General features: G+C 46.7%; 56 protein-coding genes, 1 pseudogene and 1 riboswitch (2 of these 58 cut by a window edge). Of the genes and pseudogenes, 40 read left to right on the forward strand and 17 right to left on the reverse strand.

Annotated elements, in window-relative coordinates:
* The 3 genes from RB160_RS19705 to RB160_RS19715 all read left to right on the forward strand — a co-directional run.
* On the forward strand, positions 1-215 hold the end of the coding sequence (locus tag RB160_RS19705) for a LacI family DNA-binding transcriptional regulator (RefSeq protein ID WP_316572150.1). Its footprint begins 805 nt before the window's first position; the window shows 215 of its 1,020 coding nt (coding positions 806-1,020); its start codon lies off the left edge, out of view; it ends in the stop codon at positions 213-215.
* 171 nt (positions 216-386) lie between these two features.
* On the forward strand, positions 387-1,271 hold the full coding sequence (locus tag RB160_RS19710; RefSeq protein WP_316572151.1) for an ABC transporter ATP-binding protein: 885 nt from the start codon (positions 387-389) through the stop codon (positions 1,269-1,271).
* Positions 1,272-2,480 (forward strand): ABC transporter permease, encoded by a 1,209-nt coding sequence (locus RB160_RS19715; RefSeq protein ID WP_316572152.1) that lies wholly within the window; start codon positions 1,272-1,274, stop codon positions 2,478-2,480.
* Between the two features lie 84 nt (positions 2,481-2,564).
* Here the strand turns inward: RB160_RS19715 and pepT are convergent, their stop codons facing one another.
* Entirely contained in the window at positions 2,565-3,797 is a 1,233-nt protein-coding gene (pepT, locus tag RB160_RS19720; protein ID WP_316572153.1) for a peptidase T, read from the reverse strand.
* Positions 3,798-4,078: 281 nt separating this feature from the next.
* On the opposite strand from pepT, the gene RB160_RS19725 reads away from it, so the two are divergent.
* The 6 genes from RB160_RS19725 (at position 4,079) to RB160_RS19750 (ending at position 10,319) form a co-directional block, all read left to right on the forward strand.
* On the forward strand, positions 4,079-5,263 hold the full coding sequence (locus RB160_RS19725) for an ABC transporter substrate-binding protein (RefSeq protein ID WP_316572154.1): 1,185 nt from the start codon (positions 4,079-4,081) through the stop codon (positions 5,261-5,263).
* 145 nt (positions 5,264-5,408) lie between these two features.
* The gene (locus RB160_RS19730; RefSeq protein ID WP_316572155.1) at positions 5,409-6,287 is read left to right on the forward strand and encodes a branched-chain amino acid ABC transporter permease; all 879 of its coding nucleotides are present in this window, start codon (positions 5,409-5,411) and stop codon (positions 6,285-6,287) included.
* 11 nt (positions 6,288-6,298) lie between these two features.
* Entirely contained in the window at positions 6,299-7,270 is a 972-nt protein-coding gene (locus RB160_RS19735; protein WP_316572156.1) for a branched-chain amino acid ABC transporter permease, read from the forward strand.
* Complete coding sequence (locus tag RB160_RS19740; protein WP_316572216.1) at positions 7,245-8,024, forward strand: ABC transporter ATP-binding protein; 780 nt, start codon at positions 7,245-7,247, stop codon at positions 8,022-8,024. The genes RB160_RS19735 and RB160_RS19740 overlap by 26 nt, the downstream gene beginning before the upstream one ends.
* A complete protein-coding gene (locus RB160_RS19745; protein WP_316572157.1) occupies positions 8,024-8,731 on the forward strand; it encodes an ABC transporter ATP-binding protein in 708 nt (235 codons plus the stop codon). The genes RB160_RS19740 and RB160_RS19745 overlap by 1 nt, the downstream gene beginning before the upstream one ends.
* 382 nt (positions 8,732-9,113) lie before the next feature.
* Complete coding sequence (locus RB160_RS19750) at positions 9,114-10,319, forward strand: MFS transporter (RefSeq protein WP_316572158.1); 1,206 nt, start codon at positions 9,114-9,116, stop codon at positions 10,317-10,319.
* Positions 10,320-10,507: 188 nt separating this feature from the next.
* Here RB160_RS19750 and RB160_RS19755 read toward each other — a convergent pair whose 3' ends face one another.
* From RB160_RS19755 to RB160_RS19775, 5 genes are all read right to left on the reverse strand, one after another.
* Entirely contained in the window at positions 10,508-10,687 is a 180-nt protein-coding gene (locus tag RB160_RS19755; protein ID WP_316572159.1) for a hypothetical protein, read from the reverse strand.
* Between the two features lie 190 nt (positions 10,688-10,877).
* Entirely contained in the window at positions 10,878-11,621 is a 744-nt protein-coding gene (locus tag RB160_RS19760; RefSeq protein WP_316572160.1) for an amino acid ABC transporter ATP-binding protein, read from the reverse strand.
* Positions 11,622-11,633: 12 nt separating this feature from the next.
* Positions 11,634-12,299 carry an amino acid ABC transporter permease gene (locus tag RB160_RS19765; RefSeq protein WP_316572161.1) on the reverse strand — a complete coding sequence of 222 codons (666 nt, stop codon included), beginning with the start codon at positions 12,297-12,299 and terminating at the stop codon, positions 11,634-11,636.
* Between the two features lie 71 nt (positions 12,300-12,370).
* Positions 12,371-13,147, reverse strand: coding sequence for a transporter substrate-binding domain-containing protein (locus RB160_RS19770; protein ID WP_316572162.1), 777 nt, complete (start codon positions 13,145-13,147; stop codon positions 12,371-12,373).
* A gap of 151 nt (positions 13,148-13,298) precedes the next feature.
* A complete protein-coding gene (locus RB160_RS19775) occupies positions 13,299-15,086 on the reverse strand; it encodes a TIGR04190 family B12-binding domain/radical SAM domain protein (RefSeq protein WP_316572163.1) in 1,788 nt (595 codons plus the stop codon).
* Positions 15,087-15,630: 544 nt separating this feature from the next.
* On the opposite strand from RB160_RS19775, the gene RB160_RS19780 reads away from it, so the two are divergent.
* The 7 genes from RB160_RS19780 to RB160_RS19810 all read left to right on the forward strand — a co-directional run bounded on the left by RB160_RS19780 (position 15,631) and on the right by RB160_RS19810 (position 28,682).
* Entirely contained in the window at positions 15,631-17,493 is a 1,863-nt protein-coding gene (locus RB160_RS19780) for a GAF domain-containing sensor histidine kinase (RefSeq protein WP_316572164.1), read from the forward strand.
* A complete protein-coding gene (locus tag RB160_RS19785; RefSeq protein ID WP_316572165.1) occupies positions 17,468-18,115 on the forward strand; it encodes a response regulator in 648 nt (215 codons plus the stop codon). The genes RB160_RS19780 and RB160_RS19785 overlap by 26 nt, the downstream gene beginning before the upstream one ends.
* Before the next feature lie 189 nt (positions 18,116-18,304).
* Positions 18,305-20,788 carry a S8 family serine peptidase gene (locus RB160_RS19790; protein WP_316572166.1) on the forward strand — a complete coding sequence of 828 codons (2,484 nt, stop codon included), beginning with the start codon at positions 18,305-18,307 and terminating at the stop codon, positions 20,786-20,788.
* Positions 20,789-21,548: 760 nt separating this feature from the next.
* Entirely contained in the window at positions 21,549-24,002 is a 2,454-nt protein-coding gene (locus RB160_RS19795; RefSeq protein WP_316572167.1) for a S8 family serine peptidase, read from the forward strand.
* Between the two features lie 281 nt (positions 24,003-24,283).
* A complete protein-coding gene (locus RB160_RS19800) occupies positions 24,284-24,739 on the forward strand; it encodes a hypothetical protein (protein WP_316572168.1) in 456 nt (151 codons plus the stop codon).
* A 62-nt stretch (positions 24,740-24,801) separates the two neighbouring features.
* Positions 24,802-25,284 carry a Cys-tRNA(Pro) deacylase gene (gene ybaK, locus RB160_RS19805; RefSeq protein WP_316572169.1) on the forward strand — a complete coding sequence of 161 codons (483 nt, stop codon included), beginning with the start codon at positions 24,802-24,804 and terminating at the stop codon, positions 25,282-25,284.
* Between the two features lie 259 nt (positions 25,285-25,543).
* Positions 25,544-25,627, forward strand: a riboswitch (cyclic di-GMP riboswitch).
* Positions 25,628-25,649: 22 nt separating this feature from the next.
* Positions 25,650-28,682, forward strand: coding sequence for an Ig-like domain-containing protein (locus RB160_RS19810; RefSeq protein WP_316572170.1), 3,033 nt, complete (start codon positions 25,650-25,652; stop codon positions 28,680-28,682).
* A gap of 34 nt (positions 28,683-28,716) precedes the next feature.
* Here the strand turns inward: RB160_RS19810 and RB160_RS19815 are convergent, their stop codons facing one another.
* Complete coding sequence (locus RB160_RS19815; RefSeq protein ID WP_316572171.1) at positions 28,717-29,253, reverse strand: HD domain-containing protein; 537 nt, start codon at positions 29,251-29,253, stop codon at positions 28,717-28,719.
* Between the two features lie 428 nt (positions 29,254-29,681).
* On the opposite strand from RB160_RS19815, the gene RB160_RS19820 reads away from it, so the two are divergent.
* The 3 genes from RB160_RS19820 (at position 29,682) to RB160_RS19830 (ending at position 31,689) form a co-directional block, all read left to right on the forward strand.
* The gene (locus RB160_RS19820) at positions 29,682-30,782 is read left to right on the forward strand and encodes a PRK06851 family protein (RefSeq protein ID WP_316572217.1); all 1,101 of its coding nucleotides are present in this window, start codon (positions 29,682-29,684) and stop codon (positions 30,780-30,782) included.
* A 28-nt stretch (positions 30,783-30,810) separates the two neighbouring features.
* Positions 30,811-31,320, forward strand: a complete 510-nt coding sequence (locus RB160_RS19825) for a hypothetical protein (protein ID WP_316572172.1) — start codon at positions 30,811-30,813, stop codon at positions 31,318-31,320.
* A gap of 162 nt (positions 31,321-31,482) precedes the next feature.
* Positions 31,483-31,689: a hypothetical protein gene (locus RB160_RS19830; RefSeq protein WP_316572173.1), complete on the forward strand. Its 207-nt coding sequence runs from the start codon at positions 31,483-31,485 to the stop codon at positions 31,687-31,689.
* A gap of 400 nt (positions 31,690-32,089) precedes the next feature.
* On the opposite strand, the gene RB160_RS19835 is transcribed toward RB160_RS19830, so the two are convergent.
* Positions 32,090-32,233, reverse strand: coding sequence for a hypothetical protein (locus RB160_RS19835; RefSeq protein WP_316572174.1), 144 nt, complete (start codon positions 32,231-32,233; stop codon positions 32,090-32,092).
* Between the two features lie 122 nt (positions 32,234-32,355).
* Between RB160_RS19835 and RB160_RS19840 the strand changes: the two genes are divergently transcribed.
* From RB160_RS19840 to RB160_RS19850, 3 genes are all read left to right on the forward strand, one after another.
* Complete coding sequence (locus RB160_RS19840; protein ID WP_316572175.1) at positions 32,356-32,856, forward strand: GNAT family N-acetyltransferase; 501 nt, start codon at positions 32,356-32,358, stop codon at positions 32,854-32,856.
* A gap of 33 nt (positions 32,857-32,889) precedes the next feature.
* On the forward strand, positions 32,890-33,558 hold the full coding sequence (locus RB160_RS19845; RefSeq protein ID WP_316572176.1) for a DNA alkylation repair protein: 669 nt from the start codon (positions 32,890-32,892) through the stop codon (positions 33,556-33,558).
* A 107-nt stretch (positions 33,559-33,665) separates the two neighbouring features.
* Positions 33,666-34,736: a PQQ-dependent sugar dehydrogenase gene (locus RB160_RS19850; protein ID WP_316572177.1), complete on the forward strand. Its 1,071-nt coding sequence runs from the start codon at positions 33,666-33,668 to the stop codon at positions 34,734-34,736.
* Between the two features lie 92 nt (positions 34,737-34,828).
* Here the strand turns inward: RB160_RS19850 and RB160_RS19855 are convergent, their stop codons facing one another.
* Genes RB160_RS19855 through RB160_RS19865 form a run of 3 tightly spaced genes read right to left on the reverse strand, consistent with a single transcriptional unit; the run spans position 34,829 to position 37,254 of the window.
* Entirely contained in the window at positions 34,829-35,479 is a 651-nt protein-coding gene (locus RB160_RS19855) for a TetR/AcrR family transcriptional regulator (protein ID WP_316572178.1), read from the reverse strand.
* Positions 35,480-35,500: 21 nt separating this feature from the next.
* Positions 35,501-36,529 carry an ABC transporter permease gene (locus RB160_RS19860; protein ID WP_316572179.1) on the reverse strand — a complete coding sequence of 343 codons (1,029 nt, stop codon included), beginning with the start codon at positions 36,527-36,529 and terminating at the stop codon, positions 35,501-35,503.
* Complete coding sequence (locus RB160_RS19865) at positions 36,529-37,254, reverse strand: ABC transporter ATP-binding protein (RefSeq protein ID WP_316572180.1); 726 nt, start codon at positions 37,252-37,254, stop codon at positions 36,529-36,531. The genes RB160_RS19860 and RB160_RS19865 overlap by 1 nt, the downstream gene beginning before the upstream one ends.
* Positions 37,255-37,464: 210 nt before the next feature.
* On the opposite strand from RB160_RS19865, the gene RB160_RS19870 reads away from it, so the two are divergent.
* Positions 37,465-37,905, forward strand: coding sequence for an SRPBCC family protein (locus RB160_RS19870; protein ID WP_316572181.1), 441 nt, complete (start codon positions 37,465-37,467; stop codon positions 37,903-37,905).
* Between the two features lie 213 nt (positions 37,906-38,118).
* Here the strand turns inward: RB160_RS19870 and bshB2 are convergent, their stop codons facing one another.
* The 3 genes from bshB2 to pdxK all read right to left on the reverse strand — a co-directional run bounded on the left by bshB2 (position 38,119) and on the right by pdxK (position 40,235).
* Entirely contained in the window at positions 38,119-38,784 is a 666-nt protein-coding gene (gene bshB2 / locus RB160_RS19875; RefSeq protein WP_316572182.1) for a bacillithiol biosynthesis deacetylase BshB2, read from the reverse strand.
* A gap of 41 nt (positions 38,785-38,825) precedes the next feature.
* Positions 38,826-39,173 (reverse strand): YojF family protein, encoded by a 348-nt coding sequence (locus RB160_RS19880; RefSeq protein WP_316572183.1) that lies wholly within the window; start codon positions 39,171-39,173, stop codon positions 38,826-38,828.
* Positions 39,174-39,419: 246 nt separating this feature from the next.
* A complete protein-coding gene (gene pdxK, locus RB160_RS19885; RefSeq protein ID WP_316572184.1) occupies positions 39,420-40,235 on the reverse strand; it encodes a pyridoxine/pyridoxal/pyridoxamine kinase in 816 nt (271 codons plus the stop codon).
* Positions 40,236-40,799: 564 nt separating this feature from the next.
* Between pdxK and fdhD the strand changes: the two genes are divergently transcribed.
* The 12 genes and pseudogenes from fdhD to RB160_RS19940 all read left to right on the forward strand — a co-directional run bounded on the left by fdhD (position 40,800) and on the right by RB160_RS19940 (position 52,947).
* Complete coding sequence (gene fdhD / locus RB160_RS19890) at positions 40,800-41,561, forward strand: formate dehydrogenase accessory sulfurtransferase FdhD (protein WP_316572185.1); 762 nt, start codon at positions 40,800-40,802, stop codon at positions 41,559-41,561.
* 90 nt (positions 41,562-41,651) lie between these two features.
* Positions 41,652-42,224 carry a twin-arginine translocation signal domain-containing protein gene (locus RB160_RS24130; RefSeq protein WP_483870184.1) on the forward strand — a complete coding sequence of 191 codons (573 nt, stop codon included), beginning with the start codon at positions 41,652-41,654 and terminating at the stop codon, positions 42,222-42,224.
* A gap of 12 nt (positions 42,225-42,236) precedes the next feature.
* A pseudogene (fdnG, locus tag RB160_RS19895) lies at positions 42,237-44,633 on the forward strand (formate dehydrogenase-N subunit alpha); the annotation flags it as partial.
* A complete protein-coding gene (locus RB160_RS19900) occupies positions 44,633-45,460 on the forward strand; it encodes a 4Fe-4S dicluster domain-containing protein (RefSeq protein ID WP_316572186.1) in 828 nt (275 codons plus the stop codon). The pseudogene fdnG and the gene RB160_RS19900, both read left to right, overlap by 1 nt.
* Complete coding sequence (locus tag RB160_RS19905) at positions 45,453-46,187, forward strand: formate dehydrogenase subunit gamma (RefSeq protein WP_316572187.1); 735 nt, start codon at positions 45,453-45,455, stop codon at positions 46,185-46,187. The genes RB160_RS19900 and RB160_RS19905 overlap by 8 nt, the downstream gene beginning before the upstream one ends.
* A gap of 192 nt (positions 46,188-46,379) precedes the next feature.
* Complete coding sequence (locus RB160_RS19910) at positions 46,380-47,189, forward strand: formate dehydrogenase accessory protein FdhE (protein ID WP_316572188.1); 810 nt, start codon at positions 46,380-46,382, stop codon at positions 47,187-47,189.
* Between the two features lie 38 nt (positions 47,190-47,227).
* Positions 47,228-47,833 carry a molybdenum cofactor guanylyltransferase gene (mobA, locus tag RB160_RS19915; protein WP_316572189.1) on the forward strand — a complete coding sequence of 202 codons (606 nt, stop codon included), beginning with the start codon at positions 47,228-47,230 and terminating at the stop codon, positions 47,831-47,833.
* A gap of 31 nt (positions 47,834-47,864) precedes the next feature.
* Positions 47,865-49,097, forward strand: coding sequence for a molybdopterin molybdotransferase MoeA (locus tag RB160_RS19920; protein WP_316572190.1), 1,233 nt, complete (start codon positions 47,865-47,867; stop codon positions 49,095-49,097).
* Positions 49,098-49,109: 12 nt separating this feature from the next.
* Positions 49,110-51,029 carry a molybdopterin biosynthesis protein gene (locus RB160_RS19925; protein WP_316572191.1) on the forward strand — a complete coding sequence of 640 codons (1,920 nt, stop codon included), beginning with the start codon at positions 49,110-49,112 and terminating at the stop codon, positions 51,027-51,029.
* A gap of 72 nt (positions 51,030-51,101) precedes the next feature.
* Positions 51,102-51,563: a molybdenum cofactor biosynthesis protein MoaE gene (locus tag RB160_RS19930; protein ID WP_316572192.1), complete on the forward strand. Its 462-nt coding sequence runs from the start codon at positions 51,102-51,104 to the stop codon at positions 51,561-51,563.
* Entirely contained in the window at positions 51,556-51,789 is a 234-nt protein-coding gene (moaD, locus tag RB160_RS19935; protein WP_316572193.1) for a molybdopterin converting factor subunit 1, read from the forward strand. The genes RB160_RS19930 and moaD overlap by 8 nt, the downstream gene beginning before the upstream one ends.
* Positions 51,790-51,927: 138 nt before the next feature.
* On the forward strand, positions 51,928-52,947 hold the full coding sequence (locus tag RB160_RS19940) for a thiazole biosynthesis adenylyltransferase ThiF (RefSeq protein WP_316572194.1): 1,020 nt from the start codon (positions 51,928-51,930) through the stop codon (positions 52,945-52,947).
* 39 nt (positions 52,948-52,986) lie between these two features.
* Here RB160_RS19940 and RB160_RS19945 read toward each other — a convergent pair whose 3' ends face one another.
* Entirely contained in the window at positions 52,987-53,310 is a 324-nt protein-coding gene (locus tag RB160_RS19945) for a YflT domain-containing protein (protein WP_316572195.1), read from the reverse strand.
* Positions 53,311-53,475: 165 nt separating this feature from the next.
* On the opposite strand from RB160_RS19945, the gene RB160_RS19950 reads away from it, so the two are divergent.
* The 4 genes from RB160_RS19950 to RB160_RS19965 all read left to right on the forward strand — a co-directional run bounded on the left by RB160_RS19950 (position 53,476) and on the right by RB160_RS19965 (position 55,441).
* On the forward strand, positions 53,476-54,153 hold the full coding sequence (locus RB160_RS19950; RefSeq protein ID WP_396954752.1) for a uracil-DNA glycosylase: 678 nt from the start codon (positions 53,476-53,478) through the stop codon (positions 54,151-54,153).
* A gap of 95 nt (positions 54,154-54,248) precedes the next feature.
* Positions 54,249-54,626 carry a DUF1259 domain-containing protein gene (locus tag RB160_RS19955; protein WP_316572198.1) on the forward strand — a complete coding sequence of 126 codons (378 nt, stop codon included), beginning with the start codon at positions 54,249-54,251 and terminating at the stop codon, positions 54,624-54,626.
* A gap of 155 nt (positions 54,627-54,781) precedes the next feature.
* Positions 54,782-55,054, forward strand: a complete 273-nt coding sequence (locus RB160_RS19960; protein ID WP_396954751.1) for a YwdI family protein — start codon at positions 54,782-54,784, stop codon at positions 55,052-55,054.
* A gap of 15 nt (positions 55,055-55,069) precedes the next feature.
* Entirely contained in the window at positions 55,070-55,441 is a 372-nt protein-coding gene (locus tag RB160_RS19965; protein WP_316572199.1) for a DUF423 domain-containing protein, read from the forward strand.
* A gap of 65 nt (positions 55,442-55,506) precedes the next feature.
* Here RB160_RS19965 and gerQ read toward each other — a convergent pair whose 3' ends face one another.
* Together gerQ and hemQ are read right to left on the reverse strand one after the other, a co-directional pair.
* Positions 55,507-56,022, reverse strand: a complete 516-nt coding sequence (gene gerQ / locus RB160_RS19970; protein ID WP_316572200.1) for a spore coat protein GerQ — start codon at positions 56,020-56,022, stop codon at positions 55,507-55,509.
* A 220-nt stretch (positions 56,023-56,242) separates the two neighbouring features.
* Positions 56,243-56,986 carry a hydrogen peroxide-dependent heme synthase gene (gene hemQ, locus RB160_RS19975; protein WP_316572201.1) on the reverse strand — a complete coding sequence of 248 codons (744 nt, stop codon included), beginning with the start codon at positions 56,984-56,986 and terminating at the stop codon, positions 56,243-56,245.
* Between the two features lie 374 nt (positions 56,987-57,360).
* Between hemQ and pta the strand changes: the two genes are divergently transcribed.
* Positions 57,361-57,671, forward strand: partial view of a phosphate acetyltransferase gene (gene pta, locus RB160_RS19980; protein ID WP_316572202.1) — the beginning only. 667 nt of this gene lie beyond the right edge of the window; the window shows 311 of its 978 coding nt (coding positions 1-311); it begins with the start codon at positions 57,361-57,363; its stop codon lies beyond the right edge, outside the window.

Raw genomic sequence — 57,671 nt, forward strand, 5'->3', positions numbered from 1 at the left:
TGCCGGCTGACATTTCAATTGCCGGCTTCAACAACCTTTCACTTTCGGAACATTCGAATCCGCCTTTGACTTCCATAGATATTGGCACAATCCGGCTTGGCTATCTGGCTACACAATATTTAATTGAAAAGGTTGAAAATCCTGAAGTAGAGCCGAAAGGGGTAATTCTACCGGCGAAACTGATTGAACGAAAATCCTGTGCTTCGATAATTTGAAAAAACAAAACAGCTACGAAGGAAACCCGTGAGAGGCCACGGGTTTTTTCTTATGGAGAAATGTTACTTTTATTAAAATATTACCCTTAAAAGGCCGGAAATGGATTATTATAAGAGGAGTGCTAGATATCATTTATAAATTTGACTTAAAAAATATGGAGGAGGGAAAGAATGGGGCTGGAAATTCGGAATTTGACAAAGCGGTACGGCGATAATGTTGCTGTAAACAATGTTTCCGTTCAGCTGCCTAAAGGCCAAGTACTTGGCCTGCTTGGCAGGAATGGCGCCGGAAAAACAACAACGATTAAAATGATGCTGGGGCTGGTTCGCCCTGACAGCGGAGAGATACTTTGGGAGGGGCGGCCGTTCCGCAGGGAGGAGTTGTCGATAGGCTATCTTCCTGAAGAAAGGGGGCTGTATCCAAAGACAAAAATTTCAGAACAACTTCGGTACTTTGGGCAGCTTGAAGGGATGAGCCGGAAGCTTGCAAATGAACGGATTGATTATTGGCTGGAGAAGTTTGAAATTACCGAGTATAAGAACAAGCTGGCTAGCGAGCTGTCAAAAGGGAACCAGCAAAAAATCCAGGTCATTGCCACATTGCTGCATGACCCCGAGATTATTATACTTGACGAGCCATTCAGTGGCCTTGATCCGGTCAATGCCACTATGCTGGGCAATGTCATTGAAGAGCTTGTCAAACAGGAAAAAACGATCATCCTTTCAAGCCATAGGATGGAGTCAATCGAGATGTTCTGCGAAAATGTCTGCATGATGAAAAAAGGAGATATAGTCGTATCCGGAAAGCTTCAGACGGTAAAGGATGAGTATGGATACAAGAATCTACGGATCACTTCATCTGGTCCACTCGAACCAATTTTTAAGCAATTAAATATGCCGTTTGAGAAAAATGGCCTGGTTTTTATCGCGAAGGTACATAACGAAAAGGAAGGGATGGAAATACTGAAAGCCGCGGAGGCTGGAGGTGTTCCACTCCAGAACTTTTCCCTGCTTGAGCCGACGCTCCATCAAATTTTTGTCGAGAGGGTGGGCTAAATGGAAAAATTCCTTACAGTATTGCGGTTTCATTTAAAAGAAGGATTGTCCGGGAAAGGCTTTATCATCACTGCCGCTGTATTATTCGCCGCGATTTTTGGCTATTTCGGTTTCACGCATTACTTTGGCAACGATGAAAAAATGACTGTGTACGTCAGCAACCAGTCCACGGGTTATTCCTTTGACACTAGCGGGGAAAAAGCGGATTTTGCCGATGTCAAAGAAATTACGGATGATAAGGTTGAAGGGATCAAGAAGCAGGTGAAGGATGGCAATGCCGATGCTTTAATCATCGTGTCGGGCAGCGGTGATGCCCCTAAAGTGGACTATTATTTCCGCCGAATGGTTGATTTCCAGGTCCTTGGCCTGATTAATTCCGTTATGCAGCCCCAGTACCTAAATACAGTCATTTCGGAGAATAAGCTCGATCCCGCTGTTGCAGGCTCCTTGCTGACGCCCGTGAAAATTGAAGAAATCGCGCTCAAGAAAACAGAGTCACTCGGCCTCGTCTATTTCTTCCTTTTTCTCATGTACATGTTTATCATCATGTTCGGCAATACAGTTTCGTTAAGCATTGCCGGTGAGAAGACATCAAGAGTCATGGAAATCATGATAACAAAAGTAAAGCCGGTAACCATGATGTATGCAAAAATCATTGCGGCGATGGTGTCGGGGTTGATTCAAATCGGTATGGTTGCCCTTGCCTACGGGGTTGCGAAGATGCTTGGATGGACATCGGGCGAACTTGAGATTTTTGGAATGCCGCTTGATCTGTCTGTATTGAATCCGAAAATATTTTTATTCCTAAGCCTGTTCTTTGTTCTTGGCTATTTCGTTTATGCCCTGTTGTTTGCCTCGATAACATCGGTTATCAGCAGGATGGAGGACATCGGTTCCATCATCTTCCCGGTCTCTATTTTGCTGATGGGAGCCTTCCTGCTTGGAATGAAGACTATGCTCGACCCAAATGCGACAATTGTCCTAGTTAGTTCCTACATTCCATTCTTCTCGCCGATGGTCGTTTTCTCCCGGATTGTCCTTGGAGAGGCAGGGCTGGTTGAGATTTTCCTTTCAATTGCCGTATTGCTCGCCGCGATTGTCGTATTAAGCTATGTAGCTAATCGTATATATGCAAAAGGCGTTATGAGATACAGCGGAAAAACAAATCTTGCAGATATTGTTAAAATGGTAAAAAACGCTGAGATGTAAGGAGATCGCTTGAGCTAGAGAAATTTCTACATTATCTTTTAAAATACACGAGGCAGGGGATTCGTCCCCTGCCTCGTTGAATTATTATGCCTTTTCCTCGAACAGCTTGGCAATCCCAATGATGACATCGACTGCCTTTAGCATATTGTCTACAGAAATAAATTCGTATTTCCCGTGGAAATTTTCCCCGCCAGTAAAAATATTCGGCGTAGGGAGGCCCATGTAGGAAAGCTGGGAACCGTCCGTACCGCCCCTGATTGGTTTGATGATTGGAGTAATCCCAAGGTTTGTCATCGCCTCATGGGCAATATCAACAATCTCCTTCACAGGTTCGATTTTTTCACGCATATTGTAGTACTGGTCATTCAGGTCAAGCTGGATGGCGTCTTCGCCATGGACTTTCCTGAGCTCATCCGCGATTTTAATCATCTTTTCCTTCCTTGCCTCGAAGCTGGCGCGGTCAAAATCCCTGATGATATAGTAAACTTTCGTTTCCTCGACATCCCCGTTAAAGGAGATTAAATGGTAAAAGCCTTCATAGCCTTCCGTGAATTCGGGCGCTTCCTCTGCAGGCAGCATCCGGTGGAATTCCATCGCGATTTTAGCCGAATTGACCATCTTTCCCTTTGCTGTTCCAGGGTGGATATTCGTCCCCTTGAATGTCAATTTTGCTGAAGCAGCATTGAAACTTTCATATTCAAGTTCACCGATTGGCCCGCCGTCAACTGTATAGGCGTATTTTGCCTGGAATGCGCCGACGTCGAATTTATGAGGGCCTCTGCCGATTTCCTCGTCCGGAGTAAAAGCAACCCTGATTTTCCCGTGTTTGATTTCTGGGTTTTTAATCAGATAAGCCATCGCCGCCATGATTTCCGCTATGCCCGCTTTATTATCCGCTCCAAGGAGGGTCTTCCCGTCCGTTGTAATCAGCGTGTGTCCGATGTAATCAGAAAGTTGCGGGAAATCACTTGTTTTCATCACAACATTCAAGTCTTTGTTCAGGACAATGTCTTTGCCATCATAGTTCTCGACGATTTGCGGGTTTACCCCTTTGCCGGTGAAATCTGTGGCAGTATCAAGGTGGGCGAGAAAGCCGAGCGTTGGTACATCCTTGTCCGTATTGGCAGGCAGGGTTGCCATGACATAACCGTTTTCATCCATCGATACTTCTTCCATTCCAATCTCTTTCAGTTCATCAACAAGCATCCGGGCAAGGTCTAGCTGGCCAGTAGTGGACGGGCAGGATGTGCTCGATTCATCCGATTGGGTGTTCACTCGGGCATAGGAAATAAACCGTTCAATAATTTCATGTTTCAAAATTGACCAACTCCTACTTATGTAATGAAAAACATTTCTACTGTAAAGCCATTATAATACAAATCACGGAAATGGAAGATATAAGAGGATAAAATTAATAGGCGGTTGTCGAAAAAAGAAGAAAGTAAAAACAAAAAAGCTATGGCAAGAAACTTTTAAAAGACTAGACGGAAACGGGGGAATCATGTACAATGTTTTCAGAATATTGCTTTTATTGCGAATTAAGTTTATTTTCAGTATTAAAAAGTAGTTAAGGTTAAAAAGAGAAGGGGGACCTAGTAATGAAGAAGAGAAAGTTGGCAGGCATTTTTCTATCATTTTCCTTAATCGCGGGCATAATAGCGGGCTGCGGCACAAAGGAAAGCAGCGGATCGAACGGGAAGGAGAAAGACGGCGAAACGATAAAGATTGGGGTAAACGTTGAGCTTTCTGGAGGAGTAGCTTCCTATGGGCAATCGATTGCGGAAGGACTTGAGCTGGCTGTAAAAGAAATCAATGAAGAAGGTATTGATGGCAAGAAAATCAAGCTTGTAAAATTCGATAATAAGTCAGATGCTTCGGAAGCGACAGCCGGGGCGGTTAAATTGATCAGCCAGGATAAGGTTTCTGCGATAATCGGCGCTGCGACTAGCGGAAATACACTAGCGCAAATCCAACTTGCAGAAAAGCATAAGGTTCCAATCATTACACCAACCGGTACGAATCCGGATGTAACCAGCAAAGGCGGCAAGCTGAATTCCTTTGCATTCAGGACATGCTTCATCGACCCATTCCAGGGAACTGTTGCTGCCAACTTCGCGACCGATGAGCTGCAAGCCAAGAAGGCAGTCGTCTTTATTGATACAGCCAGTGACTATTCGAAAGGGCTTGCTGCGGCATTTAAAGAAGCTTTTAAAGCAAAAGGCGGAGAAGTACTTGAAGACGCTGCCTATTTGGCAAAGGACACCGATTTCAGGGCAACATTGACACGTATGAAATCCCAAAATCCTGATTTCATCTTCCTTCCTGGCTACTATGAAGAAGTCGGCCTAATTGTTAAGCAAGCGCGCGAAATTGGCCTTGATGTGCCAATTATGGGCGGCGACGGCTGGGATTCGCCAAAGCTGGTTGAGCTGGCAGGTGCGGACGCCCTAAATAATACGTTTATTACAAACCATTACTCTTCAGCGGATCCGGATCCGAAAATCCAGGAGTTTGTAGATGCATTTAAGAATGCTAACAAAGGTAAATCACCGGATGCCTTCGCGGCTCTAGGCTATGACACAGCCTATTATCTGGCAGATGCAATTAAGCGCGCCGGCAGCGCAGACCCAGAAAAAATTCAAAAGGCTCTTGAGGAAACAAAGGATCTTCAGCTTGTCTCGGGTACACTTACCCTGGATGAAAACCATAATCCTATTAAATCTGCCGCTATCCTGAAATACGAGAATGGGCAGCAAGCTTTCGAAACGAAGGTTAATCCATAAGAATCATTAAAAAGCTGAATAGGGGGCATTGTCCCCCTATTTTGGGTTAAGGAGCTTTTAACAAGAAATGACTGTTGGAGAATGAAAAAGGAGGAAACCCAATAAGGAACACCAATAATAGTATCTTTCAAGGGGAGTAAAAATTATGGAAATTGTACAGCAGTTGATAAACGGAATTTCACTAGGAAGTATTTATGCACTCATTGCCCTTGGCTATACGATGGTATATGGAATTGTAAAACTCATTAATTTTGCCCATGGCGATGTTTTTATGGTCGGTGCATTTGTCGGTTTTTATTCAATTACGATTCTTGAACTCTCTTTTTTTCCAGCACTTATTCTAACAATGGCCGTTTGTTCCCTATTCGGTGTACTGATTGAGAGGATTGCCTATAAGCCGCTTCGGAACGCCACGCGGATTGCCGCATTGATTACAGCGATTGGCGTATCCCTTCTCATAGAATACAGCGTCATTTATGTCAGGGGAGCCCAGCCTGAGGCGTACCCCGACAATGTCCTTCCTAATGAAACGATTAATCTCTTTGGGGTGAACGTCAGCAGCCAGTCTCTCTTTATCCTTGGTATCTCGGTAGCCCTGATGATTATCCTTCAATTCATTGTCCATAAGACGAAAATTGGCAAGGCGATGAGGGCCGTATCCCATGATGCCGATGCGGCAAGGCTGATGGGCATAAATGTAAACAATACCATTTCAGCCACGTTCGCGATTGGGTCTGCACTTGCCGGTGCGGCTGGAGTCATTTTCGGGATTTATTATACAAAAATCGAGCCCCTGATGGGCATAATTCCAGGGCTTAAGGCGTTCGTCGCCGCGGTTCTTGGAGGAATTGGCATTATCCCGGGAGCGATGGTGGGAGGTCTTCTGCTTGGGGTGATCGAGGCATTGGTCAGCGCTGCTGGCTACTCGCTCTGGCGTGACGGTGTCGCGTTCATTGTCCTCATCCTGATTCTTATTTTCCTTCCGTCAGGACTATTCGGAAAAAATGTGAGAGAGAAAGTATAGGGGGGAGCAAGATGAAATACGTAAAACGCGGAAAAGGCTTCTGGCTCTCAATTGTACTGTCGATCATTTTCTTTTTTATAATCCAGGCGATGATAACCGGAGAAGTATTGAATATTTTCCATGTTAATGCCCTGGTTACAATGGGCATTAATATTATGCTCGCGGCAAGCCTTCATTTGATCATTGGGATTACAGGCCAATTCTCCATCGGCCATGCGGGTTTTCTTGCAGTCGGGGCCTATTCCTCGGCAATAATGACTATGATGTTCGAGCTGCCGTTCGCGGTTGCAATTATTGTAGGTGGACTTGCGGCCGCCGTCGCGGGGCTGATCATCGGCATCCCGAGCCTTCGCCTGAAAGGGGACTATCTCGCCATTGCAACCCTTGGATTCGGTGAAATTGTCAGGATCGCTCTCTTAAACTTCGACTACGTTGGCGGAGCAAGCGGCATGCAGGTTATGCAGATGAGTACGTGGGCCTGGACATTCGCCTGTGTTATGATCACGCTCGTTGTCATTGTCAACTTCACGAATTCCACCCACGGCAGGGCCTGCATTTCAATTCGGGAAGATGAAACGGCAGCCGATGCAATGGGGATTAACACAACTTACTATAAGGTGGTCGCCTTCGCGATTGGCGCGTTCTTCGCTGGGGTAGCGGGCGCGATTTTCGCGCATAACTTCTACATCATCCAGCCGTCCAATTTCGGTTTCCTAAAATCGTTCGACATTTTGATCATTGTTGTCCTTGGCGGTCTTGGCAGCCTATCGGGATCGGTTATCGCCGCCATCCTCCTTACGATTGTTTCAACAGTCCTGCAGGCATATCCTGAAACGAGGATGATTTTATACAGCATTATCCTTATATTAACCATGCTTTATCGTCCGCAGGGCCTATTGGGGACAAGGGAAATCACATCATTCTTTAAAAAATCGAAAAAGGCAGGAGGTGACCATGATGGCACAGGGCACTCCGTTGCTTAAGGTGGAAAATGCCGGAATACGGTTTGGCGGTCTGAAAGCGGTATGGAACGTGAATCTGGAATTGTTCCAGGGTGAACTGGTTGGCCTGATTGGCCCGAACGGCGCAGGGAAGACAACTTTCTTCAACTTGCTGACGGGCGTTTACGTTCCGACTGAAGGCGAGATCAAGCTTGATGGCGAGAGCCTGAGAAGGCTTCCTCCTTTTAAAATTACAAGAAAGGGTGTCAGCCGGACATTCCAGAATATCCGTCTTTTTGGCGAGCTATCCGTTATTGACAATGTTAAAGTCGCTTACCATTCGTTGGCGAAGCATGGAATACCAAGCTCGGTTTTCCGCCTTCCTAAGCATTTTGAGGGAGAACGGGAAATGGATGACAAGGCAATTGAATTCCTGAAAATTTTTGGGCTTGATCGTTTCAGGGATGAAAAAGCGAAAAACCTTCCTTATGGGCAGCAGCGGAGGCTTGAAATTGCCCGTGCGCTCGCGGCGAATCCCAAACTGCTGCTTCTCGATGAGCCAGCGGCCGGGATGAACCCGCAGGAAACGAGGGAACTTATGAGCCTGATTTCGTTTATTAGGGAGCGTTTCCATTTGACAGTGCTGCTAATAGAGCATGACATGGGACTTGTTATGGGGGTCTGTGAACGGATATACGTCCTTGACCACGGACAGCTGATTGCTCAAGGAACACCTGAAGAAATCAGGAACAATCCGAAGGTAATCGAGGCGTATTTGGGCGAGGAGGTATCTTGATGCTTAAAGTGGATGGAATTAATGTGTACTACGGAAATATCCATGCATTGAAGGATGTTTCCCTTGAAATAAATGAAGGCGAGATTGTTACGCTCATTGGTGCGAACGGTGCCGGTAAAAGCACCTTGTTGAAAACCATTTCAGGGCTCTTGAAGCCAAAGCGGGGCCAAATCAACTTTAAAGGAGAGAATATAGCAGGGAAGGCTGCCCAGATAATTGTTAAACAGGGTATTTCCCATGTACCAGAGGGGCGCCGGGTTTTTTCCAATTTAACGGTGGAGGAAAACCTGGAGCTTGGGGCGTATCTTCGAAAAGATAAAGCGGGCATTAAGGCTGATTTCGAAAAAGTTTACGATCTTTTCCCGCGGCTATTGGAGCGGAAGAAACAGCAAGCAGGCACACTGTCGGGCGGGGAACAGCAGATGCTCGCCATGGGGCGTGCCCTTATGGCCAGGCCACGGCTCCTGCTTCTTGATGAGCCGTCCATGGGCCTTGCACCACTTCTTGTAAAAACGATTTTTAGAATTATTTCCGAGATTAATGAAACTGGCACAACCATTCTCCTTGTCGAACAAAATGCCCATATGGCGTTGTCAATTGCCAATCGGGCTTATGTCATTGAAACTGGCCGGGTCGTCCTTTCAGGAACAGCCGCGGAGCTAAATGAAAGCGAACAAGTAAAAATGGCGTATCTTGGCGGGCATTAAAATCGGGTTAAATGTATTTAGGCAGCCATATAAGTTTGCGGCTAAGCGTATTTTGGGTGATAATTGGGGGCCAATGTATCTTTGGTTGCAGACCAAAGTATTTTGGATGACTGAGATTTCTGCCTAATGTTTTTTACGTGCAACTTTAAATCGCGGGCTGCCGTATTTTCAGGGTATTAAATTGCATTTCAAAACCATCCGTCCTAAGCTGGGCGGATGGTTTTTTGGCGTTTTTCGGCGAATTTTGTTTCCTGGGAAATATTTTTTTTGAAAAAAATATGGTGATAAGTGTCTTGACACCTGTTAAAATAAAAAACAGCCAACTGAAAAGAGTGAAAGATGGGTAGTATAAAATATTGAAAGTAAAATGCAGGGGGAAAAGATGAAAAATATAAAAACAATCTCAGAGAAGAAGCTGTTAGGGATCGCCGGACTCGGCTGGATGTTTGACGCAATGGATGTAGGGATGCTTTCGTTCATCATAGCCGCACTTAAAATTGATTGGGGCCTGACGCCAAAAGAGATGGGCTGGATTGGCAGCATTAACTCAATCGGTATGGCTGTGGGGGCGCTTTTATTCGGACTTATGGCTGATAAAGTTGGCCGCAAAAATGTCTTTATTATTACTTTGTTATTATTTTCAATCGGCAGTGGGCTATCAGCATTGACGACCTCACTGGCCATTTTCCTTATTCTCCGTTTTCTGATTGGCATGGGCCTTGGCGGGGAACTCCCGGTCGCATCGACCCTTGTTGCCGAGAGCGTCCCGGCGGAGAAGCGGGGACGGGTTGTCGTGCTACTTGAAAGCTTTTGGGCATTTGGCTGGCTGATAGCGGCGCTCATTTCCTATTTTGTCATTCCGAAATTCGGGTGGCAGACAGCGCTTATCCTCGGAGCCATCCCGGCGCTTTATGCCATTTACCTAAGGATTAATCTCCCGGATTCGCCGCGTTACGTGACTCTTCAGGATAAGAAGAAGCCATCGGTGCTTGAAGGGATAAAGACGCTGTGGTCGGGAGAGTATCTCCGTCCAACTGTCATGCTCTGGATCCTTTGGTTCTGTGTCGTTTTTTCGTATTACGGAATGTTTTTATGGCTTCCATCTGTCATGATTATGAAGGGCTTCAGCATGATTAAAAGCTTTCAATATGTATTGATTATGACCTTGGCCCAGCTGCCGGGCTATTTTACGGCCGCTTATTTTATCGAGAAAATTGGCAGGAAATTCGTCCTTATTGTCTATCTGGCGGGAACAGCGGCAAGCGCGTATTTCTTCGGTACAACAGACACACTCTGGGTCTTGCTTACGGCTGGCGCATTCCTGTCGTTCTTTAATCTGGGGGCATGGGGAGCGCTTTATGCGTACTCACCAGAGCAATATCCTACTTCTGTAAGGGGAACAGGTACGGGTATGGCTGCTTCGTTTGGAAGGGTCGGGGGTATTCTGGGGCCGCTTTTGGTTCCGTATCTTTCCGCGCAAGGGTACTCAATTCAGGTCATATTTTCGATTTTCTGCGTGTCCATTCTCATAGGTGCGGCAGCCGTATTCTTCCTCGGACGCGAAACGAAGAACATCGAGCTTAATTAAATTGCTTTACTTGAGAAGGTGCCTGGGTTGTGGGCATCTTTTTTTGTTAGTAAACCCGATTTTGCAAAAGTACTTCAGTACAATAGGAAATAAAAAAGTACACATTATGAATAAGTAGTAGCTACAGATACCCGTCGTTTAGTTATGAAATATTAGGTGTATAAACTCAGGTAAGTGACATTGTTAGGCTAAAATCCGAAGAGGAAGCCACTCAAATCCAGATGAGTGACATTGATCGGGCAAAATTCAAAAAGGAAGTCACTCAAATCCGGATGAGTGACATTGATTGAGCAAAATCCGAAAAGAAAGTCACTCAAATCCGGTTGAGTGACATTGATTGGGGAAAATTCAAAAAGGAAGTCACTCAAATCCGGTTGAGTGACATTGATTGGGGAAAATTCAAAAAGGAAGTCACTAAAACCCGGTTACATAAAACAAAACGCTAAAATTCTAGGCAAACACCGATGGATACAACCAACCCCCATTAAAAACCCCCCTTGGATTATCGGCAAGCCGTTCCAAGGGGGGCTCATTTGCTCTCTGCACCCAGGCAATCTGTTATTTCAAACCAGTAGTACTGAGGAACTCGCGGGTCCTTTCCTCTTTCGGATTGGTGAAAAATTCTTCTGGGTTGCCTTTTTCAATAATATATCCATCATCCATATACACCATCCAATCGGCAACTTCCCGAGCAAAGCCCATCTCGTGGGTAACGACAACCATCGTCATCCCATCATCTGCAAGCTCCTTCATCGTCTGGAGCACCTCGCCGACAAGTTCCGGGTCAAGCGCTGATGTCGGTTCGTCAAAAAGCATGATATCCGGCTTCATGGCAAGCGCACGGGCGATGGCGACACGCTGCTTTTGCCCGCCCGAAAGCTTGCTTGGATACACATCCGCCTTATCCTCAAGCCCGACTTTTCGGAGGAGCTCCATCGCTTCCTTTGACGCTTCCTCCTTAGAAACCTTTTTCACATGGACTGGGGCTTCGATTATATTTTCAAGCACAGTCATATGCGGAAAAAGATTGAAGTGCTGGAACACCATGCCGACATGCTGGCGGACTTCATTGATATCATGGGTTTCAGGGAGAACTTCCCGGCCACTGAGAATGATCTTGCCTCGGTCCTTTTTTTCAAGGAAGTTCAGGCAGCGGAGCAGGGTGCTTTTACCAGAGCCGCTCGCACCGACAAGGCAAACAACATCACTTTCATAGACGGATAGATTAATATCTTTTAAAACATGCAAATCTCCGAATGATTTATTTAAGTTTTCGACTTTTATCATTTCACGTGTTTCCATTCACATTTCCTCCTATCGGTCGCTGACGGCCAGTCTCTTTTCAAAACGGTTGACGATGAATGTGAGCAGGGCTACCAGGATCAGGTAGTAGACCGCGACAATCAGCAAGTACGTCATTTCGTCGAAGTTGTTTGATCCGAGTGTAGTCGCCACGTTGAACAACTCGTTCATTGAAATAAAGGCGGCGAGTGACGAGTCTTTAAGACCGATAATGAATTGGTTGCCAAGCGGAGGGAGGGCACGGCGGAATGCTTGAGGCAAAATAATCCTCCGCATCGTAAGCCCTTTGCTCATCCCGAGTGAACGGCCCGCTTCCATTTGGCCATTATCGACCGCCTGGATGGAGCCGCGGAATATTTCGGCAATGTACGCGCCATTGTGAAAGGCTAGCGCCAAAGAGGCAGCCCAGAAGTCTGGCAAAAGAAAGATGCCGCTTATCCCGAAATACAAAATGAAAATCTGGACAATGAGCGGGGTACCACGCACAAGGTATACATAAATGTCCGAAATATATCCGAGCACTTTTACCTTTGAAATTTTTAAAAGGGCAAAAAACAACCCGATGACAATTCCGACGAGCACCGATACAACGGTAAGCTTTAATGTTAAAAGCATGGCGTCCATGAACAGGCCGCTGCTATTGATCAACGTATTGAAGAAGTGTGAAAAACTAGGCAAATTGGAATCTTCCTTTCTCACTGATTTCTTTTCAATGCCTAAAAAAGGTGGGGCCTTAGGACACGGATTGGCTATTCAGGTTTTTGTGTAATATCTTCACCGAAAAACTTTAACGAGATTTCGCGTAGGGTCCCGTCTTTCCTGAGCGCTTCAAGAGCATCGTTTACCCTTTTCAGAAGGGCGGGATTATCCTGTGGAAGGACAATTGCCTGCTCACTGCGTTCGATAAGTTGGCGGCCCTCTATATCGAATCCTTCCTTTTTAGCGCTTTTCCCGGTGACAAAATCGGTGATGACCGCATCATGCCTTCCTATGCTCAAGGCCTTCAGGGCGGTAATGTCGCTATCGTACATTTTTAGATTGGAGGTATATTTGCTGGCAGTATCGGCGTATGTAGAGCCTTTTGCGACGGCAACTTCCTTCCCTTTTAAATCCTCGACCGTTTTAATGCCGCTATCGGGACGGACAAAGATTTGTGGCCCCGAATAATAATAGGGAGTAGAAAAGGAGACATGTTTGCTCCTTTGGGGATTGATGGTGTGTGAGGCAACAGCGGCGTCTGCCCGGCCGGTTTTAACCCCTTCAACAATTCCTTTGAACTTCATCCTTTTTGGAACAGGCTTAAGCCCCATTTCCTTTGCGACGGCTTTTCCAACTTCTACATCGAACCCGGTCATTTTAAGGTCATCGGTCATATAACTGAAAGGCTTGAATTCACCGGAGGCAGCAAAAGCAAACTCCCCTTCGCGGATAAGTTCGCTTCCATCGTCGAGCTTGTGCTTCTCGGCACAGCCTGATAAAAGCAAGATAGTAAGTAAGCAAAAAGCAAATAATTTCCACATATTCATGCGATCGGTAAAACTCCTTTCTCCGAAGAGTGATAAGAGTATTTACCCTTATACCAGTATAATAATCCTATTTCTCGAAAAAATAATTTTATTCTTTGATGGAAAAAGAAAACCAGGCAATAAAAAAAAGCCCAATCAAGGGCTCATTACGCTATACGTCCAGTTTCACCTGGTGGCGTATTTTTGGATGAAATTGCTTGCGGAGTTTTATGGCATATTCCTCATAAAGCTGTTCAAGGCCGACCATGGCAAGGGAGAAGAAGTTCGCATAGTTCTTTTGGACCTCCCACTTCAGCTCATTGCTTCCGCAAATGCTGTGCTTGTTCAAATCCTCAATTTCCTTTTTGATATTTGCCAGTTCTTCTTCGTATTCTTTTTCTGGAAGAGTAAGCAAATGGTCGATTCTTTCAATGTAATGAATGGATTTTTCTATTTTATTTTCGATATCATGATAGCTTTCAAGGTCAATCAGATTGTACTTTAACTTGAAGTCATTCAGGAGCCTTGCGGATTCATAGGTTGCATTCACAATATCATCCCGGGTCATATCCGTTGTTTCATAGCTTAGCATATGCTTCCACGATGGCTGGGTGATCGCCTTGCGGTGGTCCTCGAGCGTATGGCAGAGCTTTTTGTAGCCGTAGCGGTCCGGATCCTCAAAAGCCGCGCTCGCCGGGTCAAGGAACGGCGCCAGCGGGGCGACGAAATAGAACAGGCGCGGGTCCTTGCCGCATGCAAGATGGATCCTTTCGGCAAAATTAATGTTTTCAAGAGCGCTCTGAGTGGTCTGGCCGGGAATCCCGACCATAAAGAACAGGTCAATCTTCTTACAGCCGTGCTTAAGGGCGGATTGAAGAGTGTTTATCACCTTTTCGTTTGTACAATTGAATTTTCCGTTCAGGAGCCGCAGCTTTTCATCATGGGTTTCAAGTGTTAGTTCGATGCTGTATTGGGGAACAGCTTCATTGATTTTTTTAAAAAAGCTTTCATCCCCATACTGAAATAATTCAAATACGAGTTCATTTTTCAAATTTATGCCCTTTAGGAGGCGGAAAAACTCATCGACATATTTTTTGCCGCCCTGGCGGATATCGTGAAGGATGAAAATCGGTGCTCTGCTGAAGCGCTGGATGAATAGGATATCCTCAATTAATTTTCCCGGCGACCTTAGGGCCAGTGACTTCCGGTTACAGTTCTGCTCATAGCCTTCCTTCGATCCACCGCAAATGAGGCAATTCTGGGTGCAGCCCCTTGCTGTCAGGATGGCTGTGTTCGGATATTGGAGCCAGCCATTATAGGGAAGGGGATCCATGAAATTTTTATACTTGAAAACAGACCGGATAGTGTAGCGGTAGCCGGGGACGTCAAATTCATCCAGGTCCTTAGGTACGTAGGAGAGGGGGTTAAAACCGATTTCCGTGCCTTTTTTCCACGTCAGGTTCGGAATATCCTCAAAATGGACATTCCCGAACTCGAGCTTGTTCATAAGCATGAGCATTAATTTTTCGGTCGAGTCGCCTCGCACGACAAAGTCGATACACGGATATTCAATTAATTCTTTATGATAATAGGTGGAAGACAGGCCGCCGAAAATGATTGGCGTGTCGGGATGGAGCCTTTTGACGATTTTGGCCAGTTCTATGCTGCCATGGGCATGGGGAAGCCAGTGAAGGTCAATTCCAAAGGCCCGGGCCTGAATGTTCGCTAACTTTTTCTCGACATCGAAATCAGGATCCATCAGCATCCTGTTCGCAATATTGATAATTCTAACCTTTAGGCCGTATCTTTCTAGATAATCGGCAATGCTCGTCAGGCCGATCGGGTACATTTCAAAAACTGGTGAGGACGGGACAACATCGCTGATTGGGCCGGCTAGAAGTGAACTTTTCCGGAAGTCATAAACACTCGGGGCATGCAAAAGAACCAAATCGTATTTCATTTCGTCACCCTCTGTAAAGTAGTTTGCTCCCACAATTACTCTATGTTGGAAAGGCATGGCCAACAAACAAGGGAAGTGAGAGATTTATATTTATGTAGGCTGAACCTTGAAGACCAAATAAAAATCGACAAAATGTGAACTTTTTCACAAATAATTATTTCAAAAATGCCATCAACCATTCACTTTCAGTGTAGTATAAAAAGCACATGCAGGGTTTGCCATAGATTGACAAAAGCGTGACAAACCAGGTTGTAAATCCTTCAAATTTATGGACATTGATAACCGGTTTCACATTTACTACTAAAGTAGTACATAAAATATTGCTTTTGCTGAATAGGAGGGTGATGAAGAATTTGCGATAATGTCAGTAAACAAACCCGGAATAGGTTTGTCCCAGCATCGGCCAGTGGCATGCCATTTGGCCGGTTTGGGTTTCCCGGCCTTTTTCATCATGAAAGAGGCTTTTTTATTGTACATCGAATGCAAATCACATAAAGTATTATTAACAGAAAATTTAGAATGGGTAGGAAGGGGAACAAGGCGGATGGGAGCAAAGGAGTATCTGAAAAGGAAAGAAAAGATTTCCCGTTATTCCATGATGGGCATATCCGCAGTTGGAGGACTGGTTCTCCTTAACGCTCTGTTCGGAATAAAAGAACCGAATGAACCGTTGATTTTCTGCCTTCTTGTTATCTTCCTGGTCATCATCGAGTTATACCCGATGCCGGTTTGGCGGGGATTTACGACGATCGCATTCCCGATTGTATATGCCATTTATGTCATGCAAGGAATCGACTATGCGCTTTTGGCTTATGCATTCGCCGTCTTTGCGACCAATCTTTGGAAAAGAAGGCCGCTTAGAATCGTTTGTTTTAACCCGGCACAGCTGGTCATCAGCCTGTACGGGGCATACTTGCTGGCTGAATGGGTAAGAGCAGCAGCCGGGTTGGACGCAAAGCCGGCTGTTCTTGCTGGCCTGCTCTATATTACCTTTTTCATCATCCCCTTTTACCTGATCAATAATTTATTGGTCGATTTCATCCTCGTTGTCCGTCCGCAGCCGTATTCGCTGAAAATGTGGAAGCAAAAAACGCTACAGGAACTGAACAGCCTTGCTGTCTCTTATATTTACCTCGTCCTTTTCATTGTCTTGGGCAATCAGAACAGGGGAGAAATCGATGTTATTACCTTTTTCTTCTTTTTCTCGCCACTTGTCGGGTTTGCGCTGCTTAGCTCCAACATCGTGAGGCTGAGGAAGGAGAAATCGAAACTGAAAGCCCTTTTCGGCATTTCATCGGAATTGAACAAGAAGATTGCATCGAACGATTGGCTAGGTTTTCTTGGTGACAACCTTCCTGCGTTTATTGATGTGGATGCCTGCATTTTGTGGACAAAGGAAGATGGGCAATGGGTTCAAAAATTTCAGTCGGGGCTCATAAATGACGAGGCTGATTTCGAGGAGAACCAGCTTGATGGATTGGATACAGTCAGGCAGCTTGTCATTTACCACAATTCCCGGCGCCAGCCCGGCCCTGCCGCAGCTTTTTTCCATGAAGAAATCCGTTCCAAAATGTACGCTCCGCTAATGCTCGATGAAGAGCTTGTCGGATTGTTCGTTTTTGGGAGAAGCAGGACAAAAAGTTTTACCGAAGACGACATTCAATCGGCCGTCACCCTCACGAACCAATTGGCCGTACTAATTAAAACAAAATGGCTTTTTGCCGAGGAGGAAAAGCGGCTCATCCTCGAGGAGCGGAACCGGATTGCCCGGGATATCCATGACGGCGTGGCGCAGACGCTTGCAGGCGCAGTCCTGAATCTGGAAACCGCCGAGCGGAAATTTCCAAAGGCACCGGAAGACTCTTTAAAATTGATTCAGGAAAGCACCGATAAATTAAGGAAGAGCTTAAAGGAAGTCAGGGAGTCGATTTACGCGCTCCGCCCTTACCCGACTGAAAGGGTCGGCCTGATGACAGCTATCCAGTCGAGGATCCAGGCTGTAAGGAAAGAACATCCGGTTGAAATTGTCCTTGAAAAAAGAGGGGCCGAGTTCGAATTAAGTTCTATGACGGAAAAGGTCATATTCGATATTTTCCAGGAAAGCGTCCAAAATGCCCTGAAGCATGCGCGGGCGACGAAAATCGAAGTGATGCTGAGCTATCAGCGCGAGAATGTTTTTTTGAAAATAAAAGACAACGGCATCGGATTTTCATTGTTCCAGGCGATGATTAAAGCAAGGAACGAACCCCATTTCGGCATTTTGCATATGAATGAGGCGTCGGAAAAAATCCAGGCCTCCCTCCAGGTGGACAGCAAGGAAGGGGCCGGAACGGAAATCACGCTAACCGTGCCGCGGATGGGAATAGAAGGGGGAGTAATGAATGATCAAGCTTATGCTCGTCGATGACCATGCGGTGCTGCGCGACGGCTTGAAGAATATCCTAGACCTCGAGCCCGACATCAAGGTAGTTGGCGAGGCTGTTTCTGGCAAGGATGCACTTTTGAAAGTACCTGAAATCATGCCGGATGTCATTTTAATGGATATTAATATACCCGATAAAAATGGAATTGAAGTAACAGGGTTGATTAAGAAGGATTTTCCTTCAATTAAAATCCTGATTCTGACGATGTTTGACCACGACGAATATTTTATGTCGGCCATCCGAGAAGGGGCTGATGGCTACCTCCTAAAGGATGCGCCTTCCCAGCATGTTGTCGAAGCCATCCGGTCCGTCGCCCGGGGGCAATCCGTCATCGCGCCATCGATGACGAAGAAATTTCTTAGCTTTAACCAGCAGCCGCCGGAACAGCCGAAGGAAAAGAAGGACGATATGCTCACCGAGCGAGAGAAGGAAGTCCTTCTCTGCCTTGTCCAGGGGATGAATAACAAGGAGATCGCCCAGGCGCTGTTCATCAGCGATAAAACAGTTAAAATCCATGTTTCAAAAATTTTCAAAAAGCTGGATGTGAAAAGCCGGTCGCAGGTCGTCATTTATGCGGTCCAAAACCAGCTTGTACCACTGCCATAAACCAACAGCCGGGCTTCGAACGGAAGCGCCGGCTTATTTTTTTGGAAAAACTGTTATGGTACTACTTTTGGCGTATGAAAAATTAGTACCTTTGCGCCCGCTAAATACAGCCTGTGGAGAATAGGACCCCAACATAAACAATGTAATAATAGAATTAAGTTGGAATATTCAAAACAGGGAGGGTATGAAATGAAAAAAGCTTCTTTATTCCTGTCCATTTTCATGATACTGGGACTATTTTTAAATTCAATCCATTTCGGAGGTTCCGAAAAAGTAAGTGCGGCCGGCACAGCTGTCATCGAGCCGGGCTTACTGAAGAAGCTCGCATCTTCGGTTGAACCGCAGCAGGTCATCGTTACATTCAAGGATGGAGCAGGCGGACAGAACGGCATTTTGGCTCTTTTAGAAAACCTTGGCCTGACAAAGGGAGTCGTGTTTAACGAACTTCCAATTGCGGGCGTCCTTGCAACAAAGGACCAGGTTGACAGGTTGGCTCAAAATGATAATGTCCTTTCGATTTATCCGAATAAAAAACTTCAATTTGAAAACAAGGAAGCGACTGAACTCACTGGAGTCGACCGCCTGAGGACCGAGGCGGCGTTTACAAAAGCGAATGGCGGCCTTCCTGTAAACGGGAACGGAATAGGCGTTGTCATCAATGACAGCGGCGTGGATGGCACGCACAAAGACATTGAGTTTGGCGGCCACCTTGTCCAGAACGTCCTCGGGGCAACGAACTTGAACGCCCTGAGCGAATTGCTTCCGGTTACCTACGTGGAAAACGTTCCTAATACGGACTCGAGTTCCGGACATGGCACGCATGTCGCTGGGATTGTTGGCGGCAATGGAGCGATGTCAAAAGGTGAGTATGAAGGAGTAGCACCTGGCGCCAAGCTGATCGGGTATGGTTCCGGAGCGGCGGTCGCCATGCTTGATACGCTTGGAGGTTTCGATTACGCACTTACACATCAGGCTGAATACAATATTCGTGTTATCACTAATTCATGGGGAAGTACAAGCGATGCGGGAACGGATTTTGACCCGTTCGACCCAATCAACGTAGCGACAAAGGCGCTTTACGACCGCGGCATTGTCACTGTATTCTCGGCAGGGAACTCTGGGCCTGGGGATTCGACTATCTCTGGAAACTATAAAAAAGCGCCATGGGTCATCACGGTTGCAGCAGGTACGAAGCAAGGGCAGCTTGCTGAATTCTCTTCCCGAGGCGTGAAAGGGAAAGGCGGTACCGTTGCAGTAGGGTCTGAGACGTGGACGTGGGAAGACCGCCCGACCGTTACTTCGCCGGGGCAATCAATCATCTCGACCAGGGTTCTTGCGCCAGTGGCAGCGCTTGGAGCCACGGATGATGTCGAGCTCATTCCTCCGGCTTATCTGCCATACTATACTACGATGAGCGGGACTTCGATGGCCGCGCCACATGTCGCGGGAATCGTCGCTTTGATCCTTGATGCAAACCCTTCGCTCTCGCCGATTGAGGTAAAGAGAATTATCGAGCAAACAGCGACAAACATGCCTGGCTATGAGTCATGGGAAGTCGGTTCCGGCTATGTCAATGCCTATGCGGCAGTGGACGCCGCGCTTAACCAGCGTGCATATGGCTCAATCCTGAATATGAACAACAATTTCAATTCCAATGCGCAAATGACAACGTCTTCCCAAAATATAACGATTGATTACAGCCCGCTGAACCTGCAAAATGAAGCATCGTTTACAGTATCGCAGGGCCAAACAGAATTGGTCGCACGTTTGAACGCCTATGGCCTGCTCGGGCAGACAGGGAATACTATCAACCTTGTCCTGACCGCGCCGGATGGAACGAGGCATACTTCGGGAATTTCGGTACTCTTCGCGCTTTATGTTGACCGCACGGTCCAGGTTGTCAACCCGCAGCCAGGCACATGGAAAGTGAGTGTGGAAGGGCTCCAAGGGTCACTTGCCCTTCCAGAAACATTGAATGTTGAACTAGTTACAAAAACGGCTGGAGGCTTTAGCGGTTTGGATGACATTGGCGGGCACCCGGCCGAGTCGGCAATCAAGTTGGCAGTAAGCAAACGGCTCGTGGACGGAAAGAGCACGAAGAAGTTCGAACCGGATGCCGCATTGAAGCGTTCCGAGCTTGCGAAATACCTTGTGATGGGTGCGGGGGTCAGGCAGTTCCTTCCGCTAACAGGCTCACCAAGTGTTTCCGATGTTAAAGCGGCGGACCTTCCCTACATTGAAGCGGTACTCGCCAAAGGCGCCGCGCTTAAAGACGGAAACCAGAATAACCGCGGAGTCATGCTGCCAGTGGGCTCAGGGAAATTCTCGCCAGATGAAAAAGTAAACCGTGCTCAGCTGGCCTACTCGCTTGTCCAGGCACTCGGGCTCGAGGAGCAGGCAAATGAGCTGAAAGGGGAGGCACTTACCGTCCAATACAATGGAACGAGAGTGGCAATCCAGGATGCGGCCAACGTTCCCGCAGAACTTCGCGGCCATGTCCAGCTCGCCCTTGATCTGAATATCCTGAATGCGTACTTCTCTGTCGTCCAGGGACCATTCGACCTGGTGCCGACGATTACAGCAAAATTTGATCCAGGCAAAACAGTAACGCGCGCCGACTACGCAGTAGCCATCACCCGCTACTTCGCAAGCTACCATCCGGCAGCGCTATAAAGGAAAAGCCTCCGCACTTGTTGGGCGGAGGCTTTTATATTGCATGTTAATCAAGTGTCAAAACAGCCTTAAGATGGTTAATGTGATCTTTTAAGATAGAAACGGTCTTGACGGCGTCTCTAAAGACCGTTTGGAGGAGGTTTTTGAGGAGAAACGGTCTTGACGGCGTTTCTAAAGACCGTTTGGAGGAGGTTTTTGAGGTGAAACAGTCTTGACGGTGTCTCTAAAGACCGTTTGGAGGAGGTTTTTGAGGTGAAACAGTCTTGACGGCGTTTCTAAAGACCGTTTGGGGGAGGTTTTTGAGGTGAAACGGTCTTGACGGTGTCTCTAAAGACCGTTTGGGAGAAGTTTAAAAGGTGAAACGGTCTTAATCACCTCCCCTGATCATCCCCGTGTTTACCAGAGCCTACTACCCCGGCATACTCTGCACTCCTTTTCTATAACTTTCGTACGATTAAAANCGTTTCTAAAGACCGTTTGGGGGAGGTTTTTGAGGTGAAACGGTCTTGACGGTGTCTCTAAAGACCGTTTGGGAGAAGTTTAAAAGGTGAAACGGTCTTAATCACCTCCCCTGATCATCCCCGTGTTTACCAGAGCCTACTACCCCGGCATACTCTGCACTCCTTTTCTATAACTTTCGTACGATTAAAAATAGTACCTTTACCAAGCGCAATTAAGCCATTTGCTGAATAGTTAGAAGGCTCGGATTTTACGATAATGATAGTAGTAAGAGAATTAACCATTGGAAGGGGATTGCAAAATGAAAAAGTGGTTTTCGGGTCTTGTTAGCCTGCTGTTGTTCCTTTCACTGCTGGCGCCTGGCATGGCCAATACAAAAGCGGCAGGGGTTACGGCGGCCATAGACGGCCATCTGGCCAAAGCGCTTGAAACGGCAACGGGCAGCCTGCAGGTCATTGTTACATTCGACGGGGAAGGGGCACCTTCCGATTCACAGCTCAACCTTTTAAAACAGCTCGGCATTACGACTGGCGTTACGATGAAGTCACTGCCGATTGCAGGGGTCCTCGCAACGAAGGACCAAATCACGCAGCTTGCGGCAAAGGAAGGAGTAAAGTCGCTCTATTTGAATCGTAAGCTCACATACTACAACTTTGACTCAACTGCGCTAACAGGCGTTGATAAAGCACGGACTGATTCCGCGATGCAAAAGGCGAATGGCGGCCTGCCTGTGACAGGCAAAGGAGTCGGGGTTGTCGTGAATGACAGCGGGGTTGACGGCACGCACCGTGACCATGAACTAGGGAAAAACCTCGTCCAGAACGTCCTGGGCAGCATTAACCTGGCAGCCCTGGAACCGGGATTGCTTCCGGTTACTTACCTTGAGAACGTCCCGAATACTGACACAAACTCCGGGCATGGCACCCATGTAGCCGGTACGGTTGGCGGCACGGGAGCAAGCTCAAGCGGAAAATATGAAGGAGTGGCGCCGGGAGCGAATCTAATCGGTTACGGATCCGGAGCGGCATTATTCGTCCTCGATGGCATTGGCGGTTTTGACTATGCTATTACGAACCAGACAAAATACAATATTCGGGTTATTACAAATTCCTGGGGATCATCAGGGGATTTCGATCCTTTAAATCCAATCAACATTGCAAGCAAGGCCGCGCATGACCGCGGAATAACAGTTCTTTTTGCGGCGGGAAATGAAGGTCCTGGTGAAAATACTCATAATCCATATGCCAAAGCACCATGGGTCATTTCTGTGGCAGCTGGAGAAAAGGATGGCTCCCTGGCTGACTTCTCTTCCAGAGGGACAAAAGGGGTTGGCGGAACGTTTGAAATGGACGGAGAAACGTACACGTGGGAAGACAGACCAACATTGACAGCTCCTGGGGTGGATATCATCTCGACCCGGGTTATCGGTCCGGTATCGTCGCTTGCGGCTGATACAGACGCAACCACGATTGAGCCTGCCTATCTTCCATTCTATACAACGATGAGCGGAACCTCGATGGCAACGCCGCATGTGGCAGGGATTGTAGCGCTACTCCTTGAAGCGAATCCATCCTTGTCACCGGACGAGATTAAAAAGGTTCTTCAGGATACGGCTACAAATATGCCTGGCTATGAAACTTGGGAAGTAGGTTCCGGCTATGTCAACGCCTATGCTGCGCTTGAAGCGGTTATGTTCGGAAAGCAGTATGGCAAGACGGTTAATGAATACCAGAAGTTCAATGCCAATGTACAGGCGGAAACAGAACGTGTTCCATTTGAGGTATCCTATAACCCATTGCTTCCAAGTCAGTACGAATTCACTGTGCCGGAGGGGATTTCCCAGCTGACAGCACGGATCGATGCATACGGCCTATTGGGTCAGACCGGAAATCCGGTCAACCTGGTACTGATTGCACCGGACGGAACGGAATACAGCTCTGGAGTCAATCTGCTTTTCGCCCTCTATCCTGACAGGACGGCTTCCGTCACATCGCCTAAGGCGGGACAATGGAAAGTAGAAGTACGGGGCTTGCGCGGCAATGAGCTTAATCCGATTGGAACCGCGCTTCCGGAAACAATCCCGGGAACACTTGCTTTCACGAAAGTAAGCGGCTTTACTGGATTGAACGACATTAATGGCCACGCGGCATCTTCAGCAATCCAAATGGCTGTCAATGAAAGGCTCATGGATGGCTATTCCGATGGCACCTTCAAGCCTGACCAATATTTGCTGAGAAAAGAATTGGCCCGTTATCTAGTAATGGGAGCAGGAATTCGCCAAAACCTTGCCGGTTCAGCGAAGGATACAGCCGCAGCGGATCTTCCATACGCGCTTGCTGTGCTAGCGAAAGGTGCCGCAATCAAGGATGGCAAAATAACGCAAAAGGGCGTCATGCGCCTCGATTCAGCTGGAAACTTCAATCCAAACGGAACTTTGATCAAGGCTGAACTCGCCTACACGCTTGTCCAGGCTCTCGGATTACAGCAAATGGCGCTCGACCACACTGGTGATGTTACCGTTCTATACAACAATGACCGGATCAAGCTTAAAGACAATGCATCAATTCCGGCAGAGCTAAAGGGATATGTACAGGTGGCGCTTGATTTGAATATCCTAAATGCAGCATTTAGCGTAAAACAGGGGCCTTATGACCTGTTACCGACTGTCGAAGCAGTTTTCGAACCTGGCAAAAAGGTAACCCGCGCCGACTACGCAGTTGCGTCATCACGCTGGTTCCAAGCATGGTTCCAATAAGGCACACCTAAACAAAAAGAGGAGCACTTCGCTCCTCTTTTTCATGTAAAGATCTTTTTTTAGGATTTAACAAAGGGTGCCAAGAGTGGCAATTATTCAAGAAAGCATGCGCCGTCTCTATTGCTTCACTAGAAAAATGGCTCATGCCACACTAAAGAAAAGAGACAGTAGGTACTTAAGAGCTAGGCCAAGCGCTTTTTGGAAAAATAGGCATTAAGGAGGATTTTCTTCTCCATGTCCATAGGAGTATACTGGTCTCCATTATGTAAAAAGGGGCGGAAATGTTGCTGGAAAACTATAAAGAGATACTGACTCCGCTTCTCCTCAAGTCCGGGAGCAAGGCACAAATCAAGCTGGAAGGGCACCATCCCGAATCCAGGCTTGCAGGCGGAAAATACTCATTATCAACTCATACCATCACGCTATATATTGAAGAAATTAAGGAGCAGTGCATCCAGATATTTGGATCAATCGCGAACCTGGATCTTTATATTGCAGTTGTTTTCGCCCATGAACTTGGGCATGCGGAAGATAGGGCACTTGGGATATTGGCGGAACGGCTTGAAATGGCAACAACTGAAACCGAGCGGGCACGGCTGTCATTTTTAATCGAAAAAAGGGCCTGGAACTACGCTGAGAGGCTCCTTCAAGGGACAGATCGGAAGTTTACGAAAAAAATCATCTTCCAATCGCTGCGCCATTATTATGAACAAATCGAGCTGCAGCACGGAGCTTGAATTTTTCAAGCGGAAGGCATAGGCTATTCCTATCTGGTTGTACGGTGAAAGGAAGGATAGGCATGGCTGTTTCAAAAACAAATGCAATGCGGCTGCTCGATTCGAAAAAAGCCGAGTACGCCATGTTGTCATATGAAGTAAGCGATGGCAAGGTAGACGGCGTGTCGGTTGCGGAGAAAATCGGCAAGCCGAAGGAAATGGTTTTCAAAACGCTCGTCACCCAGGGCGCATCAAAGAATATTTATGTTTTCGTCATTCCGGTTGAGGCTGAACTTGACATGAAAAAGGCTGCAAAGGCCGCCGGGGAAAAGAAAGTAGAAATGGTCCCCGTAAAGGATATTCAAAAACTGACCGGCTATATCCGGGGCGGCTGTTCGCCAATCGGGATGAAAAAGCTATACAAGACATTTATTGACAGCAGCGCGGAACATCTGGACTGGATGATTGTCAGCGGGGGGAAGATTGGAGTCCAAATTGAACTCCCGCCCGAAATTTTAATAGATGTTATAGATGCCGAGATAGCGGACCTATCTGGGCAGGGGTAAAAAGGCGCATGACAAAATGCGTCTTTTTTCTATGAAAATCCCATTTTTACTTCAAAGCAGAGCATATGAGAGCGAGGTTTGCTTTTTGTTCACAATTTTGTCAAATTTGTATCCCCTGATTTTTTCTCCTTCGACAATTTCCATTTAATTTCCACAGATTATTCCTATATCCGCCCCGAGATTTGACTAACGGTTTGTGTTTAATTTGGGTGGTTTGGCGATTTATAATCTAGCTATCGTGTTGGAAAAGCCATGGAAATCACCAAAGGGAAGCGAAGAAGGAACGCCTTTATGTGGACACTTGGGCGATCCGGAGCTAGTAGTGTAACCGGCCCTCTAAAAAATCATCTTTTGGAGGAAAAACAGTGAAGAAGAACAGCATCGCGAAAAAATGGGGTTCAACACTTTTGGCAACAACGTTAATCATGAACGCAAGCCCAATGGCGCTTGCCGCTCCCGCCGCACAACCAAATGAGAAAACCTTCACAACTGGCAGGACGGAAATGAATAAAATGACAGGGACAATCAATCTGAATCCAATTCCTGCTCGGAAGGATAATGGAAACACAGTTCTATTAAGCGGAACAGTAGTCATTGATGGGCCAAAGCTAGAGCTTAAAGTGAATGATAAAAATGTAAACGCCAAGATTACAAAAATCGGTGATACCGTATGGACTTTTGAATATGTCCATACACTCAAACCGGAAAATGTAGAAGACAAGAAAGACGAGCTAATTATCATTGGTGCTTATACAGTTTACCCAAATGGCAAAACAGCAGGACAAATTCATACAAATGCGGAACCGGCAAAAGTCACGGTAGACTTAACTCCGCCGAATATTTCTTTCAATGACTATAACACTGATTGGACAAACCAAAGCATTACTGTATTTGCCTCGATGAATGAACCAGGCACACTGAATCCAAAAAGCCATACCTTTGATGAAAATGGCAGCTTCACTTTCATTGCCACTGATTTAGCGGGAAATGTTAATGAGAAAACTGTTGCAATTTCCAACATTGATAAGGTAGCTCCTACTGCGGAGGTAGAATATTCAACGACATCGCCAATCAATACAGATGTAGTGGCCACTATCGTAGCAAGTGAAACCGTAACGTATAAGAACATTGATCAACTCCCTGATTATGTAGAATTTGATAAGGAAGCTAAGACCTTTGCTTTCTCTGAAAATGGGAGCTTTGAATTAAAGTTTATTGATAGAGCCGGAAATCCAGGTTCTGTCCTGGTTAAAGTGGAAAATATCGATAAGGAAGCCCCGGTCGGTTCACTCACCTACTCTACTAATGAATGGACCAACCAAGATGTAACGGCAACGCTGAAATTCACTAAGCCAGTTAAAGAGATTAATGGTTTACCGAACAATGTCTCTTTTAATCAAGTAGATAAGTTAACTTACGCACTTACTTTTACAGAAAACCAGGAAGTAAATCTCAATTTTAAGGATGAAGCAGGAAATACCGGCGATGTGAAAGTTAACGTCTCAAATATCGACAAAGTGGCTCCAACCGCGATAGTAAGCTATTCAAATGAAGACCTTACAAACCAGGATGTCGTTGTAACAATTGAACCAAGTGAGGAAGTAACAATCCTTAACAAAGAGGGTTCCTTAAGCAAAACGTTTACAGAAAATGGCGAGTATGAATTCCTTTTTGTGGATAGGGCTGGGAACACGGGTACAGCTAAAGTTATCGTAAGTAACATTGACAAAATTGCTCCGATAATTACAATCAGTGATTTTTCGACTGAATGGACGAACCAGGATATAACTGTAACTGCGAGCATGAATGAAAAAGGGACGCTAAACGTGGAAGGCTATACTTTCAAAGAAAATGGCAGCTTTGAGTTTGTCGCGACCGACCTTGCCGGGAATGTTACAAGGCACACTGTCCAAATCACAAACATTGATAAAGACGCTCCTGTAATCACTGCATTACCCTACAATTCAGACTGGACAAACCAGGACATAACGGTAGAAGTTTCAGTGGATGAAGGCAGCCTTAACAAACAGAGCCATACGTTCACTGAAAACGGCAGTTTCACATTCATTGCCACAGACCGTGCCGGAAATATTACAGAGAAAACAGTAACCATTGAAAACATTGATAAGGTTGCTCCTGAAATAATAGTTGAAGATTATGTTGCTAGTCCAACAAACAAGGACATTACCGTAAACGTCAGCATGAATGAGCCTGGCACATTAAACCAGGAAAGCTATACATTTGAAGAAAATGGCGAGTTCGAGTTCATTGCGACCGACCGTGCCGGAAATGAAACGAAGAAGAAAATAGCCATAACTAACATTGACAAGGTTGCTCCAGTCATTACTGTATTTAGCTATAATACCTCGCCAACCAATAAAGATGTTGTCGTGAGAGCCGAAACAAATGAAGGAACATTGAATACAACAAGCCATACATTCACGGAAAACGGATCTTTTGATTTTATTGCAACTGATGCAGCAGGCAATACAAAGGTAGAAACCATTAAAATCACTAATATCGACAAAGTGGCTCCTGTCATTACATTAAATCCATATAACCAGGATCCGACCAACCAAGATGTTACTGTGACAGTAACAACCAATGAGGGGACACTGAACGCTTCTTCCCACACCTTCACACAAAATGGTGAATTTAAATTTGTCGCTACTGATGCAGCCGGAAACGTAACTACAGTAACGGTAACTATATCTACTATCGATAAAACTCCGCCAACTGTAAGTAATGTCATCAATGGATTTGCTTATAATCGAAATGTAACGCCTACCTTCAGCGAAGGAACCGCGACGATTAACGGAAAACCACATAATTCGGACTCGGAGATATCAGCTGAAGGCAACTATACGTTGGTAGTAACTGACGCGGTTGGGAATGCCACGACTGTGAAATTCACAATCGATAAAACCGCACCGGTCGTGAGCGGAGTATTGAATAATCAATATACCAAAGAAGATGTTATACCGACATTTAACGAAGGTACTGCTACTTTGAATGGTAAAACATTTGTATCTGGAACCCCTGTATCCAGCGAAGGAGTTTACACTCTAGTCGTGAGGGATGCGGCAGGAAATGAAACTAAAGTGTCATTTACAATCGATAAGACAGCTCCGAGCTTAACAGGTGTAAATGCGGCAAATGACAACAATGGCAAAAACGCAAAAACAACGGTGTCTGGATCTGCCGAGCCAGTCGCGACTATTAATGTATATGTAGTAGGAAGCGGAAATAAGTTAGAGTTAGTCGGCAATGGTACGGTAGGGTCAAATGGCAGCTTTAATTTTGTACTAACCACTTCCAAAGCGAAAGACACTGAATTGATTGTCATGGCATTTGATAGAGCAAACAATTCATCAGAGGTAAAAGTTAAAATTAAGTAAAGATTTTACAAACCAATAACCCTGTCCAATCCCTTTAAAGGTTCTGGCCAGGGTTTTCTTTTTCCAAAATGTCATCAATCATCTTATCTAGGCGGATGATACTTTTCATCGCGCGGTCGTATTCGATTTTGCGGTAGTGGTGCATGCCGCCTTCTTCTTCGTCTTTTTCGTCGGCGAGTTTGACGATTTCCTGCATCGGCGTCCGGACGATGTCGTTGGTGGGTAGGAAGGAATCGGTATGGAAGAGGATGGCAAGTGCGATCGTTTTTGCTTTGACCGGATTTTCTCCGAGCCGGATCAGCAGCTTGTGGGCGCGCTCTGCCCCCTTGATTGCATGGATATCATTTTTCCGGTACAGTTCGTAATCCCATTTTCCGTTCCTGTACCACGTGTAATGCCCCATATCATGCAAAAACCCCGCCTTTGCCGCGATATCGACATCCTGGCCCTGCTCCCGCGCAAGATTGAACGAATGGTAGGCGACGGCAATGGCATGGGCCATACCCGAGCGGTTCAGGAATTTTTGGGCAATCCGGTGTTTAAAAATGTTTTCAAGTGTTACATCCCTCATAGTCCACCTCCGCTTTAAGCAATACTATCATTTTTTCCCCATATATGAAGAAAAAGACTCCCAAATTGGAGTCCCTTTCCCTAAAGATAGGATAGCATTTTTTCACTTTGAGAATGGTCCAGCTTCAGCGCCTAGCCCCCTAAGCCGGTTCCCTCCGGAGGGTAGGGCATCTACGGGCCCATCTTTAGCTTGAAGGGGCTAATCAATGCGCTTCGGCTTTTCTTGCCATCTATATCAACCGCCTTTTTGGCGGAGGAGTAACACGCTTGGTATTACTATTCCCGCGATGTACCGGTTTAAACGTGTTGCGAAATTTGTTGGAACAAGGCCAAGCCTATTTTTTACACTGGGCATTCACCTAACTGAGGGAGGTGCATATGATAGTGGTTGAAACAATCCATTTGTCTGAAAAAAAGGGGTGTGTTCATGTGGCGGGCAGGATCAGGAACTACTTTGCCGGGGGCAATACCGCAAGGGGGTTTTACAGTTTATATGCATCGAATCTGCAGGGGCTTGACTGGCTGTTCATCCTGAAGGGAGGGCCCGGTACCGGCAAGTCCTCATTGATGAAAACGATTGGCAGGGAATGGCATGAACGTGGCTATGACATAGAATATTTGCATTGTTCTTCCGACAATAAATCAATTGATGGGGTCATTATCCCTGCCTTGAAAATTGGCATTGTAGACGGAACCCACCCCCATGTCATTGAACCGACGGCCCCTGGTGCGATTGAGGAATATGTCAACCTCGGCGAAGCCTGGGATTCCGGGGCTCTTCACAGGGAAAAAGAAACGATCCTGAAGCTGAATAAACGCATAGCCGAGGCGTTCAAACAGGCTTATGACACGTTCAAGGAAGCGCTGGCAGTCCATGATGAATGGGAATTGATTTACATCCAAAGCATGGATTTTGAAAAAGCGGATGGGTTGACAGAGAAGCTGATTGAGCAGTTTTTCGGAAAAATGAAGCTGAACAAAACTAGCGAGATTCGGCACCGATTTCTTGGGGCTGCTACGCCAAAGGGAGCCGTGGACTTCGTTCCCAACCTGACAGAGGATATCCAGAAGCGGTATTTTATTAAAGGCAGGCCGGGGAGCGGCAAATCGACAATGTTGAAAAAGCTGGCGAAAACCGGCGAGGAACGGGGGCTTGATGTCGAGATTTATCACTGCGGGTTTGATCCACACAGCCTTGACATGGTCATTTTCCGGGAACTTGGAATAGCCATTTTTGATAGCACCGCACCACATGAATACTTTCCAAACCGCGGCGGGGACGAAATCATTGATATGTACGAATTGTTGTTTCCGAAGGGTACGGATGAAATTTTTGAAGATCGAATCGCGGAAATAGCCGGAAGATACAAAGCAAAGATGAGGGAAGCCACCTCTCATCTCGCAAAGGCAAAGGAACTACATGACGAGCTTGAGGAAATTTATATAGCCGCGATGGATTTTAAAAAAGTGGAAGCCATCCGCGATAGGATTGCCAGCCAAATAAGGGAAGTGGCAAGAGAAAAGGTATAAAGTTAAATAACTCGGAGGAGGAGTATGAATGGAAGACAACAAGAATGAGTTTTTGTATGGCCCAGTGCCCTATCAGGAAGTAGAGGATGACAGGCAATTTCCACAATTCCCTGGAGGCGGGCCAGGCGGCCAGTTTCCAGGTGGCGGGCAGACGGGAGGACAATTCCCAGGAGGAGGACTAGGAGGCCAGTTCCCGGGCGGAGGATTTCCAGGCGGCGGGCAAACTGGTGGACAATTTCCAGGAGGAGGCCCGGGCGGAGGTTTCCCTGGGGGAGGGCACGATGGGCCGCCGTCAGGGCCGCCGCCTTTTGCCACCCCGCAGGAAGCATATGGAGCGACTTCTTTTGCAGTCGATCCCGGCGCGATCCGGCGCTGCCGCTATCGTTTCACCTATATATGGCTGAACAACGGACGCAGTTTCTGGTTCTACCCGACCTATATCGGGCGAACCTCGATTGCTGGCTGGCGCTACAGAAGAAACGGTTGGACATATTATGGAACCGACCTGAGGAGAATTCGGTCGTTCCGGTGTTTTTAATTACGCATATGAAAAGACGCCCGGGCAACCGGGCGTCTTTTTCCGCTTTTCTGTTGTTTTTTTAGGAAAAAATGAGAAAATTAAGAAAACAAACGAATCCTTTTCCAAGTTCATCCGTACAGATAAGTAAAGTAAATACTTGCTTGCGAAGGGGCGAGGGCGATGAAAAATTTAATCGTATTCAAGCAATGGTTCACCTTGTTCGGAATTGCTCTGGTACTTGGACTCCTGGCGATAATGATAGATGTAGTGTGGGTAAAAAAGGTATTGTGGATTGCTTTGGTGCTCATTGGAGCGGTTGCTATGGGTAAGGCGTTTCAGATGTACGAGTACGGGTTTGATATTTTAGAAAAAAGAAAAAAGAAATAACTCTTCTTAGGGCCTGCACACTAACGATGCGGCCCTAATTTATTTATAAATAGTTGTGCGTTTATTCACAAATTATAGAAGGTAGGGAGGGATGCCGTGCGTCTTTTATTGAGTGAGGAAAACCTGAAGAGGAGGAGATTAGGGTGGCACTAAGGCGAAAGCCAGCATACCGTATTGTCTTCTTGCTATTTCTAGTGTTGGGGTTAATCTCTGCTGGTTTAGGTCATCTCTGGTTAAAAAAATCCATTATCATTTTTTTTACGCTTGTTGTTTTTGCATTTTCCGATACGGCCCGTGAAATCTACGAGCAAGTGAAGGAGGAGTTTAGGAAGTGACGAGAAACATGCAGCCCGGCTGCAACCATTTGGCAGCCGGGCATTTTGTTTTTCCGAAAACGCAATTATTTCGTTTTTGTCTTTTGGTTTTTGTTCCGCTTGTTCCCTTTGCTGTTGTCCCCGCTGTTTTCCTCGGCGATTTCCATTTGATAGTGCCCTGATTCTGGAGAATTTTGGTTCCGGCTGCCCCGGTTGAATTTTTTCGTCAATGCCTGACCCCCCTTTCCTGTTTCCTTTGTAGTTTGGCTGAAGGGAAGTCTTTCATACAAAAGGATATCGCTATTCCGAAAGAGAATAGTACTATGAGACAAATTTGATGGAGCTGACAGCAATGGATATATTTTTACAAAAAACTGGCCCGGAAGACGCCGGAATATTGGCAAATATGTATTCTCTTTACCTTCACGACCTCACTGCCTATTCGGATTCATTGAAGGAAAATGAAGACGGCATGTATGAATTCGACTCTTTCTCTCTCTTTTGGAAAAAGGAAGGGGTCAATCCTTATTTCATTATGGCAGATGGGGAGCGCGCAGGATTCGTTGTCTTGCTGGAGCCACCTTTTACAAAAAAAGTGGATTACGTCATTAATGATTTCTTCGTCTATAACCGGTTTCGTGGAAAAGGGATTGCAATCCGGACAGCCGAGGTTATTTTTGAAGAGAGAAGCGGTAGTTACTTAGTCGCTCAGCTTATCCGGAATGAACGGGCGATTGCATTTTGGCGAAAGGTGTATGACAGATTTGCGATCCTTTATGATGAACAAGAGGACGAGGAAGACGGCGAACCGATTATCTTCCAGGAATTCACTGTTCCCGCATCTAACGCTTAAACGTTTGCAAATTATGTGAAAAGGAAGACCTGCATGGAAAAGTATATTTTACAATTGAAAACAATTTTTGAAGGACACCGCAGCCCGGAAAATGCGCTTGCAATGGAAAAGTACATGAAAAACCACTTCCCGTTTCTCGGCATAAAAAAACCGCTCAGGGCTGAGCTTGAAAAAAGGTTCTACGCGGAGAGCGGGCTGGCGAAAGAGCCGTATAATGAAAGGTTTATCAGGTTGCTCTGGGAGTTGCCTGAACGGGAATACCAGTATGCGGCACTCGGCTACCTGGCGAAATTCAGCCGGAAGCTAGACCGTGAGTCCCTTGAATTGGCCCGCGAATTAATTACTCATAAGTCATGGTGGGATACAGTCGACGCCCTCTCCCAAATACCTGTCGGCGCTCTTGCCGCGAGATTTCGTGATTCCATACCATTGGAGATGGATAAATGGGCCGTTTCTGATAATATGTGGCTCAGGAGGACAGCCATCCTGTACCAGTTGAAATACAAGCATGATACGGATGAAAGCCGCCTTTATACATACATCAGGCAAAATGCCGATAGCAGGGATTTTTTTATCCAGAAGGCAATTGGCTGGGCATTAAGGGAATATTCGAAAACGAATCCCGATTCGGTTAGGGAATTCATCCAGAATACGAAGCTTGCCGCGCTTAGCCGGCGTGAGGGCTCGAAGTATCTTGGCTAAACTGGGTGGCGAAGGCAGGTTTTTTTTAAAAAAAGCCCTATAAACATGGGGGAAATTGAACTCATATGGGTGCACGTGGCTGAAATGTACTAAAGGAGTTGAGACCGATGGGGAAGAGAATTACGCTCGTAGTTCTGGCGGCGTTGCTGCTGGTTGGCTGTTTGAACGAGAGGAAGGCGGAGCCGGGGAAAAAACCGCCTGAAGATAAGCCAGTTGTTTGGCAGGGCAAGGCAGAAGTGATAGACGAAAACCTCCAAATTCCGTGGTCTATCGCAAAATCGGGGGAAACCTTCTACATTTCCGAACGGCCGGGTTCCATTGTGAAAATTGAAAACGGGAAAGCAGAGCGGCAAAGGGTAATGCTGAAGGAAAGGCTGTCTGATGCTTCGGAAGCGGGGTTGCTTGGATTTGTCCTCGCGCCTGATTTCCTCTCAACCCAAACGGCTTATGCCTATTATACGTATAATGATTCGGAGGGGCAGAAAAACCGGGTGATTGTCCTGTCCCACCGAAATGGAACTTGGTCAGAGGAGAGGACGCTGATAGACGGGCTTCCAAGCGGGCCAGTCCACCATGGCGGCAGGCTGAAAATCGGGCCTGATGGAAAGCTGTATATTACATCGGGTGATGCAGCCAACCCGGAGCTTGCCCAGGACAAGAAGACGCTTGGCGGGAAAATACTCAGGATGAACCTGGATGGAAGCATTCCGGACGACAATCCATTTCCGGGCTCATACATCTACAGCTATGGACACCGAAATCCGCAGGGGCTTGCCTGGACGGCAGATGGGACCATGTACGCAAGCGAACACGGACAGTCCGCCCATGACGAAATCAACCTGATCAGGCCGGGCAAAAACTACGGCTGGCCTGTTATTATGGGAAGTCAGAAGATGCAGGGAATGGAGACGCCACTCTTCCATTCAGGCGATGAGACGTGGGCCCCTTCCGGCATGGCGGCATATGGCGATAAGCTGTATGTTGCAACATTAAGGGGAAATGCGGTTAGGGAATTCGACCTGGCTGGGAAAAAAACACGCGAATTTGCCGATGGATTTGGCCGTATCCGCGATGTGCTGATTGAAGATGACTATTTGTATTTTATCAGCAACAATACAGATGGCCGGGGAACCCCTGATGAAACGGACGATAAGCTGTATCGGGTTCGGTTGAAATAACGATTCCTACTGAAAAAAGAGGAAATCGCGGATGAAATGATAAAGGGTTTAAAAGCCAAAAGAGGCTGCACAATCGACAGCCTCTTTTACTGTTATTTCGGACCCGTTCCAAGCCCGTTCAGGATGAACTGGATTGTGCGCTCTGTTTCAGCTTCATCATCCCATTCCGATTCGGGGATAATGAGGTATTTGGCAATAAAATAGCCGATGATGGAGGAACCGACCATTCTAAGGGCGCTTTTTGGAGGAATATCAATGATTTGCCCCTTTTCCTGATAGTACTTAGCGAGTTTTTCAAACCGTTCATACAGTTTAGCGGCCACATGCTCCTTAAATTGCTCACGCAGCTCGGGCTGGAACGGGATTTCCTGAACAAGGATACGGATAATCTGGCTGTTTTTCTCAATGAACTCGCGCCTGTTTTCGAACATTGCCCGGAGGAAATCTTCAAAATCATCAAAACGCTTGTTCAGGATCTTATCGAAATCCCGGATGACAAATGGAGCCACCAACTTTGCCATCACAGGTGCCACAATGTTAAGCAACAGGTCCTTTTTTGTTTTGTAATGGCGGAAAATCGTCCCTTCGGCAACTCCAGCCTTTCTGGCGATTTCGTTGGTAGAGGTTGCCGCGTAACCTTTTTCAGAAAAGGATTCAATGGCGGCAACCAGGATTTTCTTTTGTTTATCGGTCAATTCTTCGTCGTTAAAAAGTTCTTCTGTCATTTTTTCCTGGTCAGACATGAAAATCCCCTTTCCGCATAGCTACATCTTCCTGTGCTTTTTTAAAGCAGCGATGTTTAAAATCATGAAAATAATCGATAACCCGAACAAAAGAAGCAAGTCGGGATAGATTTCTTTGATTCCATATCCCCTTACCATCAGGTTGCGCATCGCGTCGGCGGCATAATAAAGAGGTGTCAGCGGACCGATCCAGCTGAGCCACTCGGACATCGTTTCCAGGTTGAACAAGCCTGAGAAGAAAACCTGCGGCACGATGACGAGAGGAATGAACTGGATGATTTGCATTTCATTATTCGCAAAAGCCGACAATAGAATGCCAAGCGTCAATGCTGTGAAGGAAAGGAGTAGGATGGTCAAAAGGACGAGCAGGAACGACCCTTCCATCAGCATATCAAGAATGTAGATTCCATACCAGGCGATAATCGTTGCCTGGATGGTTGTAAAAATCCCGAAACCGAATACATATCCCACGACAATTTCCCATCGCCGCAGCGGGCTAGCGAGGAGCCTTTCAAGCGTCCCGCTCGTGCGTTCGCGCAGGAAGGATACCCCTGCAATTAAAAAGACAAAGAAGAACGCGAAATAAGCAAGAAGGACAGGGCCGAAGTAATCAAATTGGCTCATCGTTTCAGAGCCGTGCAAATAATCGACCTGGAGTTCCTGTGTGCCAGCATTGGGAAGAATCTGTTTGTATGCCTTCTGAACCCAAAGCAGGACTGCCCGGTTGGCGGTTGGATCGCTGCCTTCAAGCACAATTTCGGGACTTTTCCCTTTGATGGACAGGTATCCATCAAGGCCGCCATCTTTCAAAGCTTTCTCTGCTGATTCGCTGGAAATGTAGTTTGTTATTTTCGCATCATCAAGATCCATTTGTTCCTTTAGCTGCTCGGGAAAATCAACAAGCCCTACTTTCGGAACGTAATCCCTGCCGTTAAAGACGAGGTTCAGCATTGTCAGGATCAGGATGGGAGCAAGAATCATCAGTGCCATCGTCCGTTTGTCGCGCAAAAACTGCCTTAAAATCCGGATAACGAGTGCCTTGATACGCATTATACCGCACCTCCATAAACTAGGAATGCCTGCTCAATTGTATCGGAATCTGTATTTTTCTTAAGCTCTTCCGGCGTTCCAACGGCAATCAGCTTCCCGTCGCGGATCATGCCGAGCCTGTCGCATTTCTCGGCCTCATCCATGACGTGGGTCGTAACAATGATGGCAGTACCCTTTTCCTTCAGCTCATAGAACCGCTCCCAAATACTTTTCCTCAACACGGGATCAATCCCCACTGTAGGCTCATCAAGGATTAGCAGTTCCGGTTCATGGAGCAAGGCTGCCGCGAGAGAAAGGCGCCGCTTCATCCCCCCGGAATAATTCGATACAAGCTTGTTCAGGTCCCCGCCCAATTGGACGATCTCCATGACTTCTTCTATACGCTCTCTCAGCCGTTTCCCTTTCAATCCATAAAGCGCGCCGAAAAACTCGAGATTGTCTTTTGCGGATAGCTCCTGGTAGAGGGCATCGGACTGGGACATGTACCCCGCTTTTTCAACGAGCTTGAGGGAAGGCATTTTTTCGTTGAACAACCAGTTCTCACCCTCTGTCGGCAGTTCAAGGCCGATTAGCTGCCGGACAATAGTTGTCTTCCCCGCACCGGAGGGACCGAGAAGGCCGAAGATTTCACCGGGATAAATATCCAGATTAATAGTGTTCAAGACTTGCTGTTTTCCAAAAGACTTTGAAACATTTTTAACAGAGACGATGGAGCTGTTTTCCATAGCAATCCACCTTTCATTTTTAGAGTGAGTAATCACTCATTTGTTAAGTTTATTTTATGCCAAATGGTTCGAGAATGGAAGTGAGTAATCACTCATTTTTGAAAAATAAAATTCGACAATTGTTTCAGTCCTTTTTGTCACCAGGTTACGAAATTTCAAAAAAACAATATATAATGAAAAAAGAAAAGTATATGAGCGAGGTGTAAGTAAGTGGCAGACTTTCAGTCAAGTGTCATCATCCATAAACCGGTTAGCGAGGTATTCCAGTTTGTCAGCAGCATGGACTATATGCCGGAAATCATGCCGAACATTATCAAAATTGAGAAGCCGGGCAAAGGCCCTTTGAAGCCTGGCGATAAAGTAGTCGAAACACGCATGATTCGAGGCAGGGAAACAAAAAACGAACTTGAAATTGTGGAGTATGAAGAAAATAAATTGTTTTCGTACCGAAGCAATTTGAACGGCCTTCAATCGACTTACCGGTATATCTTTGATGAAATAGAAGATGGAACCAATGCGCATTTTAAAGCTGATATTAAAACTAGCGGCATTGTCATGGCCCTAACAAAGCGATTCATTGTCAATATGCTGAAAAGAGAAGACGGCAACCAGATGAAATATTTGAAGGACGTAATGGAGGGGAATGAGTAAGCTTCCGGATGAAGTGGGAATTTGACAGCAAAAGAAGTTTTCTCGGCTTCGGTGTCCGAATGAAGCAGTGATTCTGACAACAAAAGAAGTTTTCTTGGCTTCGGTGTCCAAATGAACAAAACACCCGATGGCAAACCGCCAGCCGGGTGCTTTTTAATATGCAATAGTAGATCAAAAACTCGTCGGTAAAAGTCGTTTCCCGCTAAATAAGGTCTAAAATTTATATGTCCAAAACCGTTCTACGTTCACCCATACCATCGTTTGCGGGTCCTGGTTCTTCAATTTCTCTTCCATATCCTTTACCATTAGCTGGGTCTGGGAACGGTGCGCTTTGATTGCCTCAAGCTTTATGTCGGCAACCGGAGTGATATCGTGGACAATGTCGGCTTCCCCAAGTTCCTCGACGCAGTTTTTCGCGAACGCGACACAATGGAGCTTCGGCCTCCTCGCCGGAGCGATTTCGCTGACGGCCCTAATTACCGCCCTTCCCGTTGCTTCATGGTCGGGATGGACGGAGTAGCCTGGGTAAAATGTGATAACCAGCGAAGGGTCAACTTCTTTAATGATTGATGATATATCGGCGGCAAGCTTAGCTTCAGCCTCAAATTCGATCGTTTTGTCCCTGTAGCCAAGCATCCGCAAATCCTTGATGCCAAGTACCCTCGCCGCTTCCTGGAGCTCTCCCTTTCGAATTAGCGGCAGGGATTCCCTTGTCGCAAAGGGAGGATTCCCCATATTCCTGCCCATTTCCCCAAGGGTTAGGCATGCATACGTCACCGGCGTCCCGTTTTTTGTGTGGGTGGCGATTGTCCCCGATACACCAAATGCCTCATCATCTGGATGTGGAAAGACTACGAGCACATGGCGTTCTTTTTCCATATACAAATCTCCTTTAGGATTAGTCTTCATCATTATGGCCTTTATTCAAAAGGTGTAGGGCTGACTTGAAGGGCAACCGCGAGTTTCCCATTGAAATCGTGCCCCGCCATTAAAAGGCGCCCTTTCTCATCCACCTCATAATGCGTAATTCCTTCCGCATATACCCAGCCAAGGGGTATTTTCAGCCCGACACGATACGGGCCGGTGCCTGTGATTTTGCCGAGTTCATACGTGACTTTGGCGTTCCGGATATGGGCGCCCGATGAAAAGAATGACTGGTCAAAATGGGAAGCATAGGCGCCATTTGTCGTTTCTAGGTGAATGTAAACCTCTTTGCCGCAAAATTTATCAATCGCGGACTGGACATTTGCCTTGATGACTGGTTCCAACTAAATCCCCCTTCCCCGCAGATCGGCTCTGCTTTTTTATTAGAGTCCTTTAATCCTTTTATCATACTAAAAACTGGATTGGAATGCGAAAGCATTGCACTTGGTTAAATGTCCCGTAAAACAGCAACGGGCCGGAAGCAATCCCGGCCCGTTGTTTGAATGCCGCAAAAGCCAGCCATTGGGCCAGGAGCAGCTGTAATCGGACACATGCGAAGCATGTGTCCCAACTCTTACGCAATTAAGTCCTTATGCGTTTTTATGAAGGTTTCTGAATTCGCCCTGCCAGGTAGGCCCGACATACTCGTTAAGCCTGAAACCGTGTTTGATGGCTTCTGTAATGAAAGCCTTAGCCGTATCGATTGCCTGCTCCACTTCCTGTCCTTTCGCAAGGCCTGCGGCAATCGCGGCAGAGTATGTGCATCCTGCCCCGTGGGTGTAGGTTGTCTCAATTTTATCCGTTTCGTACAGCTTATAGTTTTTGCCGTCGAATAGTAAATCCATGGCCTTGCCTTCATGCTCGAATTTGCTTCCGCCCTTGATGACGACATATTTGGCGCCCTGCTCATGGATAATGGCTGCCGCTTGCTTCATTTGGTCCAAATTGCGAATTGGGCCTGTCTTTGCAAGCTGTCCTGCTTCAAAGAGGTTCGGAGTTACAACTGTCGCGCGCGGGACAAGCAGCTCGCGCATTGCATCGGTTGTTTCGGGGTTAAGGACTTCATCTTCACCCTTACAGACCATCACCGGGTCAATCACAACTTTATCAAGCCTGTTTTCATCCATTACTTTTGCAGAGAGTTCGATGATTTCTACCGTTCCGAGCATTCCTGTTTTCATGGCGTCGATTCCTGTCGAAAGAATCGTTTCCAGCTGTGTCTTCAATGTTTCAACAGGCAGCGGATGAACTTGATGGTGCCAGCCCTCCGGCTTCATCGTGACAATTGTTGTCAGCGCGGTCATTCCGTAGACGCCAAGCTCCTGGAATGTTTTCAGGTCGGCTTGGATGCCAGCGCCGCCACTTGTATCTGAACCGGCAATCGTCATTACTTTTTTGATCGACATGCTGTTGCCTCCTTGTACTTGGATGTAGGACGGATTTCCATTCATCGTTCCAATCCAAAATCCACCGATTTATATAATTCATTCCTCATTTTACTCAGGATGATGCACGTTTGTAAAGAAATCGTGGAGGATTTTTTCGGGTTGCGAAAGATGTTACGTTTTTTTGACATTGGGTTGCGGCGTGATAATTATTACTGCAACTCCCCCATTTTCGTCTTACTCTGATAGAAAGAGGATGTTTGCAGAGTGGTAATGTTTGAAACTTCCACAAAGAACCTTTTCTCCGTTCTTCCCATACCCACGGTGAATATTTTAAAGGTTCACAAATTGTCCAAACAAAAGCCACATATATGCAAATGAATTGTCAAACCTTAGCCACCACTTTTCAAAAAAAATCCAAAAATTTCATTGTTTATCGTTTCATTTTCCTTTGATACCAAGGGATTGCCTTATCAAGGCATCCAAAACCTCTATTGTGATGTACATCACAGTTTAAAAGGTATTTCATTTCTACAATAAAAATTGGCGAAGACTTTTGCCAGAACATGCAAGGGAGGAAAGGCAATGAACAGAAAAAGCTGTCCCGATGAGTACCCTATAAATCTTTCGGTCAATGGCTATGAAATTGCCGTTTTCCAGTTGACGAACTCCGATTTGGAGGATTGGGCTTACGGTTATCTCTTTTCCGAGGGGATGATTGAATCCGCGGATGATATAGAGCAAGTACTTTTCCACGAGGGCAATGCAACCCTTCAGGTAACACTAACCAATTCTTTTGACGGCGAGAAAATGTTCTCGAAGAAAAAGCATTATACCGCAGGATGCGGGCGGGGGGTCACGTTCTTTTCGATGACGGATGTGAAACAGTTTGAAAAAGTCCGTTCCAAACAGAAATATCCGTTAAGCTACCTTCTTAAGAAACGGGCGGAATTCGCCCAATGCTCGACGCTTTATTTGGAAACTGGGGGTATGCATGGCGCCTGCATCATCAATGAAGACGGCTCCATGGTTGTCCGGGAAGACATTGGCCGCCACAATGCTGTGGACAAGATAATCGGTCATGCAATTAGGAACCGGCTCAGTCCGGAGAAGCTGATTCTTCTGACAACAGGTAGGGTTTCATACGAAATGTTATCAAAGGCAGCAAAATTTGGCTTCGCCGTCATCGGATCAAGGACCGCCGCAACAAAACAGGCTGTCCAGTTAGCCAAATATTTAAATATTGAGGTTGTAGGCTATTTAAGAGGGAAAATGGCCGTCATTTATACCTCGGCAGGAAGGGTCCATAGTGACCTGAGGGAGACTGCCGCTGCAGAAGTTAATTGAAAGGAGGCAAAGTGAAAGCGATTCACCAGTTGAATCTGAATTAGGGGCAATAGGGATGCTCTAGGTTAATTAAGGGAAGGAGACACAGAGATGGTTGAAATCAACCTGAACCGCCGGCAATTTTTAAAATTGTCAGGCGCCACAGCGGCCACGTTGGCCATCGTTGAGCTGGGCTTTGATGAAAAATCAGCCTATGCGAAATCGAAAGAATTTAAAATTGCCAAATCAAAAGTAACACCAACCATTTGCTGCTATTGCGGCGTAGGATGCGGAATCCTTGTCCATACCAAAGACAACACCGTTGTGTATACAGAGGGGGATCCCGACAACCCAATCAACGAAGGAAAGCTTTGCTCGAAAGGAACAACTTTAAGGCAGCTTTACACTTCTGAAAAGCGTCTTACAAAGCCATTGTACCGTGCGCCGGGCAGTGAGACGTGGGAAGAAAAAGAATGGGAATGGATGTATGACACAATCGCTAGGCGCGTCAAGGAAACACGTGACGCTTCTTTCGTGGAAAAAGAAAACGGAATGTTTGTAAATAAAACAGAGCGAATTGCGAGTATGGGCGGAGCGGCGCTCGACAACGAAGAGTGCTATTTGCTTGCGAAAATGATGAGAGGGCTTGGCGTCGTTTATCTCGAACACCAGGCGCGAATATGACATAGTTCTACGGTTGCCGGTCTGGCACCTACATTTGGTCGTGGAGCAATGACTAACCATTGGAATGATCTGCAATATACCGATTGTGCTCTAATCATGGGAGCCAACCCTGCTGAAAACCATCCGATTTCATTCAGGTGGCTGACGAAGGCAAGGGAAAAAGGAGCGAAAATTGTTTCAGTTGACCCGCGCTACACAAGGTCTTCCGCAATGTCAGATGTTTACGCTCCCCTTCGTTCAGGTACGGATATCGCATTTCTTGCAGGAATGATCAATTATGCAATCGATAACAACTTGATTCACAAAGAGTATGTTGCTAAATATACAAACGCTTCATTTATTCTTAAAGACAGCTATGACTTCAATGATGGCCTCTTCACTGGCTATGATGAAGCAAAGCGCAGTTATGATAAAACACAATGGGCTTTTGAAACGAATGAAGATGGAACACCGGTCAAGGATCTAACCCTTGAACATCCACGTTCTGTTTTCCAAATGATGAGAAAGCATTATTCCCGTTACACAATCGAAAAAATTGTTGAAACAACTGGTACTCCTAAGGAAGACTTCCTAAAAGTTTGTGAAGCTTTCTGTTCAACTGGAAAAGTAGGCAAATCAGGTGTCATCATGTATGCAATGGGTATCACCCAGCATACGGTCGGTTCGCAAAACGTCCGTGCAATGGCAATCCTACAGCTTCTTCTCGGCAATGTCGGGATTCCTGGAGGCGGCCTTGCAGCAATGCGCGGTGAATCAAACGTACAGGGGTCAACAGACTTTGCCCTTCTATACGCAGACCTGCCTGGCTACGTCGGTGCACCAAAAGCAACTGTCCCTGAACATGCCACTCTCGCAGGGTACAACGAAAAAGAAACGCCAAAAACAGGCTACTGGAGCAATAAGCCTAAATTCTTGGTCAGCATGCTGAAGGCTTGGTACGGCCCGAATGCAACTAAGGAAAATGAGTTCTGCTATCAGTATCTGCCAAAAGGAAATAAAAACTATTCCCATATCAACCTGTTTCATGCCATGTATAACAAGGGAATCGATGGATTGTTCCTATTCGGGACCAACCCTGTTGTAGGGGGACCTAATGCCGGCAAAGAGAAAGAATCGCTTGCCAACCTGAAATGGCTCGTAGCAGTTGATTTGTGGGAAACAGAATCGTCTGCATTCTGGAAAAAGGAAGCTGGCGCGGATCCAAATAAAATTGCAACAGAAGTATTCCTGCTCCCAGCATCCTCTTCATTTGAAAAAGAAGGGTCTGTATCGAACAGCTCCCGCTGGATGCAATATCGCTGGAAAGCAATCGATTCAAGGGGAGAAGCAAAGGCAGACCTTGAAATCATCCATGAGTTTACAACAAGGATCAAGGCGCTTTACAAAAATGAAAATACACCAGCTGCAAAGACAATCAACGCTCTTTATTGGAACTTTGGCGAAGGAAGCCATCCTGATATCGACCTTGTCTGTAAGGAAATCAACGGTTATGACCTTACAACAGGCAAGCTGCTGCCTGGCTTTGGCAAGTTGATGGACGATGGAACAACTTCAAGCGGAAACTGGATTTATTCCGGCTTCTATCCTGAAGAAGGAAAGAACCGCGCGAAAAACCGTGATGCGAAAACAGGCGGCCCTAACTTCCTGAACTGGTCCTATGCGTGGCCGATGAATCGCCGTATCATTTATAACCGTGCTTCGGCCGATCCGCAAGGCAATTCGTGGAGCAATGACAAGGAGGTCATCCATTGGGATGCCATCCAGAATAAATGGGTCGGAAACGATGTACCTGACTTTGTAGTCGACAAGGCGCCATCTGATCCGGGCGGACAAAACCCATTTATCATGCTGAAGGATGGAGTCGCTGGGATTTTTGCCGGCCTGAATGAAGGGCCTTTCCCTGAGCATTATGAGCCGTTTGAAAGCCCGATTACCAATATGTTCTCGAAACAGAATTTAAACCCTGCTGTCCAAATCTTTGAAGGTGACTTTAACCTGAAAGGTGAGAACAAGGATTTCCCGATTGTCGCTACAACCTATCGGGTGAGCGAACATTGGCAGTCCGGATCGATGACACGGAACCAGCAATGGCTGTCGGAGCTAGTAGGCCATATGTTTATAGAAATCAGTGAAGAGCTGGCAAAAGAAAAGGGCATCAAGAATAAGGACAAAGTAATCGTTACCTCAGCCCGTGGAGAAGTTGAAGCCTACGCCATGGTAACGAAACGTTTCAAGCCATATACAATCAAAGGCAAAAAGGTCCACCAGATCGGCATGCCTTGGCATTTTGGTTACAAAGGGTACGCAACAGGGGATTCGGCCAACCATTTGACACCGCATATCGGCGATGCCAATACAACCATTCCTGAGTATAAAGCATTCCTTTGCGACGTAAGGAGGAAAGGCTAATGCCGGAATTTGTAAAATATGTTGATGTCACTAAATGTGATGGATGCCGTGCCTGTATGGTGGCCTGCAAGAACTGGAATGACCTTCCTGCAGAGGAAACAGACTTCCTGGGCAGCGTTCAGTCACATCCAAAGGTAACAGCTGATACATGGAATGTTTTGCAATACATTGAGCATGAAAACTCAAAAGGCAATCTTGATTACCTGTTCCGCCACTCTTCATGCTTCCATTGCACAGACGCGGCCTGTGAAAAAGTCTGCCCTGAGGATGCAATCTCCTACACTGAATTTGGGACAGTCGTCATTGACCAGGAGAAGTGTGTAGGTTGCGGATATTGTGTCCAGAACTGCCCGTTCGATGTTATTTCGTTAAAAACGTATATTGACAAAAACGGCAAGGAATATAAGAAATCTCATAAATGTACAATGTGTACTGACAGAATTGAAGAAGGACTCCAGCCAGCTTGTGTAACAACTTGCCACACAGGTGCGATGGAGTTTGGCAACAAGGATGAAATGATCCGCAAAGCTGAAAAGCGCGTGGCTGAAATCAAGGAACGCTATCCGAATGCAATGGTTTACAACCCACAGGGGGTAGGCGGCACCCATACCGTTTATGTGCTAGCTGAAAAGCCATCCGTTTACGGTCTGCCGGAAAACCCTAAAGTTCCGACTTCCGCTGTATTGTGGAAGGATTATGCCCAGCCAATCGGCAAAATGATGATTGGTGCGACAACAATGGCTGTCGTTGGCGCATTTGTTACCAACAAGTTGTTCAACAAGGAAGGGAAAGAGCATGACGAAGATGGAGGTGGAAGCAATGAGTAAGCCAATCAGGCCGGACGTTAAAGTAAGGCGTTTTTCAAAAGGATTCGTTTGGGCTCATGCTGTGAATGCCATTTCCTTCTTGGCCCTGTACATTACAGCCCTTCCAATGTATACAGAGTTTTTCGACTGGCTTTATCCGATTTTGGGCGGACCCGCAAACGCGCGGCTGCTTCACCGGATATTTGCGGTAACATTTATTATGCCGACTTTCATCTGGCTCATTTTCGATCCAAAGGGTTTTACGCGCTGGTTGAAGGAACTTGTCACTTGGAAAAAGAGGGATCTTCAATTCTTTACCGAATTCGTTAAAGAGTTGTTCGGTTTCAAGTCCAAGCATGTAAGACAACCATTCTTTAACGCCGGTGAAAAAATCAACTCGATTATCCAAATTGTCACGGCCCTTCTTATTATCGGGTCTGGTTTTCCAATGTGGTTCCCGGATTTGTTCCCAAAAGCGGTCGTTCAATGGGCGTATTTCTTCCACAACGTCGGCTTTGGGCTTGCCATCGCGGTAGTTGTCGGCCACGTCTATTTGAGCGTGGTGCACAAGAACTCCCGCCCTGGCTACACAGGCGTCATTACCGGCGAAGTGCCCGCCTGGTGGGCAAAGGACCACTACACGGAATGGTACGAAGAAGAAGTTAAAAACGGCAACTTCCCTGATTTAGATAAACTCTCTAAAAACAAAAACACAAACGAAAACAAACAAAAAAATAAAGGCGCGTAAAAACCGCCGGCGGCCCGGAGTCCCCGGGCTCGTGATACCACATCAGATTAAAATGAAAAAGGAGATGGCTGTCTACTATGGACAGCCATTCCTGCTAAACAACCTCTTTGTCCTGAAAAATACAGTTGAGCCATATTTTGGCGTGTGGGGTTGGCATTGTAGTACCATTATACGAAAAGAGGTGCAACCGGAGTGAAAACATCCGTCGTCTCGAAAGATTATCAGAATTTGCATAAGGAAATCATCGGCCTGCAGGAAAAATGGAAAGAAAGCCTGGGCAGTGAGGCAGTTACAATAAAAATTGACAAAACGTCAATGAGCTCTGGGGTGCCGGTGGCAGTGCTCTCAATTTTTGATTTTGATATTCCACTATTTTTACAGTGGATAGAGGAAGTTAAAGGGTTATTGATCAAGAAAAATGATAAGATGGAAGAGAAGCTTGTTTTTTTAAACAAGATAATGGACGAAAATACTGCGCGGCGCTGGATCGATGAGGCGCTTGCGTTTAATCATATTTATTTTCAGGGATTCGCAGAGGAGCACGGTTTAGAGGAATGGCTCCCACACTTCCTTGCAGAAACAGCTCTCCGTCCTTACTTGCAGCTGGCGGCTGAAAAAGCCCAGCCGGATATTCAAACAGGAATCAATGGAGCCGGATGCCCTGTATGCGGTGAACCAACAAGGCTTGCGCAGCTTGAAGGGGAAGGAAAAAAGGAACTGCATTGCCCACGCTGCCTAGCGCACTGGAATGATAAACGGGTCTCCTGTTCCCATTGCGGGAATGAAGATCATGAAACAATAAAGTTTATCACCGTGGAAGGCGATGCCGCATCCCAAATCCAGGTTTGTGAAAAGTGCAACGGCTATATTAAAATTGTTGATACGAGGCAGTTTATCAACAAGCCTTCCGCAGCCATACTTGATTTGACAACACTTCATCTTGATTTTGTCGCCCAGGAACACGGATACCATACCGGCGGAAGCGGGGAAACGGAAAACTAAGGGGCCCGGGTAAAAAACGGACGGGAAGAAGGGATTCGATGAAAGCGGCGGCAATTCTATTATCCGGTGGAAAGTCAAGCAGGATGGGCACCAATAAGGCTCTTTTAAAAATAAATGAAAAAACGAATATTGAGAGAATACGAGACGAACTCCTTAAACTATTTGATGAAGTAATCCTTGTAACCAATGAACCGGAGGAGTATCGCTTCCTTCATTTGAAAACTGTAACAGACGAATATCCTGGAAGAGGGCCTTTGGCCGGCATCCATGCCGGTCTAAAGGCCTCCAGCTTTGATGCCAATCTCGTGGTTGCCTGCGACATGCCGTTTATTTCCGCTGAACTTGCGGAGAACATGGTCAAGAACCTTGGGCATTATGACGCTGTCGTTCCTGTTATCGGGGGAAGGCAGCATCCCCTTTTTGCCGTTTATCAAAAGAGCATTATGGAAGTGGCTGAGGAGTGCATTGAGAAGGGGACCCTTCGCCTGAAACAAATGTTTGAACACCTCAATGTCCTTTTTTTAACAGAGGGGGATTTGGAAACGTATTCAAATGGCTACCTGGAACGGATATTTTTTAATATGAACAATCCGGAGGAATATGAACTGGCCGTTGAACAGGCCAAAAAAGAAACATCCGGATAAGAGATATAAGTGGAAAGAGAGGGTTAGGGAGATGCAATTTTTCAAAGTCAAAACAGTTGAGGAAACCTTTGCATTAATCGATGAACAGGTAAGGAAAGTCGGCGCTATTGAAAAAAAGCCGATAGAAGCTGCGCTGGGCTGTATCCTTGCCGAAGATGTAACCGCCAGGGAAGATGTTCCCGGCTTTGACCGGTCGACAGTTGACGGTTATGCGGTCAGGGCTGAGGATACGTTTGGTTCATCTGATTCGATGCCGGGTTTTTTGACTGTTGCCGGAGAGGTTAGGATGGGTGAGGCCGCCAGCGTCCCGGTTGGCTTTGGAGAAGCTGTTTACGTCCCTACGGGGGGAATGATGCCCCTCGGGAGCAATAGTGTCATCATGATTGAACATTGTGAAGAGATTGCCGGCCTTCTCAATACATACAGGCAAGTGGCGCCCGGGGAGAATGTCATCCGGGCGGGGGAAGACATTCGTAAAGGTGAACTTCTGCTCACTGAAGGGACAAGGTTACGGCCACAGGAGATCGGGGCCCTGGCATCACTGGGGATAACCGATGTTGTGGTATACCGCGGCATAAAGGCAGGATATATATCGTCGGGAGATGAAATAGTCCCATTTGATACCCCTGAATTAAAAATTGGCCAAATTCGTGATATAAATTATTTAACAATCGCGGGCCTTGCCAGGGATTGGGGAATTGACCTCATCTACGGGGGAATTGTACCGGATGATTATGAAGAATTCCGGTTAAAGGCATCCGAATTATTCAATCAAGTGGACTGCCTGATCGTTTCCGGCGGAAGTTCCGTTGGCGCGAAGGACTACACAACCGAAGTCATTCAGTCGCTTGGCGAGCCGGGGGTATTTGTACACGGCATTTCCGTAAAGCCGGGCAAGCCTACAATTCTCGCGGTGGCGGGGGGCAAGCCTGTAATCGGGCTCCCGGGGCATCCGGCATCAGCGATGATTATTTTCAGGCTTTTCGGCGAGCGTATTTTGAAAAAGCTTCAAGGAGAAAATGCCGAACACCGGCCAGACCGGATTTTTGCCCGGATTACAAAAAACATTCCGTCGGCGCCAGGCCGCTCCGATTATATCCGGGTAAGGCTATTTGAGCAGGATGGCGAGTGGTGGGCCGATCCAATCATAGGGAAATCCGGCTTGATTACGACACTTGTGAAAAGCGGCGGGATTGTAGAAATCGTTTCCGAAAAAGAGGGCATCGCGCAAGGCGAGTACGTCCCTGTCATCGCAACAAGGTAGGGGGAATGGGATTTGGACCAGAAACGGTATAAGCGAAAAATTTATCTCGAAGACAAGCCGAGAGCCCAGGCGCGTGAGGAACTGCTTGCCGCGTTTGGCCTGCCGCCGCAAAAAGAATCGATCAAAGTCGAGGACGGCCTTGGCAGGGTTACAGCTGCACCGGTTTTCGCAGTCGCATCCATGCCCCATTACCATGCTTCCGCAATGGATGGGATTGCCGTAAATGCCGCCGATACGTATAGCGCGCATGAAAAACATCCGCTAAGGCTTACGTATGGTGAACAATTTGTTTATGTTGATACGGGCAATGCAATTCCCGCCCAGTATAATGCGGTCATTATGATAGAAAATGTCAATGTGATTGATGACCAGACGCTTGAAATCATTGAACCGGCGACACCTTGGCAGCATATTCGGCCGATTGGCGAGGATATCGTCCAGGAAGAAATGATTTTTCCGCAGGGCCACAAACTTCGCCCTGCCGACTTGGGTTCACTGCTAGCTGCGAGAATCACAGAAATTGAAGTAGTAAAAAAGCCGGTTGTCGCTATTATCCCGACAGGCAATGAACTCATCGAAGTAACCGAAGAGCCTGTTTCGGGAAAAATCATTGAGTTCAATGGCACTGTCTTTGCCAATTTCGTCAAGGAATGGGGCGGTGAACCCCATTTGACGGGTATTGTAAAAGATGAGCCAGAAAAAATAAAGGAAGCGCTTCTCAAGGCAGCAGAAACATCCGATATTATTGTCATCAACGCAGGATCATCGGCTGGGTCGAAGGATTTTACCGTCCATATCATCGCGGAAATCGGCACGGTCTTTACCCACGGAGTGGCGGCGAGGCCGGGCAAGCCTGTCATTTTGGGCAAAATACATGATAAACCCGTTGTCGGAGTGCCTGGCTATCCGGTTTCAGCCTATTTGGCACTTGAATGGTTCGTTCGTCCCTTAATTTGCAAGTATTTGCAAATCCCCGAGCCAAAGCGGGAAACGATCGAAGTGAAGCTTGGAAGGCGAATTGTTTCGACGATGGGCCAGGAGGATTTCATCAGGGTGAACATCGGCTATGTAAATGGACAATATGTCGCCAATCCGCTTACAAGGGCGGCGGGCGTAACGATGTCTTATGTCCGAGCCGACGGCCTCCTCGTCGTACCCGCGGATGTGCTCGGGTACGAACAAGGGGAAACAGCTGAAGCTGAGCTTTTAAAGCCGCTTGAAGAAGTTACAAACAGTATTGTATTCAACGGCAGCCATGATTTGACAATCGACCTTTTGTCTTCGCAAATCAAACGGGAACGCAATGACATGAAAATCATCTCCTCCCATGTCGGCAGTATGGCCGGGTTAATGGCAATCAGAAAAGGAGAGGCCCATGTCGCGGGAATCCACTTGCTTGACCCCGATACGGGAGAATACAACCTTTTGTATGTGAAAAAGCTGCTCGATGGCATGGACATTGTCCTTTTCCCATTCTTGAGGAGAAAGCAGGGCTGGTTCGTCCAGGAAGGAAATCCTCTTGGCATTCAGTCGGTTGAAGATATAGCGGCAAGGAATGCCCATTTCGTTAATCGCCAAAGGGGAGCCGGTACACGAATTCTCTTTGACCTTCTTTTAAAAGAGGCGGGACTTGCTCCCGAAAACATCACCGGCTACAGCCGGGAAATGTTCTCGCATCTCAGTGTCGCCGCGGAGGTAAAAGGAAATCCCGATTCGGTCGGGCTTGGTATTTTCCCAGCGGCAAAGGCGATGGGGCTTTCATTTATTCCGGTTGCGGATGAAGAATATGATTTGGTTATGACAAAGGAATTTTTCGAGAGTGAAAAAGGCAGGATGCTTGTTTCTGTGATTCAATCAGAAGAATTCAGGCAAAGTGTTGATCAAATTGGCGGCTATGAAGTTGTCACAGGCGCGGCCCCGAAAATAGGCTGAGATGAAGGGCTGCTTTTTAATAACCATGGGAGGCGCTTTGGAGCGCTTCCGTATGTCAATGGAGGCGGTAGCATGTTTGAAATCTCAAAGGAACCAATTGATATCCAGACTGTAATTGACAAGGTTGTCCAGCGGGAAGCTGGGGCAATTACTACATTCATTGGAACGGTCCGGGAGCTGACCCATGGAAAAAAAACGCTTTACCTTATTTATGAAGCATATGAAGCGATGGCCGTGAAAAAGCTGGAGCAAATCGGCAGGGAAATCGAGGAACGCTGGCCAGGCGCCAAAGTGGCTATCAGCCATCGTGTCGGCAAACTGGATATTACCGATATCGCAGTCGTCATTGCCGTTTCAACTCCACACCGCGCGGATGCATATGAAGCAAATCGTTATGCGATTGAGCGTATCAAGGAAATTGTCCCGATATGGAAAAAGGAGCATTGGGAGGACGGAGAAGAGTGGGTCGGCAACCAGCTTGAAACGGTCCCTTATCCAACAGGTAAGCCCGAGGAAGGTGATTTGAATGAATAAAGTCATGTTTTTTGCCCATTTGCGCGATGCCGCTGGTGCTGATTCAATTACGGTCGATGCAGCGGGCAAGACAGTTGCTGAATTGAAGGAGGAACTTTCCCGAAAATACAATCTGCCAAAAATGGATACAGTCATGGCGGCGATTAACGAGGAATTTTCATCAAATGAAGAAACGATTAATGAGGGTGATGTTATCGCCTTCATTCCTCCTGTAAGCGGAGGTTGATTAGGCGGGTTGGATTATTGGAGAAGGGCTTCCGCTGTGGAGCCCTGTCCTTTTGCATTTAGGTTAACAGGAGCAAGACTCCATCTGAAATTCCAGTTAGGAAGAGCGCAGTTGGGGGACAAGGAAAGGGGAAAGAGCATGGCAGAGCGGTATTCAAGGCAGATTCTTTTTCCCGGGATTGGCAGAGAGGGCCAGGAAAAAATTCGTTCCAAACATGTTTTGCTTGTGGGGGCGGGCGCGCTTGGTTCGGGAAATGCTGAAATACTTACCAGGGCTGGAATCGGGAAGCTGACAATCATCGACAGGGATTATGTTGAAGAGAGCAATCTTCAGCGCCAGCAGCTGTATACCGAAGAAGATGTAGTAAAAAAGCTTCCGAAGGCCGCCGCGGCTGAGAAAAGGCTTCGGGCCATTAACCGAGATGTTGAAATAGTAGCAATTATAGGAGATGCTACTCCTGAAGTGCTGGAAGAGCTGGCAAATGGAATCGATTTGATCATCGACGCGACCGATAATTTTGAAACAAGGATGGCCATCAATGATGTCTCCCAGAAATACAGAATTCCATGGATTTACGGCGCCTGTGTCGGCAGCCACGGAATGAGCTTTACAATCCTGCCGGGAACGACTCCATGCCTGAATTGCCTTTTGCGGACAATCCCGCTTCAGGGCCTTACTTGTGATACTGGAGGGATCATCGGTCCAGCCGTCCAAATGGCCATTTCCCACCAGTCTGCTGAAGCGCTGAAAATCCTTGTCGAGGATTGGGAGGCAGTGCGGCCCACGTTTGTCAGCTTTGATTTATGGCGGAACGAGTATACTGCCATGAAAATGTCAAAAGCGAAATTCTCAGGATGCCTCTCGTGTGGAGAACATCCTACCTACCCATATCTGGACAAGGAAAACATGACCAAAACGACCGTGCTTTGCGGGCGGGACACGGTTCAAATCCGTCCATCCGCACAAGGGGAACTGTCGCTTGAAAAGCTCGCTCACCAGCTTGGCTCTCTCGGTTATGATGTTAAGGGCAATCCCTACCTCCTATCGGTTGAACTTAGAGAGGAGCGGATGGTCATTTTCAAAGATGGCCGTGCCCTCATACACGGAACGAAGGACCTCACCCACGCAAAATCTGTATACCAGAGGATTATGGGTTAACGAAAAAAATCCCCGGAAACGGATTTCCGGGGATTTCATTTACTTTTTGCAAGCTACGAGGACAAGGCGGCCCTCATCCAATACCTTCTCATAGCGGTCTGCCTCATCCGCGGTCAACCCCAACGATTCGAATTGGGAGCGTAATTCATCGCCGCGTTTTTTGAAAACATTCGCCACCGAATCAATTAATCCTTGTTCCTTTAAGCCGACATCGCCCGCGCCGAGTGCATCCGTAAGATCTTCCTCGCGCTCCTTGTCATGGGCAAACAAAAATACCTCATCCTTGGAAAAGCCCTCCGTTGCAAGCAAAGCCAGCTTTTCCTTTGCTTGGACACCGTTCTCTACTACTTCTACTTTATACATTTCAACAGTCCTCCTTCGCATTTATTCACACAGTTTTTATATAACCTTTACCGTCACGAGTAAACATGAAAATGCCTAAATCATCGTAGGATTTCCTTTTCGGATATGCGGGATGGTAGAATCATAGAAAAAAAGGGAATAGGAGGGCAAAGGAGGGTTACTATGCTGGAAAATACATTGCCGCCGAGCTGGTCGGATTTGCTTGGTGATGAATTTCAAAAAGAATACTTTCAAAGGCTGCGAGAGTTTTTAATAGAGGAATACCGTATAAAAACCGTCTACCCGGAATACAAGGATATATTCAATGCTCTGATGCTGACTGGATATGATGATGTGAAGGCGGTCATCCTTGGCCAGGATCCGTACCATGGCCCAGGACAGGCGCATGGCCTAAGCTTTTCTGTTAAACCGGGCATAAATCCGCCACCGTCGCTTAAAAACATATTCAAAGAATTATGTGATGACCTAGGCATTGAATCACCTGATCATGGCTACTTGCTAAAATGGGCCGAACAAGGCGTGCTTCTTTTGAACACAGTACTGACAGTGCGAAAAGGAGAGGCCAATTCCCATCGGGGTAAAGGCTGGGAACAATTTACCGACAAGGTGATCACCCTTATGAACGAGCGGGATAAGCCAGTCGTTTTCATTCTATGGGGAAAGCCGGCCCAGGAAAAGCTAAGCCTGATTGATACTGCAAAGCACCCAATCATCCTATCGCCGCACCCGAGTCCTTTTTCGGCAAGGAAAGGGTTTTTTGGAAGCAGGCCTTTCTCTAAAACAAATGAATTATTGCGGTCTATCGGCCAGGAAGGAATTGATTGGCGGCTTCCTCCGCTTTAACTATCGCTAAATTTATTTTGAAAATAGACAAGCGTTTATGCAAGAAATCCCCTCCCTTCATAGTCTAGTAAGGAACAGGAAGGGAGGGTTTAGATATGAGAGTAACTTGCCAGGATCTGGCCAATATCATCGGCGGCGTAGTTGTGACAACCCAAGGAGCATGCGTGGTACAGCGCAATAGGAATATCAATGCCACAATCCTTGGCCGGAGAACAAGATCCCCGCTCGCGCTACCGTTTGCCCTTTCTTTTGAAAGGAATGGCCTGAATTTAGGAGAAACAGTCATCCTGCAAAGGGAAATCAATCCAATGCTTACCGCATTGAGAAAGCGGGGGCTGATTGTAACAGCTGTGCATAACCATTGGCTGTTTGATGAGCCGCGAATAATGTATATGCACTGGGAGTCGACCGGAAATCCGGTAGAATTTGCCGAGTTAAGTTTTGAAGCGGCCCTTGAAGCGGGATTGTTTTAAAAGAAGTACAGGCTTACGCGGGAAGGCTGAGGCCGATCATGGCATTTGGCCTTCTTGAGTTTGTTGCGGCCTTGGGAAGCGGGTAAGTGCGAATTCATGCTGAATCATGTAAAATGGAGGAGATGAGGAAGGCGCTGTTCGAAGGAGTGGATTTTTTGAACATACATATTGAAACGCTGTTGGCCAAAATAGAAGAAGAACTCACACTTGCCAAGGCTTCCAGAAAAGAAGAGGAACTGCGCGAGAAACTTTATTCGATTAAAACCCTTTGCGAAGTAGCACTCACCGAAAGGTCCAAGCCCGGCGAAAGGGAAGGGCGGCCATTAAGTGCTCAGCCAGTTCCGGCGGAGGGATTTCAGGCTCCCCCCGGCCAGGGGCAAAAGCTTGTGGATGATGAGGCAAACGGGGATTCGATTTTCGACTTTTAGAAAGAGGGTATTGGAATGAAAACCTTTATTATGATTGGTGCCATTAATGCGTTTCTGGCAGTGGCACTAGGGGCGTTTGGAGCCCATGGATTGGAAGGGCGCGTCGCTCCGAAATACCTTGAGATATGGAAAACCGGTGTGCAATATCAAATGTTCCATGCGGTAGGATTGCTTGTAATCGGCTTCCTTGCGGGCAAGGTTCCGGCAGGGTCGCTTTTTACAACAGCCGGCTGGCTTATGCTTGCAGGCATTGTCTTGTTCAGTGGGAGCCTATATGTACTGAGCCTCACGAAAATCAGCGTGCTTGGGGCGATTACGCCACTTGGTGGTTTGGCATTCCTGGCTGCCTGGGTATTAATTGCCGTTGGCGCGTCCAAGCATTTATAGTTCCAAATAATAAGGAGGACCAAGCTGAGTGAAGCCGGTCCTCCTTAAGCATATAAGGGCTTTTTTTAGCGTGGAGGAAAGCTGCTCAAACCTGGTCCGCCTCCCGAGAAGGGATAGGTATATTCAATCTCTTCGTCAAACGTAACGTAATCAAGGTAAACCATTAACAGTAGGTAGCGGGTTCCTGTTTGCGGATCGCTGAGGATGATGTGGTCACGGCCGGCAGCTTCAATGATGCCCTTGAATACCTGCTGCCGCCTCTGTCCATCCCTTGTCCCTTCAAATGTCATGTAGACTGTGGCTAGCTTTCCTTTGTTGAGGCGAAGGATATTTTCGATATACGACTCTTGAATTGGCAGCATTCCAGGCATCTGGGCTCCAGGGCTTTGCGGGATGTTAAAGCCGCCGGCCCCGGTGGCGAATGGAAAACCTCCCATTTGGCCACCCATTTGACCCCCCATTTGGCCTCCCATAGGCGGCTGTTGCTGTTGTCCTGTTCCAGGGCTCATAGGCGCGCCCCCTGTTCCGGTATAAGGCTGGTAACCTTGCTGTCCGGTTCCGTAAGTACCGTAAGGATTCATTTCATTCCCTCCTCTAAAAATAAGCATAGGGACTCAGCCGAAAGAAAAGGTTCATCCCGCTGCAAATTGCCGACTATCCACCATCCATACCAGGGCTTGTAATGGCTTGGAAGTGAAGACTCGCTAATTGAACATATGAGGGTTGGAACCGGAATATGCCTCGGAAACAGTTAAAAGCCCCGGCCAAAGCGCGGCTGGGGCTATGTAAATCCTATTAAATTTATACTTGCAGGAATGAGTTTACTCCTTCTTCGGTAAGGAGGTTGCCCACAAAGAAAGAGCCGAATTCCCCGTAGCGGGCGCTTACTTCGTCAAAGCGCATTTCATAAACAAGTTTCTTAAACTGAAGGACATCGTCCGAGAAAAGGGTGACGCCCCATTCGTAATCGTCGAAGCCAACCGATCCGGTAATCACTTGTTTTACCTTGCCTGCGTATTGGCGGCCAATCATGCCGTGGCTGTACATAAGCTTTTTGCGTTCTTCCATCGGAAGCATGTACCAGTTGTCATTGCCCTGGCGGCGCTTGTCCATCGGATAGAAGCACACATACTTCGCCTTTGGCAGCATTGGGTAAAGCCGGGCGCGAACATGCGGGTTTTGATAAGGATCTTCGCTTTCGTGCAAATAATTGCTCAGTTCTACGACGGAAACATAGGAATGAGCCGGCACCGTATATTCAGCCAGCTTCGATTTGTTGAATTCTGTTTCGATTTCGTTCAGTTCTTCCATCGTCGGACGCAGGATCATCATCATGAAATCGGCTTTCTGCCCAACGATCGTGTAGAGCGCGTGGCTTCCTTTTTCCGTTTCCATTGTCGCGTTCCACTTTTCGACCAGGCCGAGGAATTCATCTATAGCGGCCTGTCGTTCATCCGCAGGCGTCATTTTCCATGTAGTCCAATCCATACTCCTGAAATCATGTAAACAGTACCAGCCATCAAGCGTCTGTGCTGCTTCACTCATCAAAATCACTCCCCATTCATACTATCCATACACCAACCTACTATACCACAGTTTCACCCAATTGCCTTAAAACAAACCCTATCGCGCCCCCCGTTTAAACTGCTCCCAAAAAGGATAATTTAAAAGGTGTGTCATTTTAGCAAGACATAGCCAAATCAGTGTAGTAGCTTTATTGTGCCTTGCGCCGGCATTGTATACTTTTTCAAGAAAAAGGCCCTATGAGGTGGATAGTTTATCTCTGTTTCAAGTTTTTTTGCTTTACTGCAATAAAGAATTACGAATCGAACAACTTTGTGACGGCCGGCCTGTTTCCCTTGAATTTTGCATGCGGTACAGTATCCTAAAGATGAGTGAATAGAAGGAGGAAGGCTAACGTGAGCGATTTATTTGAAGGTATTAAGCAGAAAATCTCCGGCCATAATTTGAGGATTGTATTTCCTGAAGGATTTGACGAAAGAATTCTAAAGGCAGCCGCACGCCTGGCTGCAGATGGAATTCTCACTCCTGTCCTGATCGGCAATATTGAAGAACTGCAAGCAAGGGCAAAGGAACTGGACGTTTCACTTGAGGCGGCTGAGATTTATGATCCCGCCAATTATTTAATGATGGACGAGCTTGTCGCCGCTTTTGTCGAGAGGAGAAAGGGGAAGGCGACCGAGGAAGATGCCCGTAAAATTCTGCTTGA

Origin of the sequence: Neobacillus sp. YIM B06451 (genome assembly GCF_032667185.1) — a bacterium.
Lineage (GTDB): Bacteria > Bacillota > Bacilli > Bacillales > Cytobacillaceae > Bacillus_D.

Coding starts and splice junctions, on each gene's coding strand:
- RB160_RS19710 (WP_316572151.1), top strand. CDS start 387: ATGGGGCTGGAAATTCGGAATTTGACAAAGCGGTACGGCGATAATGTT.
- RB160_RS19715 (WP_316572152.1), top strand. CDS start 1,272: ATGGAAAAATTCCTTACAGTATTGCGGTTTCATTTAAAAGAAGGATTG.
- RB160_RS19725 (WP_316572154.1), top strand. CDS start 4,079: ATGAAGAAGAGAAAGTTGGCAGGCATTTTTCTATCATTTTCCTTAATC.
- RB160_RS19730 (WP_316572155.1), top strand. CDS start 5,409: ATGGAAATTGTACAGCAGTTGATAAACGGAATTTCACTAGGAAGTATT.
- RB160_RS19735 (WP_316572156.1), top strand. CDS start 6,299: ATGAAATACGTAAAACGCGGAAAAGGCTTCTGGCTCTCAATTGTACTG.
- RB160_RS19740 (WP_316572216.1), top strand. CDS start 7,245: ATGGCACAGGGCACTCCGTTGCTTAAGGTGGAAAATGCCGGAATACGG.
- RB160_RS19745 (WP_316572157.1), top strand. CDS start 8,024: ATGCTTAAAGTGGATGGAATTAATGTGTACTACGGAAATATCCATGCA.
- RB160_RS19750 (WP_316572158.1), top strand. CDS start 9,114: ATGAAAAATATAAAAACAATCTCAGAGAAGAAGCTGTTAGGGATCGCC.
- RB160_RS19760 (WP_316572160.1), bottom strand. CDS start 11,621: ATGGAAACACGTGAAATGATAAAAGTCGAAAACTTAAATAAATCATTC.
- RB160_RS19770 (WP_316572162.1), bottom strand. CDS start 13,147: ATGAATATGTGGAAATTATTTGCTTTTTGCTTACTTACTATCTTGCTT.
- RB160_RS19775 (WP_316572163.1), bottom strand. CDS start 15,086: ATGAAATACGATTTGGTTCTTTTGCATGCCCCGAGTGTTTATGACTTC.
- RB160_RS19780 (WP_316572164.1), top strand. CDS start 15,631: ATGGGAGCAAAGGAGTATCTGAAAAGGAAAGAAAAGATTTCCCGTTAT.
- RB160_RS19785 (WP_316572165.1), top strand. CDS start 17,468: ATGATCAAGCTTATGCTCGTCGATGACCATGCGGTGCTGCGCGACGGC.
- RB160_RS19790 (WP_316572166.1), top strand. CDS start 18,305: ATGAAAAAAGCTTCTTTATTCCTGTCCATTTTCATGATACTGGGACTA.
- RB160_RS19795 (WP_316572167.1), top strand. CDS start 21,549: ATGAAAAAGTGGTTTTCGGGTCTTGTTAGCCTGCTGTTGTTCCTTTCA.
- RB160_RS19800 (WP_316572168.1), top strand. CDS start 24,284: ATGTTGCTGGAAAACTATAAAGAGATACTGACTCCGCTTCTCCTCAAG.
- ybaK (WP_316572169.1), top strand. CDS start 24,802: ATGGCTGTTTCAAAAACAAATGCAATGCGGCTGCTCGATTCGAAAAAA.
- RB160_RS19815 (WP_316572171.1), bottom strand. CDS start 29,253: ATGAGGGATGTAACACTTGAAAACATTTTTAAACACCGGATTGCCCAA.
- RB160_RS19825 (WP_316572172.1), top strand. CDS start 30,811: ATGGAAGACAACAAGAATGAGTTTTTGTATGGCCCAGTGCCCTATCAG.
- RB160_RS19830 (WP_316572173.1), top strand. CDS start 31,483: ATGAAAAATTTAATCGTATTCAAGCAATGGTTCACCTTGTTCGGAATT.
- RB160_RS19840 (WP_316572175.1), top strand. CDS start 32,356: ATGGATATATTTTTACAAAAAACTGGCCCGGAAGACGCCGGAATATTG.
- RB160_RS19845 (WP_316572176.1), top strand. CDS start 32,890: ATGGAAAAGTATATTTTACAATTGAAAACAATTTTTGAAGGACACCGC.
- RB160_RS19850 (WP_316572177.1), top strand. CDS start 33,666: ATGGGGAAGAGAATTACGCTCGTAGTTCTGGCGGCGTTGCTGCTGGTT.
- RB160_RS19855 (WP_316572178.1), bottom strand. CDS start 35,479: ATGTCTGACCAGGAAAAAATGACAGAAGAACTTTTTAACGACGAAGAA.
- RB160_RS19860 (WP_316572179.1), bottom strand. CDS start 36,529: ATGCGTATCAAGGCACTCGTTATCCGGATTTTAAGGCAGTTTTTGCGC.
- RB160_RS19865 (WP_316572180.1), bottom strand. CDS start 37,254: ATGGAAAACAGCTCCATCGTCTCTGTTAAAAATGTTTCAAAGTCTTTT.
- bshB2 (WP_316572182.1), bottom strand. CDS start 38,784: ATGGAAAAAGAACGCCATGTGCTCGTAGTCTTTCCACATCCAGATGAT.
- pdxK (WP_316572184.1), bottom strand. CDS start 40,235: ATGTCGATCAAAAAAGTAATGACGATTGCCGGTTCAGATACAAGTGGC.
- fdhD (WP_316572185.1), top strand. CDS start 40,800: ATGAACAGAAAAAGCTGTCCCGATGAGTACCCTATAAATCTTTCGGTC.
- RB160_RS24130 (WP_483870184.1), top strand. CDS start 41,652: ATGGTTGAAATCAACCTGAACCGCCGGCAATTTTTAAAATTGTCAGGC.
- RB160_RS19900 (WP_316572186.1), top strand. CDS start 44,633: ATGCCGGAATTTGTAAAATATGTTGATGTCACTAAATGTGATGGATGC.
- RB160_RS19905 (WP_316572187.1), top strand. CDS start 45,453: ATGAGTAAGCCAATCAGGCCGGACGTTAAAGTAAGGCGTTTTTCAAAA.
- mobA (WP_316572189.1), top strand. CDS start 47,228: ATGAAAGCGGCGGCAATTCTATTATCCGGTGGAAAGTCAAGCAGGATG.
- RB160_RS19920 (WP_316572190.1), top strand. CDS start 47,865: ATGCAATTTTTCAAAGTCAAAACAGTTGAGGAAACCTTTGCATTAATC.
- RB160_RS19930 (WP_316572192.1), top strand. CDS start 51,102: ATGTTTGAAATCTCAAAGGAACCAATTGATATCCAGACTGTAATTGAC.
- moaD (WP_316572193.1), top strand. CDS start 51,556: ATGAATAAAGTCATGTTTTTTGCCCATTTGCGCGATGCCGCTGGTGCT.
- RB160_RS19940 (WP_316572194.1), top strand. CDS start 51,928: ATGGCAGAGCGGTATTCAAGGCAGATTCTTTTTCCCGGGATTGGCAGA.
- RB160_RS19945 (WP_316572195.1), bottom strand. CDS start 53,310: ATGTATAAAGTAGAAGTAGTAGAGAACGGTGTCCAAGCAAAGGAAAAG.
- RB160_RS19955 (WP_316572198.1), top strand. CDS start 54,249: ATGAGAGTAACTTGCCAGGATCTGGCCAATATCATCGGCGGCGTAGTT.
- RB160_RS19965 (WP_316572199.1), top strand. CDS start 55,070: ATGAAAACCTTTATTATGATTGGTGCCATTAATGCGTTTCTGGCAGTG.
- gerQ (WP_316572200.1), bottom strand. CDS start 56,022: ATGAATCCTTACGGTACTTACGGAACCGGACAGCAAGGTTACCAGCCT.
- hemQ (WP_316572201.1), bottom strand. CDS start 56,986: ATGAGTGAAGCAGCACAGACGCTTGATGGCTGGTACTGTTTACATGAT.